Source organism: Dorea sp. AF24-7LB (genome assembly GCF_003478575.1).
Lineage (GTDB): Bacteria > Bacillota > Clostridia > Lachnospirales > Lachnospiraceae > Dorea_D > Dorea_D hominis.
Map to the genome: position 1 here is coordinate 126,335 of NZ_QUFR01000002.1, position 57,671 is coordinate 184,005.

Genomic DNA, 57,671 nt, shown 5'->3' on the forward strand with positions numbered 1-57,671 from the left:
ACTGGGCAGGTTATCTCGGTGACCTCGGGATTACTTCTATATTATTAAACCCGATTTTTGAATCCGACAATCACGGATATGACACGAGAGATTTTAAGAAGATTGACTGCCGTCTCGGCACAAATGAAGATTTCGCTGAAGTATGTAAATCGCTCCATGAAAATGGTGTGAAAATCGTTCTCGACGGTGTTTTCAACCATGTCGGTCGTGGTTTCTGGGCGTTCAAAGATGTACAAGAGAAGAAATGGGATTCTCCTTACAAGGACTGGTTCCATATCAGCTTTGACGGAAACAGCTGCTATGATGACGGTTTCTGGTACGAGGGCTGGGAAGGTCATTTTGAATTGGTAAAATTAAATCTGCAAAACCCGGCAGTCGTCGATTATCTTCTGGAATGTGTAAAATTCTGGATCAATACTTTTGACATCGACGGGCTCCGGCTGGATGTCGCTTACAGTCTGGATCACAATTTCATGCGCAGGCTCCGTAGTTATACCCAGGAATTAAAGCCTGATTTTGCACTGATTGGTGAAGTTCTTTTTGGTGATTATAATATTATCGTCAATGATGAAATGCTTCACAGCTGCACAAATTATGAATGTTACAAAGGCTTGTACTCCAGCTTCAATTCCATGAATCTGTTCGAGATTGCCCATTCTCTGCACCGCCAGTTCGGGGCTGATCCATGGTGCATTTACCGTGGGAAACATTTGATGACATTTGCAGATAACCACGACGTCACAAGACTTGCCAGCATCCTGACAAACAAAGCTCATATTCCACTTGCTTATGGACTACTTCTCGGCATGCCGGGTGTACCGTGTCTTTATTATGGAAGCGAATGGGCTGAACCGGGAGAGAAAGCTCCGGATAATGATTACGCACTGCGTCCTTGCTTCGATGCGCCAAAGCCGAATGACCTGACCTCATTTATCAAAAAATTAATTCAGATTCGTGAGCACAGCGATGCACTCTGCAACGGCTCTTACAGAAATGTTGTGATTCAGAATCATCAGCTAATCTTTGAACGCTGCACGGAGAACACACGTGTTCTCGTTGCCATTAACGCTGCTGACTATCCATACACCGCTTATCACGGTGACCTGAGCGGTCAAATGACGGATCTGATCACCGGCGAAACCGTTACCATGCAGGAACAACTTGAGCTGCCCCCATACAGCGTGCAATATTTAAGACAATGCCATAATAATCAAATTGCACAATTCAAAGCATCAAGATATGCCAAAACGTAAAATTTTTAACAAAAAAACTTACATTTTCCTTGTAATTGCAATTTATTGTTGCTACAATGCAATTAGATAATTTTTTCATAAACAAAGAGGAGGCATGTAAAAATGAAAAAAAGAAACATTATCACATCTATTGCATTAGCTGGTGCCCTGTGCTTCAGCTCATTACTTCCGGTATCTGCTGCCACATTTGACAACAGTGGAATCAAGGAAACCCAGGTTGAAAAAGTTACATATCAGTTCATGAACGAAACACAGGCTGGTAAGTACAAACTTGTTGACACAGATACTCTGCACAGTTGGGTTTCAAAGAAAGACAAGATGATCATTGTAGACACAATGCCGGCTGCTGCATCTTACGACAAGCAGCATGTTCCTGGTGCTATCAACTCAGTTGCTCCAATGAAAGAAGCTGAGTACACACCGGAACAGAAAGCTGATCTGACCAGCCAGGTTGAGAAGCTCCTTCCAAACAAGACAATCTCAAAGACAACTTCAAAAACTACATGGTCTAAAGTTTCTAAGAAAACTTACAGCAAACTGAAAAAAGCTGACAGAAAAACAAAAAAAGTAAAAAAAGGCAAAAAGACAGTTACATATTATTACAAAAAAGTTGTAAAGAAATCTACAAAGAAAACTACTGTCAAAGATAAAAGCTACAAGATCGTAGTATACTGTGGTCATATCGGATGTGCTCGTTCTCACGTTGCTGCAGCTTACCTTGTAAAACAGGGATACACAAATGTATATCGTTACGGCGGTGGAATCAGTGCATGGGTTGATGCAGGATATTCTATCGAGAAAGTTGAAACTGCACAGCCGGCACAATAATAAGGAGCTCATGGATTTGAATGGTTCCAGGTAATCACAACGGGGAGTTGATAGACAGCTCCCCGTTTTTTCAACAATGAAGAGAGAGAGGTTATGAAATGCAACATTCTATTTCTTTAAAAAAACGGCTTCTGACGCTTCTGATAGCAGCTGGATTTTTATTAGGCTCGGTATTTGCGGCCGGATCAGAAACATCCGCAGCCACAAGCCGCCTCAAAGTGTCACCGACTAAGAAAACGATTTATGTCGAAAAGGCAACCACCCTTAAGGCCAACAAGAAAGTTCGCTGGTCTGTATACAAAGGAAAGAAATATGTAAAAATTGTTTCCAAATCAAAATATGCGAAAAAAATCACCGTTAAAGGATTAAGGAACGGAACATCTTATATCAAAGCAAAATACGGAAAAAAAATAAAAAAAGTTAAAATTACCGTTAAGAAAAAAACAGTTTCAAGCAACGTTCCAACGAAGATCACACTTGCAGCTACCCAGAATTCTATTGGTGTAGGTGACCACTGTTCTGTATATGTAAAATCCGTATCACCTTCTACCGCAAGCAAGGCTGTGACCTATTCATCCAGCAATGAAAAGGTAGCTACTGTATCCCGAAGCGGACTGATCTCAGGAGTCAAAGATGGTACAGTTACAATCACAGCGACTTCAACAAAAAACAATGCACGAAAAGCAACTATCAAGATTACTGTTTTAAAAACACTTCGTGGCACTGTCAAACTGACCGCAAGCCTTTCCACTGAAGAGAAATTCCCAAAGGGAAAAGTGGCATGCCTTTGGATTCCGGTGCCTGAAACAGACGCAAATGGTTCACAGACTGTTTCTCCTTCCAGTATCAAATACACAGCAAAACACGCCGCAGAAGCAAAGATTACGACAGACTCTGCCGGTAACAAAGCCTTATACGTTAAATGGGATGAGAATGCAGACCCGAAAGATCGTACAGTTGATTTCTCCTTCAATGTAGTCCGAAGAGAAATCATCCGCCCTGCCAACATGCAGGCATTAGAAAAAGGTACTGTTGATAAAGAAAAAATGGCGCCATATCTGAAAGAAACCAAGCGAAGCGGATCTCTGACCAGCGGAATTGTAAAAGAAACAGCTGACAAAATCGTCAAAGACGCACATGCTACTACTGTTTATAAGAAAGCATACGCCATTTATGACTGGGTCTGCGAAAATCTAAGGCGTGACAATAGCACTCCGGCGATCGGTTCAGGAGATGTACAGTATATTCTTAAAAATACCGATAAAGGTATCGGAAAATGTACTGACGTAAATGCTGTATTCGTCGCACTCTGCAGAGCGGAAGGCATCCCTGCAAGAAGTGTTTACGGATTAAAGCTGAATGCCATGATCGATAATCCTAATACTCCTTATGTTCAGAAATGCAAGCCACAATATTATCTGCCAGGATATGGATGGGCAGAAGCTGATGTAAGTGCATTGCTGAAACTCCCGGATATCATGGGACACGAAGATGATTATCGTGGAAAAAATGTATCAGCAGAGAAAGCTCAAATCTGGAAATCCTTAAAAGACGAATACTGGGGTTCAGCCGATGATCACTGGATGATGCTAAGTGCCGGCGGAGATATCACACTTTCTCCAAAACAGGACGAAACAACTGCAGCCGATGCAGTACTTAACCCAGATGGCTCTGTAAAGAATTACGGAGTCCTTAACGACGATGGAACCCTACACTATTTTATATATCCGTATGCAGAATATGACGGACATTATCTAAAAAACTATGGCACTACCGAATTTGATTACAAATACTCTTTTGAAGAAGGTAATGACGACTGCGGATGCTAAGAAAAAAGCGGTTGGAATGCTGACATATCATCAGCGTTCCAACCACTTTTTTTCTTGGTATCACATTATTGTTTCTCTAATACCTTCACGATCTCTGCCATATACATGGTGTGATAATCTTTCTGCGGATACCATCTTGTATCACATTCTTCATCTGTGAAACATTCTGGCAGCATATCCTGCGCATAAAGCTTTCTGCACACAAATACCAGATCTGCTTCCTCAACTGCTGTTGTTCCATCCACATAATATGGATGAAGTCCGGCTTCTGCCCACTTATCTTCCACATCTCGTCCGGAAACTCTTCCACACACATTCAGCGCTTCCCTTTTCTCTTCCGGCAGGAAAGAAAGTGTAAAATACTCCGAATTATCTACAAATTCTTTCGTATATCTCTGCGGACGGATGTAAGCAGTTGCCACATTCTTGCCCCACATGATTCCGACTCCGCCCCAGCTGGCTGTCATCGTATTGCTCTTCTTCTCATCACCTGCCGTGATCAGCATCCATTCTTTGGAAATCTTGTGAAATGGATTGATTTTTAATGTATCAATAGAAATCTCTTTAAATGCCATTTTCTACGCCTGCTTTCTGATTTTTTATTTTTCATATATTGTTCTTTGTACTTTGCAATTATAATTCCGGATTATTTCATGAGCACTTTACGGAAATTCTTCTTTCCTTTTTTCAGTACAAGACCTTCTCCGCTCATATCTTCTGCCTTAAACGCTGCATGGATATCTGTAACTTTTTCACCATCAACAGCAACTCCGCCCTGCTGTACTGCACGGCGTGCTTCTGATTTGGATGGAACCAGTCCGGCTTTTACAAGCATTGTCATAATGTCAATCTCACCATCTGTCATGTCATCAGCTGTAAGTTCTGCTGTCGGCATATCAGCGGCAGCACCTTTGCTGAACAGTGCTCTTGCAGCTTCCTGCGCTTTCACAGCCTCTTCTTCACCATGGACAAGTTTTGTCAGTTCATAAGCAAGAATCTCTTTGGCTGTATTTAACTGTACGCCTTCCCAGCTGTCCATCTTGTCAATCTCTTCCAGCGGAAGGAATGTCAGCATACGGATACATTTCAGAACGTCTGCATCTGCAACATTTCTCCAGTACTGATAGAAATCAAATGGAGAAGTCTTCTCCGGATCAAGCCATACGGCACCACTCTGTGTTTTACCCATCTTCTTGCCTTCTGAGTTCAGAAGCAGTGTAATCGTCATCGCACTTGCGTCTTTCCCAAGTTTACGGCGAATCAGTTCTGTACCTGCAAGCATGTTGCTCCACTGGTCATCTCCACCAAATTCCAGATTACATCCATATTTCTGGAATAGCTCATAGAAATCATATGCCTGCATGATCATGTAGTTAAACTCAAGGAAACTTAATCCTTTCTCCATTCTCTGTTTGTAACATTCAGCAGTCAGCATACGGTTTACACTGAAATGAGCACCTACTTCACGAAGTACTTCAATGTAGTTCAGATCCATCAGCCAGTCTGCATTATTTACCATCAATGCTTTTCCATCTGAGAAATCAATAAAACGGCTCATCTGCTTTTTAAAGCAGTCACAGTTATGCTGGATTGTCTCCGGTGTCATCATCTGACGCATATCTGTACGACCAGATGGATCTCCGATCATCGCTGTTCCTCCACCGATCAGAGCAATCGGTTTATTTCCTGCTTCCTGAAGACGTTTCATCAGGCACAATGCCATGAAATGTCCGACATGAAGGCTGTCTGCTGTCGGATCAAATCCAATATAGAATGTTGCTTTTCCATTATTTACCAAATCTCTGATCCGTTCTTCGTCTGTTACCTGCGCGATCAGTCCGCGGGCTTTTAACTCTTCATAAATTCCCATTTTCCTGTCCTCTCCTTTTCTTATCTTAAGATTTACTTTCACGCAAAAAAAGTCCTTACCTGATCAAACAATCAGATAAGGACGAGATTATCGTGTTACCACCTTATATTCACCGATATGCTTACGCTTATCAGCCTCAGAAGGTCTGCGTGTTCACAAACCTGTGCACATAACGTATGCCACACGTCACAGCCTACAAAACGCTTCTATGCAGGTATCTTATGAAACCATACATGCGCTTCTTCGGTGCGCAGCTCCGGGATGTATTCGCAACCATGTCCTTTGTGCGCCTCTCACCAGCCGGCAACTCTCTGTACAGGTGTCAAGACTGTTACTTCTTCTCTTCTTCGCCTTTGTAAATATTCTCATATCGTTTAAAGACTAACTTATTTGCAGATATTTGTCAAGGCTTTTATTGCCTGAAATGTCCCGGCAATATTCCCAAAATAATATGCCCATTCCCAGTCACGCCTTATTGTAATAATGCAGGATCAGAAGAGACCTTACGAATTGCTCCGTATTTCGTACTCTCATAATTCTTATAATACGGGCACTGTGCTTTCAGGCATTGTGCATTTTCATCTGAAAATGTACAACATATCTTCTCTGGCAGTTCCATCTTCACCCCCAACTCTTTCTCCACAAAATTCACTGCTTCTGTCACAGCCTTGAAGGAATCCCGTTTACAGCATCTTGGACCGCCCGCCTCACCGATTGCCTCTAATGCTCTGGCAGTCATGCGGTTTGCTCTTCCCCAGGATTTTCCGGTAAGCGGTGTAGCCTTTAAAATAATGCTCATGAAAATGCCCGTACTCACTGCAGCTCCACAGCAGCCCCACATTCCACAGGCACCACCCGGATATTCACTGCCACGATGCCGCATTTCTTCCAGTGCGTCTTCAAAAGAATCCACTTTTCCGCCTGCATTTTTATATGCCGCCAGAAGTGCTGCTCCGACAAGAATATGATGTTCCGGTCCATGCATGTAAATGTATGGATTCTCCATAATCTCCTGCATAATCTCAATCGGATTCACCGAAGTCGTTTTGCCCGTTTCTTCCATGATCACTTCTACGCCTTTTTTCTCATGACAGCTATCACATACATAATGTCCATCTTCACAGCACGCATAACTTTCAAATATCTGATGGCACATCTGACATTCTAGCTTTTCTGCCTTCTCTGTGTATACTAACGATTTCCCACACACCAGACAGGCGCCTTCTCCTCTCGCCATACCTTTTCTCTCCTTTTTTTAATGTGCCTTGCATATTCTCATGCCAGGAGCGCGGTTATATGAAACACTCTACCTCTCATGCGAGTGTGCATCTCGCCAGAGGCTTATTATATAATAACAGATCTGCCTGAAAAGACAGATCTGTCTGTAATTATATTATCCCAAAAATACTACATCATCTTTCGGTTTCTCCGCCTCTGTCAGTTCTTCCAGATAAAGTACCGGCTGCTTACGGTCCGGATACATGACTGCTTCATACTCAAATCTTGCCCGCACATGTACCCACTGATTCTTCTTAACCTTTGTTCCATCTGTGATCTTGCACGGATATCCGTAATAACGGACATCATTTGCACAACAGGTCATAATCTTACGCACCGGCACAAACATGTCATCTCCCATTCCTCTCGGGATAAGTACCTGCGCTGTAAATTCAACTTCCTTGTGCAGATACAATTCCGGATGATCATATGCATCTACATACCATACACCGAAATCCATATCCTCAATCACAATCTTGTCTCCCTTTACATCATATGGAAGATCGTCCTCTGACGGTTCAATGATCTTGCCTTCCAGATCTTCAAAAATCAGCTGTGCCATCGGATTCTGTACCTTCAAGGCACGGCGGAATCCGGCACGGCTCATGTTGCGGTCACAGCGGTTAACAATGATCAGTGAAGATTCTGTCAGCTGCTCCATCAGCATATTACGCATATTTGTCAGATACATATCCAGTGTTGTTCCGTCCACAGTAGAGTAGATTCCCTGAATCTCCCATCCACGTGGGTAACGCATCTTAATCAGTTTTTCCAACTTCCACATACCATTGAACTCAATCACAACCTGTGTCGGCTGGTAATTCTTCAAACAATTTTTGAAAAATGTAGGATTCAGCTGCTCTTCCTCTTCTACCTGCAGCATTACCATATTCTTCATCTTCAAATATTCCGGTGAAAACTCTTTCTCACCTTCCTCACATACGATCAGAAGTGTAAGTCCCGGTTCGATCCAGTCCTGTGTCATCAAAGTATCTTTGATCAGTGTTGTCTTACCACTGTCCAGAAATCCGGTACAAATAAAAATCGGTGTTGTTCCCATTTGTTTCTCCTTCTATATCCTGATTTAAAACTCCATCATTAAAAATGATATTTTATAAATGGAATAACTTCATCAGGTCTTCTTCTTTCAAATCTGTACCAATGACACAGATACGTCCTGTATAATCTGCCTGGCACTCACGAGTCTCGTACTCTTCCGGCACAAGGTCAAACTGTCTCCATGTTCCGTCTTCCATAGCGATAATTCCTTTGGAACGAAGGATTGTTCCATAACCATCTGTCTCTGATAATGCTTTCAGGATCAAATCCAGCTCTTCTTCTGCATACTTGTGAGCAGTCTCCTTGCCCCAGCTTGTAAACACATCATCTGCATGATGGTGATGATGGTGATCGTGGTCATGTCCGCAGCCACATCCACACTCATGGTCGTGATCGTGATGATGCTCATGATGTCCACAGCAGCCGTGCTCCTCATGGTCATGATCGTGATCATGGTGATGTTCATGATGTCCGCAGCAGCCGTGCTCCTCATGGTCGTGATCGTGATCATGGTGATGCTCATGATGTCCATGACCTTCTTTATCCTCGAACAGCCCTTCGATCTCTGCTCCTGCATGAAGTGCATGCTGGATTGCTTCTTTTCCAAGCTGATCCCACGGTGTGGAAATAATTGCTGCCTTCTCATTCTCTTCACGCAGCATCTTTACACAATCTTCTACTTTCTCATCTGTCATCATCTGTGTACGGCTGACAACGATTGTAGAAGCATGCTCTACCTGATCCTTAAAGAACTCGCCAAAATTCTTCAGATACATCTTAGCTTTCTTACCATCAACGATCGTAATTCTTCCTTCAATCTCGATATCTGCATCTTTCTTCACGTCTTCGATTGCTCTTGCTACATCGGATAATTTTCCAACTCCTGAAGGCTCGATGATTACACGGTCCGGTTTGTACTCATCCAGAACTTTCACGAGCGCCTTACTAAAATCTCCAACCAGTGTACAGCAGATGCATCCGGAGTTCATCTCTGTAATCTCAATTCCTGCATCTTTTAAGAAACCACCGTCAATTCCAATCTCACCAAATTCATTCTCAATCAGAACCAGTTTCTCTCCTGCGAATACATCCTGTACCAGTTGTTTAATAAATGTTGTCTTTCCGGCTCCGAGGAATCCGGAAATAATATCTACTTTTGTCATTATATAGTTACCTCTTTTCTTTATACATTTGCATATTAGTTGCGTTTAATCTCCGTTTCTTATCTTACCACAAACTTGCCCTGTCTTCTAGACCTTTCCCGGCTTCATGAGAAAAAAGAATATGAATTTTCTATAAAATTGTCAGTACGTGAAAAAGAAGCAGTATTTTTATCCCCCTGAAAATACTGCTTCTTTTGTTATACCATATGAAATTTTTAATTTTAACGAACAAAGCCTTATTTCACTGCCCAGTGTGACAGACTCTGACCGACCACTTATCTTATTAGTTTTGTTTGATTATCTTGTGGATCACCTTACAGGATTCCGCCTACAGACAGGAATAATGGTGCAAATACAAGTGATACGATCGTCATTAACTTAATCAGAATGTTAATAGACGGTCCGGAAGTATCTTTAAACGGATCACCAACGGTATCTCCGACAACGGCTGCTTTGTGAGCCTCACTTCCTTTTCCACCATGATTGCCATCTTCGATGTACTTCTTCGCATTGTCCCATGCACCACCTGCATTAGACATGAAAATTGCCATCATAACACCTGTTACAAGTGCTCCTGCCAGAAGTCCGCCAAGCGCGGATGGTCCAAGTAACAGACCAACTGCAAGCGGTGACAGTACTGCCATCACACCAGGAACCAGCATCTCGTGAAGTGCTGCTGTTGTGGAAATCGCTACGCAGGACTTGTAATCCGGCTTCTCTTTTCCATCCATAATGCCAGGCATTTCTTTGAACTGACGTCTTACTTCCTCGATCATCTGATATGCAGCCTTCGATACAGAAGACATTGTCATAGCAGAGAACAGGAACGGAAGCATACCACCGATAAATAATCCAATGATTACACGGCTGTCCAGAATATCAATGTTCTTTAACTGAACTGCTTCTGCATAAGATACAAATAAAGCAAGTGCTGTAAGCGCTGCAGAACCGATGGCAAATCCTTTACCCATAGCTGCAGTTGTGTTACCAACAGCATCCAGCTTGTCCGTGATCTTACGAACACTTGGATCAAGACCTGACATCTCAGCGATACCACCGGCATTGTCTGCGATCGGTCCATATGCGTCTACAGCAACTGTAATTGCAGTTGTAGACAGCATACCGACTGCCGCCAGAGCGATTCCGTAAAGTCCACTGACTGTATAAGCCACAAAAATACCTACGCAGATCAGTAGGATCGGAATAGCTGTAGACTTCATACCAACAGCAATACCACTGATGATCGTTGTTGCAGATCCTGTCTCAGACTGTTCTGCGATCTCTTTTACAGATTTGTAATCACCTGAAGTATAAACTTCTGTGATGATACCGATCAGAAGACCAACGATCAGTCCTGCTGTTACAGAGATTGCTGCGTTAAAATTACCAAAGCAGTATTTGCTTGCAAAAAACGCAACGATCAATACCAGAATACTGGATACATAAGATCCCATCTTCAGTGCTTTGTGTGGGTTGGAGTTCTCATCACCCTTAACAAAGAATGTACCAAGAACAGATGAGATCAGTCCCAATCCTGAGATCAGAAGCGGGAACAGTGCTCCGGATACCTGGAAATACACAACTCCGAGTGTCAGCGCAGAAATCAGCGCACCAACATAAGACTCGAAAAGGTCCGCTCCCATACCGGCAACATCACCTACGTTATCTCCTACGTTATCAGCGATTACGGCCGGGTTACGCGGATCATCTTCCGGGATTCCTGCTTCTACCTTACCAACAAGATCCGCTCCAACGTCAGCAGCTTTTGTATAAATACCACCACCAACACGGGCAAATAATGCAATAGAAGAAGCACCTAAACTGAATCCGGAAAGGACTTCTACGTTCTTCGTGATCACATAGATTGCGCTTACTCCGAGAACACCAAGTCCTGCTACACACATCCCCATTACAGCACCACCTGAAAATGCGATGGAGAGTGCACGGTTCATACCGGACTCTTTTGCAGCATTCGCTGTTCTGACATTTGCCTTCGTTGCTACAGTCATACCACAGTAACCAGCCAGTGTGGAGAATAATGCTCCCACAACAAAACATACAGCAGTTACCCAACTCTTGATCCCGACTCCGATCAAGATGAATAAAATCAGCACGAATACGACAAGGATCTTGTATTCTGCTGTGAGGAAGGCCTGGGCTCCTTCACTGATCGCTCCTGCGATCTCTCTCATCCTTTCGTTACCGGCACTCTGTCTGCTTACTTTTGCTGCAAGATATGCGGCAAAAAGCAATGCGACAACTCCGAATACCGGAACAATCACAAAAAGATTTTCCATATACTTAACCTCCCAATAGATTAGTGTTATCTATAATACCATATTTGCAGAAAAAATAAAAAGACTTTTTTTAGATTTTTGTGAATTTTCTTGTTATTCCTCCTGTTTTAACGTTTTTTCTTCTCTTTCGCAAGCAGTGCTGCCCCCAAAGCACCTGCGTATCTTCCATTTTTCGTTGTCTCAACCACACATCCTAACTTCTTTGACAAAATATCTGTAAAATAGACACTGTCACTTAAACCGCCTGTCAGGATCACCTTATCGGAAAGTGTTTTTCTCTGGCTGAGTTGGGCAACTTTGGCTGCCACTGAATCTACAACGCCCGCTGCAATGTCTTCTCTTTTCTTTCCTTCTCCAATATAATTAATGACTTCTGACTCTGCAAATACCGTACACAGAGAACTGATTGGAAGCACTTCCCCTTCCGCTGCCAGTTCAAACAGTTCCTGAAGCGTCACGCCGAGACGGTTTGCCATAACTTCCAGAAATTTTCCCGTTCCCGCTGAACATTTATCATTCATCAGAAAATCCCGTACCATTCCATGTTCCACAAGAATTACTTTTGTATCCTGACCGCCTACGTCAATGATCGTGCAGTCATCACCCGCCATTTCGCGTCCCCCTCTTGCATGACAGGTAATCTCTGTGATAACAAAATCTGCGAACTCAACCGCAACACGTCCATATCCGGTTGCCACTACTTTTGTCTCATCCGACAGAACATCTATATTTTCTGTCTCTAATTTTTCTTTAATGATCTGACAGGTCTCCTTGCTGCTCCATCCTGTTGGCAAAACGAAATGTAATTCTTTTTCTCCACGCACAACTACTTTAGAAGCGGTTGAACCAATATCAATTCCTACGTAATACATCTTAATCTCCTGCTCTTTTTGCTGACTTTTCCACATTTATCTTCGTTCTTCTTCGGAATATCCACCATTTTCCGAATCATCATAGCCGATTTCCACAAGTACAAGTCCGTTCGGCGGTGCTGTAACGCCTGCTGCTGTACGGACCTTCTCATCCAGAATCTCTTTTACCCGTTCCGGTTCGTAAAATCCCCTACCGACACGTATCAGCGTCCCGGCAATGATACGGACCATATTATAGAGAAATCCATTTCCCGTGATTCGAAGGGTAATATCTTCCCCTTCCTGCATGATATCCAGCGCATAAACCGTACGCACTGTGTCTTCCACGTTTGTCTTAATATTGCAGAAACTCACAAAATCATGCTCCCCGATCAGATACGCTGCACCTTTTTTCATCGCTTCTACATCCATCGGAAACGAAACATGTGTACTGTATCTTCGTTTCAGCGGATTTGGCACCGGCGCATTACAAATGTGATATTCATATGTTTTAACTACATGATCCTGATAACGCGGGTGCCAGTCATCCGGTACCTGACAAGACTGCCGGATGACAATATCATCCGGCAGTTTCTGATTCAATGCATAAGCCATGCGCTCCGGCGGAATGGAAGACTCCGTATCAAAAACGGCAACATTTCCCAGTGCATGCACACCGGAATCTGTACGGCTTGCTCCGATGATCCGGATATCCTCTCCCGTCAGCTTACTGATTTTTTTATTTAATACTTCTTCTACGGTGATTCCATTCGGCTGAATCTGCCATCCGCAGTAATCCGTACCGTCATAGGCAACCGTTAATTTCACTCTTCTGCTCATTTATGTTCTCCTGGAACTTTAAAAATACTGCCATCATTTCACATTGATTCTTCTGTTGATGCCATCACCGCTTATTTAAAATACCCAGATATGCAACTGCACACCACGACCGATCGCGACCACTGCGACCACATATGCAATCACAATGATATAAGCCGCATAATCTCTGCTCTTATAGCGAAGTGGCTTCATCTTCGTGCGCCCATCGCCGCCCCTGTAGCACCTGGCTTCCATCGCCATCGCAAGGTCATTTGCACGGCGGAATGCCGATACAAACAACGGTACCAGGATCGGCACCATGCTTTTCGCTCTCTGCAGTATATTACCGCTCTCGAAATCCGCACCTCTTGCAAGCTGTGCTTTCATGATCTTATCTGTCTCTTCCAGCAAAATCGGAATAAACCGGAGTGCGATTGACATCATCATTGCAATCTCATGTACCGGCACATGAATTTTATTCAGTGGATGAAGCACCGCTTCGATCCCATCTGTCAGCTCATTCGGTGTTGTCGTAAATGTCATCAGCGAAGAACCAATAATCAGATAAACAAGCCGGATTGCCATATATACTGCAGTACGAAGACCACCTTCTGTGATTGTAAAGATCCATGCATGAAACAGCACGTCTCCCTGTCTTGTCAGAAACAGGTTAAATAATACTGTAATCATAAGCAGCATGATCACCGGCTTCAGTCCTTTTACAATATAAGAAAAAGGAACTTTGGAAATGTGGATCACACAGACCAGAAATACCGTTGCCACAAGATATCCCGGAATACTGCTGAATAAGAAAAGCGAGATCAGATACAGCAGTGTACATATCAGTTTTACTCTCGGATCCAGTCTGTGGACCACACTTTTTGCCGGATAATATTGTCCTATTGTAATATCTCGAATCATTTTCTCTTCTCCAGTGCCTTCTTAATCTGCGCAGCCGCCTCTTCCACGGTTGTTACATTTGGTTCCACTGCAAATCCCTGTTCTTTCAGATCATGCATAATATAAGTTACCTGCGGTGCTGCAAGCCCTACCTGCTCCAACTCCCGATAATGTTCAAATACCTTGCGCGGACAGTCATTGTACATCACTTCGCCTTTATTCATAACGATAATGCGATCAGCATATCTGGCAATATCCTCCATACTGTGGGACACCAGAATAACTGTCATATCTCTCTGCGTATGCAGATAAGCGATCTGATCCAGAATGTCATCACGTCCTTTCGGATCCAGTCCCGCTGTCGGTTCATCCAGTACAAGTACCTTCGGATGCATGGCAAGCACACCTGCAATCGCTACACGTCTTTTCTGCCCACCCGAGAGTTCGAAAGGCGAAGAATTGTAATATTTTTCTTTTAATCCAACAAGTTTCAATGCCTCCAGCGCACATTCCATACACTGATCCGGATTCAGTCCCTGATTCTTCGGACCAAAGCAGACATCACTCATAACATCCACTTCAAAAAGCTGATGCTCCGGATACTGAAATACAAGTCCGACCTGATTTCTCAGTTCACGCATATTATATCCCGGTTCGTAAATATTCTTGCCATCATAATAAAGTGCACCGGATGTCGCCTTTACCAGTCCATTCAGATGCTGAATCAGCGTGGATTTGCCCGATCCTGTATGACCGATGATCCCTACAAATTCTCCGTGCGGAATTTCCAGACATACATCCTTCAATGCCTGTTTTTCGTAAGCGGTTCCTGCACTGTATACATAATTCAAATGTTCTAATTTAATCGACATAATGCTTCCACCAACTCTTCCTTTCGCAGAATTCCTTCCGGAATATCCACTCCCTGTTTACGAAGTGTATCTGCAAGGAGTGTCACCTGCGGTACATCCAGGCGGTACTCTTTTAATTTATCTACCTGCGAAAATATCTTCTTCGGTGTTCCTTGCATAACTACATGACCATGATCCATAACATAGATCTGATCCGCATCGATGACTTCTTCCATATAGTGCGTGATCAGGATCACCGTCACATGTTTCTCTTTTCTTAACTTCTGAACTGTTTTCAGAACTTCTTTTCTTCCGACCGGATCCAGCATCGCGGTAGGCTCATCAAGCACGATACACTTCGGCTCCATCGCCACTACGCCCGCAATTGCCACACGCTGCTTCTGTCCGCCGGACAGCTTGTTTGGCGAATGGTGTCTGTATTCCAGCATGCCGACTGCTTTCAGACTTTCTTCCACACGTGTCCAGATCTCATCTGTTGGAACTCCAAGGTTCTCCGGACCGAATCCTACATCTTCTTCCACAACTGTTCCGATAATCTGATTGTCCGGATTCTGAAATACCATTCCCGCCGACTGTCTGACATCCCACAGATGCTCCGGTTCTTTTGTATTCCAACCGCTCACCCACATCGTGCCGCCGGTTGGAACTAATATTGCATTCATATGCTTTGCCAGCGTTGATTTTCCGGAACCGTTATGTCCCAAAATGGCAATAAACTGCCCTTCTCTGGCGTTTATATTCACCCCGTCAATTGCGCGGTACGTTCCGGTCACGTTACCTTCTTCATCCCGCTTCTCATATTCAAATATCAGATTATCTGTCTGAACCATATCCATCTGTTATATGCCTCCAGCCATAAAATATCAGGCTGCACCCGGCAAGGTGCAGCACACGGTCTTCTTTGTTTCTTTCATCTTATTATGAAACTTTCTCCGGCTCAGGATAAGTCTCTCCGAATGTCTCAACCGTTACACTCTTCATCTTCTGTTCTTCTAACGGTCTGTCACTGTAATCTGTATCGGTTGCAGCAATCTTATTTACCACATCCATACCTTCGATGATCTTACCAAATGCAGCATAAGCGCCGTCCAGATGTGGGGAGTTCTTGTGCATGATGAAAAACTGGGATCCTGCTGAATCCGGGTGCATGGCTCTTGCCATAGACAGTACACCTTCTGTGTGCGCAAGGCTGTTCGCATAACCATTCTGCATGAATTCGCCGCGGATCGTATATCCCGGACCACCCATTCCTGTTCCATCCGGACATCCGCCCTGGATCATGAATCCACTGATCACACGATGAAAGATCAGTCCGTTGTAGAATCCTTTATTAACGAGAGAAACGAAATTGTTTACTGTATTCGGTGCAATCTCAGGATACAGCTCCGCTTTCATAATATCTCCATTTTCCATTTCAATTGTAACTACTGGATTTGCCATTTTTTATATCCTCACTTTTTCCTGTAATTTTACATACTCGGCTATTATTGTAACTGAAAAACAGTTTTTCGTAAAGAGGGGACAGGGATTTTCTAAAAAGGGACAGGGGAATTTTAATTTGGGACGGGGATTTTCTAGAAAATCCCCGTCCCAAATTAAAAATTAAATCGTATACAACACTATCCCGCCTTTTTCCTCATAGCCGGTGGCCCACATTTTCCGGAGCGACAGCCAAATTTCCTCGCCATATGTCGCAATACGGATGAGCATATCTTCATCCTTCTCTTCATAACCGACAACCAGGAACCAGTGCCATGTGAAATCCTTAAATTCTTCGGTATTCTTATGTTTCAACATCAGATACGGAACCGGAAGTCCTGCATCGATCTGGCTCTTGATCCGCCGGTATGCCTCTGCATATTCTACATCACCGGATATTTCCTGCATGCGTATATTTAAAAATCCGGCTTCTTCTATATCCAGCTTCGCCTGCACAGCCGCTATATATTTGCTGAACCCATCCACATACCAGGATAATTTGCGGACACCGCCTACTCTTGGACGGATGTAAGGCTTCATCACCTGGCTGAACCGCTTGTAATCTTCTTTTGTCAGATTGTTGATATCGTAGGGATACAATGCACGCATTCCCATATATTTTGCAAAATAGATACAGCTGTCGCACGCCGTTGCCGCAGCACAGCCCCCCATATTCATAACTACATTACTGAACCAGTCCTGATTTCCGCCAAATGCCCCCTCAATAGCGAAATATTCCAGCTCTTTCTTCATTGTCTGTTCACCTTCTTGTTTTTATTTTCCTGCACTCTCATTCTACTTATACTCTTACTCTGTCTAAAGCGTTGCCACAAAATCGCTCTTAACCACTTTTCTGTCCAAAGCGTTGCCACAAAATCGCTTTTAACCACTTTTCTCAAATACTTTTATTCCGTCCGGAGTGCTGTCACCGGATCACTCTTTGCTGCTTTTCTGGACGGGATCAGTCCGCCAAGAAGTGTCAGAATGACACTCAGCACGATCAGCACAAGCGCCGGCACAGCCGGAAGGACTGCATTTATATTGGTATTATTTGTCAGTGTATGGATCACCATGTTTGCAGGAACAAGAATCAGAAGCGTCAGTCCGATTCCCATAAGCCCTGCACAGAGACCAATGATAAATGTCTCGGCATTAAACACCTGTGAAACATTTCCTTTGGATGCTCCGATCGCACGCAGGATTCCGATCTCCTTCTTACGTTCCAGTACACTGATATAAGTAATAACACCGATCATGATCGAAGATACGATCAACGAAATTGCCACAAATGCGATCAGTACATAACTGATGATATTAATAATATCTGTTACCGAATTCATCATTGTACCCACAATATCCGTATAGGTGATTACCTGTTCATCTTTTCCGGCTTTTTCCATCTTTTTATTATAATTATCCAGAATATCGACAACCTTTGCTTTTGCGTCAAAATTCTTCGGATACAGGGAAATCGTACTCGGCTTCGCAAAATCAGCATAACCAAGTTTCTGCAGATTTCCTTCGTAAGTTGCCTTTTCCTGACCACTCATTGACATAAACAGTTCCATCAGATCATCCTGGCTCATATTCATATTAAATGCTTTGGCAAATGCTGAAGGATCGATCTTCATGGCATCCTGAAGCTGCGTACCGATATTTGACATTGCCTGTGTCATTGCTGTCTGCATACCTTTTGTCATCTGACTGGTGATCTGCTTCATCGCAGAAGTCATCTGTTTCTGCAATGTTTTCGACAATGCTTTGCTGTATGTTCCCATCGCACCTTTCATATAAGTTCCCATAGATTTGGAAATCTGTTTTTCCAGTTTATCCATGTCGATCGCCTGCGTAAGTCCTGCTGCCAGGTATTTCTGACCATCCGGCGTGCTGATATAATCCAGAAAATACTGTCCCATCTTCGTCGGATCAGGCTTGTTATTTTTCTTCGCATACACCAGATATCCTGCTGACAACTGTGAAGACAGACTATCCATCTCTGCATCCGTAATCTGGATATCCATATCCGCAAATACTTTGTCCGCCCACGTATTCATGATACTCACTGCACCGTCTGTTTTCAGATATGCCTGCAAATATTCACTGAATTTATCAGGATCCGTCAGGTTGTTTGCCTTCTCATACTGCTGGAAGCCTTTCAGCACATCTGTGACAAGCTCCTGCATACGTTCGGTCGTAAGCGTTACTTTTCCCTGCTTTTTCAAAATAGCTTTCATATTCGTCTTAAGGATTGTCTGCGCACTGTCCGTCTTCAGATATGCCGCAAACGCACTGTCCAGACTCGAATAATCCGCTTCCGGATGTGTCTTCACATACTCGTTATAGCCAAGCATCAGACTTGCCGATAACTTCTCCATACCACCCGGTTTTACTGCGACCTGCAGATTCTTCACCATATCATCCAGCTGCAGATCCGGCATATCTTCAAGGTTCATTGCAATTTTGTCTAAATCGATCATTTTCGACAGATCCATAGACTTTCCGGCACTTTCAAATAATTTCTGCATATTTAGGGAATCCCCGGAAAATGCATTCTTCATACTGCCTGAAAATGCACTTGTATCCATACCGAAAGCATTTTTTAACGCATCCTGATCAACCGCAAACATAGAATTCATATCCACGCCTTTTTTCTTATCAGGTTTTCCGAACTTTTCTCCGGTGAAAATGTCTTTTTTCTTATTTTTCAACTGTTCTCTTACGATCTTACTGTTCTTTGCTTCCTGTACCGTATGCTGTACAAGCGAAGCCGGATAGTTAATTCCCGGTGTCAGTGATGCAGCTTTTCCGCCCTTTTTCGGCTGTACAACACCGACAATCTTTATATCTTCCGCATTTTTCATCAGTTTCTTCAGGTAACTCTGATTACCGGACTTATCCTTCCAGACCTTATATTTGCTGTCATACTGATAATAATCCGAAGCGTTTACCAGCTTGAACTTCGCATTCATAATATCACGGTAAGTATATTTTCCAATATCTCCCGGCATCTTTATATTCTTCTCGTCGATAAAGTTCTGGACCATATCATCCAGCTCTTTGATATTACGAAGTCCCAGTGTATACAGAAGAAAATCACTCATACTTCCATCCGGTGTCAGCACAAGAACGCACTCGTTATAATCCTGCGGCCAGCGTCCTGCCTTAATGTTATACTGCCCCTTATACAAATCCGGGTTATCCGGCATCCGGTAAAATACATTGGTGCTCATCATACTGGACATCATACTGTTCGTTCCAACGGAGGAGCCAAGTCCCATTGCCGCAAATGACTGATCCGGATTCACTTTACGGATCTTCTTGCCAGTATCTCTGTAGATCTGTGGTGTTATATTATAGGAATATTCGATAGATTTCGTATATTTTCGAACATCCGACTGATCACTGTCCAGATACTTCTTCAAAGACTTGAGGTCATTGGAATTCATCTTGCTGAACATTTCCGTCACATTTTTGAAAATTTTCACCTGCTGATCTGCTTTGTTTTTTGTATTCGTTGTACTTTTTTTATCTTTTGCGCTGTCTGAATCACTGTCATTACCACTCATTCCGACGATCATTGAAGAAATGTCAAATCCGGTGCTCTGGATCTGCAGCGGATATTCAGAAAGCGTATCTTCTTCCACCGACTGGATATAATCATTCACTCCGGTCGAAAGTGCCAAAATGAGTGCAATTCCGATGATTCCGATGGAACCTGCAAATGCAGTCAGAAGTGTTCGCGCCTTCTTCGTCTTCAGGTTATTAAAGCTAAGTGCAAGCGCCGTTAAAAATGACATAGAAGATTTGCCCATGTTCTGATGAACCGGAACTTTCTCTTCATCCTGCTTCGGAATATATGGATCGGAATCCGAGCGGATCTTTCCATCTTTTAACTTCACAATCCTCGTTGCGTACTCCTGCGCCAGCTCCGGATTGTGCGTAACCATTACAACCAGGCGGTCTTTTGCCACTTCACGCAGAAGATCCATAACCTGTACGCTTGTCTCACTGTCCAGCGCACCGGTCGGCTCATCTGCCAGTAAAATATCCGGATCATTGACAAGCGCTCTCGCGATCGCGACACGCTGCATCTGTCCCCCGGACATCTGGTTCGGCTTCTTATGTAACTGTTCTCCGAGTCCTACCTGCTCCAGCGCTTCTATCGCACGTTTTCTCCGCTCTTCCTTGCCGATTCCTGAAATCGTCAGGGCAAGTTCCACATTTGACAGTACCGTCTGATGTGGAATCAGATTATAACTTTGAAACACAAATCCAATCGTATGGTTCCGATATGAATCCCAGTCTCTGTCCTTGTATTTTTTCGTCGATATTCCATTAATCACCAGATCACCACTGTCGTAGCGGTCCAGCCCGCCGATAATGTTCAGAAGCGTTGTCTTACCAGAACCGCTCGGTCCAAGAATTGCAACAAATTCATTATCCCTGAGATTCAGGCTCACATCATCCAGTGCTTTCTGGACGAGATTCGCTGTCCGGTATTCCTTGCATATATGTTGGATTTGTAACATGTAGTATTCTCCTTCTTTTCAGCCTTATCTTTTTATTATAGCGAAAAAATCTATAAAAAGCTCCTTTTTATAGAAAATTAAGAAATTATTAAAGCATCGCAGTTTCCTCGTCGCCATAAAAAAATCTGCTGCCTATTCCGGCAACAGATTTTTCATACTCTTTAAACTGATATATAAAGTTGAAGAATTATGTAAAAGTGCGGATGTTGTCGGCGGTATCACGCCCATCACGCCTAACAGGATCAGTCCTGTATTAATTCCGACAATACTTCTGTAATTGCCATGGATCCGGCTCATTAACCGGTCACTTAATTCTTTCAGTGTCACGATCTCATGTAAGCTGTCTGCTCCGACCGTCACGTCTGCGATCTCTCTTGCAATCTCAGCACCATCACTGATCGCAATGCCAACATCTGCCGCTGACAGTGCCGGCGAATCATTGATTCCATCGCCAATCATGATGACTTTTCTTCCGGCTTTCTTCTCAGCTTCGATAAAGTTCGCCTTATCTTCCGGCAGTACTTCTGAGAAATACCGGTCAACACCAACTCTTGCAGCAATCGCTTTCGCTGTCCGGTCACTGTCTCCTGTCATCATAACAACCTTGGATAGTCCGACTTCTTTCAGTCTTGCAACCACTTCTCTCGCTTCCTCACGGATCGGATCTTCGATACAGATAACGGCCGCAAGCTCCTGCTCGATCGCCATATACAAATGAGAATATTCATCCGGCAGTGTATCGAACTTCTCCTGCATCCCTTCCGGAATTTTGCAGTTCTCATCCTCAAATACGAAATGGTAACTTCCGATCACAACCTTCTTTTCCTCGATCTTGGAAGAGATTCCATGTGCAACAATATATTCTACTTTTGAATGTAATTCTTCGTGTACAAGATTCTGCTCTTTTGCAGCTTTCACAACTGCTTTTGCCATAGAATGTGGGAAATGTTCTTCCAGACATGCGGCAATACGCAGTAATTCTTTTGGCTCTCTGCCATCAAAAGAAACAACCTCAGCAACTGTCGGCTGTGCTTTTGTCAGCGTTCCTGTCTTGTCAAATACGATCGTCTCAGCTTCTGCCATGGCTTCCAGATATTTTCCACCCTTGACCGTAATGCTGTGTTCACTCGCTTCACGGATTGCAGACAATACGGAAATCGGCATTGCAAGTTTCAATGCACATGAGAAGTCAACCATCAGAACAGCCAATGCTTTCGTCACATTTCTTGTGAGGAAATAGGTCGCAAATGTTCCCGCAAATGTATACGGCACAAGACGATCTGCAAGATGCTCTGCCTTGCTCTCCAGAGAAGATTTAAGTTTCTCAGATTCTTCGATCATTGTCACAATCTTCTCAAACTTGCTGGAACCATTCGTCTCTTTGACACGGACAGTCAGTTCGCCTTCTTCTACCACTGTACCGGCATAAACATAACGGTCTTCACATTTTCTCACCGGAACAGATTCACCTGTCAGGGATGCCTGATTGACCATCGCCTCTCCGGCTGTCACAACACCATCAAACGGAATTACATTGCCGACATGCACACGAACTTCGTCCATCGGCTGGATCTTCGTTGCATTGACAAGAACTTCTTTTCCATCTGTTACCAGCCATACTTTACTGATATTCAGTGACATGCTTCTTGCCAGATCATCTACCGATTTCTTATGCGTCCACTCTTCCAGTACTTCACCAATACCGAGCAGGAACATGACAGAACTTGCTGTATTTATATCTCCACGTAACATGGAAATTGCAATTGCTGTTCCATCGAGAACCGGCACTTCAATCTTACCTTTTGCAAGTGTACGAACACCCTGCCAGATATATTTTACTGATTTCACAGTTGCAATCGCTGTACGGATTGGCAGCGGCATGAATAATTTATTGCCGAAATGCAGGATAACTTTGTTGACCAGCTTATCCCAGTACTCCTGATTTAACTCTCTGCCTGATTTTTCCAGATAGCTCTCAGGAACCGTCACTCTGTCATATCCAAATGCACGCAGGTCATCGATCACTTGTGCTCTCGCACTTTCTTCATATTGAATCACCACACCCTGTGTTCGCACCTGAATCTTCACTGCATGGATATACTCTCTGCCTTCCAGATAATATTGCAGCATGTCTGCCTGTGAAAATGACATTCTCGTCTGGCACATCTGCACACGGATTCTGCCTTTAATATCATGCTTGATTAAAAACTTCATGATCTTACGCTTCTTCCTCTTTAACTTCTTCTGTCTCTTCTGCTGTTTCTTCAGCTACCTCTTCTGCATCTGCTACAGCTTCTGCCTTTGCAGCTCTGTCTTCGTTTACCTGCTGAGCCTCAGCATAAATATCCTCTGCGTTCTCCTGTACTTTTGCTGCTGTCTTCATTACACATTCTTTTGCACGAAGCACTGCTGCTGTACATCCTGTGTATACTTTTTTTGCATCATCACTTGCAAGTACTTTAATTCCTGCTGTGCCAAACAAAACACCTGCTGCAAAAAGTCCACTTTTTTTCATATTAGATTTTGATAAAAATTTTAAACAATCCATCTTGTATCTTCCTCCTTGTTTTCTCTTATTTTTTTCTCCCCATTTCTTTGGGTTCACACAAGTATAATCCCTCATTTTCATAAAATCCACAGAAAAGTTCTTTATTGATATTTTTTCTCCATAATAAGTTAGGACGGGCTTTCGTTAAAAAGCTCCGTCCTGCTTGTATTATTTATGCCAATGCTGCTCCGAGGTCTTCGCAAGATTTTACTTCCGCGTCTCCAGGCCCCTCATTGCTCATTACGCTATCACACGCAAGCTCTGCTCCTGCAGCTTTGCAGTCTTCTTCCCAGTTGCGCATCCATTCGCCATCTCCCCAGCCATATGAACCGAAAAGTGCGATTTTCTTTCCGTCAAGTGCGCCCTTGCAAGCTTCGAACATAGGCTCAAATTCGCTTTCTTCCAACACTTCTGCTCCCATTGCAGGGCATCCAAATGCGATTGCATCATATTCCGCTACCTTTGCTGCTGAGAAATCACTGCATCCTAAAAGCTCTGCCTCTGCTCCTGCTTTCTTTGCTCCATCTGCAACTGCATTTGCCATTGCCTCTGTATTGCCTGTTCCACTCCAATATACGACTGCTACTTTGCTCATATCCATTCTCCTTATCTTTTCTTATGTTTCACCTAACTTATTTGCTTTTTTTCAATCTTTAGTTAGTTCTCACTAATCGTTTCTATTAGTTAGTATAGACTAACTTCGTAGGGAAGTCAATTCCTTCCTCGTTTGTTCCAGATGTATTTTTATCAATAAAACGTTGGATCATTGCTCATCCTGCCGGAGGCTTTTTACATAATGAGGAAATGTTCTTTCTTAATTATTAAAAAGACCATGCCTGCGCACAAATATGCAAGTCATGATCTTTTTATTATAAATATATGTTGGGGACAAACTCCCTATGAATTATTCCGTACTTCGTGCACCCACAATATCTCTACCAATCACTCTGTGAGGCGAATTTTCCACCAATATCAAATCCATGATCCATCGGTCCGCTGCCGGCTCCCAGATCCAGCATTGCCGCAAGTGCTCCGGAAATATATTCTTTTGCACGCTCCACAGCTTCTTCAAGTCCATATCCTTTTGCCAGATTCGATGCAATCGCACTGGATAATGTACATCCTGTTCCGTGCGTGTTCGGATTATCAATTCTACGCCCATAAAACCAACGGCTCTTTCCTTCTGCATACAACAGATCATTGGCATCATTTAACTGATGACCGCCTTTTAACAACACAGCGCAGTGATATTCTTCGCTGATTGCCTGCGCTGCGCGCTCCATGTCTTCTGCTGAATGAATAGATGCACCAAACAGGACTTCTGCTTCAGGAATATTCGGTGTCAGCACACTTGCCAGCGGAAATAGTTCCGTCTTCAGTATCTGGATTGCTTCTTCGCTGATCAGTCTGGAACCGCTTGTGGACACCATCACCGGATCAACGACAATCCGTTCTGCTTTGTATTCTTTAAGTTTGAAAGCGATCATTTTTACAAGTTCAGCGGAAGCGACCATACCAATTTTAACCGCATCCGGGTAAATATCTGTAAATACCGCATCCAACTGCTGTCCTAAAAATTCCGGTGTCACTTCAAAAATTCCGGATACTCCTGTCGTATTCTGTGCTGTCAGCGCCGTGATCGCGCTCATGGCATAAACGCCATTTGCCTGCATCGTCTTGATATCTGCCTGAATCCCCGCACCGCCGCTGGAATCACTTCCCGCAATTGTGAGGGTTGTTTTTCTTTTCTTCGTATTCATCTACTTATCCTTTTCCAATCTATTCTAATTATTTTTCTTATCCATCGCATTTATCCTGAACCTCTTCCCACAGACAGGAACGCAGTTAAAATTGCAGCTCTCCCACAGACAGGAGCGCAGTTAGAATTGCAGTTTCCCCGTAGCCTCCACAAGGTCACCCGCATAAAGATCCGCCAGTTCTTTTAACTCATCCTGTCCTTCTTCGCTGAAGCGGTCATACAGTCCGACTACCGGGAAGCCTGCCTGTTTTGCGGTTGTTGCCGCATGTAATGCGTCCTCAAATACCAATGTATGCTCCGGTGTGCTTCCAAGCTTATCAGCACATTGAAAATAAATATCCGGTTTGTCTTTTCCTGCTCCGGCATCCGTGCAAGTCCATATCTCCTTAAAGTATCCGGCAATCTCCAGTCGTTCAAACGCCGCTTCGATCTGCTCTTTATCGCTGGAAGTCGCCACGATCATTGGTACCTTTGCCTCTTTCATCTTCTCAAGGAGCTTACGTACACCCTTTTTCAGCGGTGCCTCTTCTTTATAAAAGATCTCTACCTGTTTTAATACCGCTTCTCTTAATTCTGCTTCTGACTCTTCCAGATGGTATTCCCGCTTCACATAAGCCACGCCATCATCCAGGCTCATCGGAAATAATATCTTCCCAAGATCCGGCGCCGGTTCAATCCCGGCACTACGCAGATATCTGGCTCCGGCATCCTCCCAGATCGCCATCGAATCCAGCAAAGTACCGTCCACATCGAAGATCACACCGTCTATTTCTCTGTTTTTTAATTTCATTTCCTATTAAACCTTCTTATATCGAACTTCTTTATGCATAACTTCTCTTAATTTCTCAACATATTCTGAGTGCGTTCGCGCAGTTCTTTTGTTGCAGCTTCAATATCTTTCTGTCCGAAAATCGCACTGATCACTGCGATTCCACAAATACCGCTACCGGCAAGGTCTTTTACATTGTCTTTTGTAATTCCACCAATGGCAATAACCGGAATATCCACTGCTTCACAGATTGCTTTCAGCACATTATGATCCACTTCTACCGCATCTGCCTTGGAACCTGTCGGAAATACCGCACCAACGCCAAGGTAATCTGCGCCATGTTCCTGCGCACGGAGTGCCTGCTCAACCGTCTGTGCAGAAACACCGATGATCTTATCCGCTCCAAGTTTTGCACGCACATCTCCGGCTTCCATATCACTCTGTCCGACATGCACACCGTCTGCCTCAATTTCTGCCGCAATCTCTACATTATCATTGATCACAAACGGCACTTTATATTCTCTGCAAAGTTTCTGGATTTCCTTCGCCTCTTCTAAGAAATGCGCTGTATCCAGTTCTTTTTCACGCAGCTGGATAAATGTAGCTCCACCTTTCAGCGCTTTCTCCACCTGTTCATATAATGTTTCTTCTCCAAGCCAGTGACGGTCTGTCACCGCATATAAAAGTAAATCTTTCTTATCGCAGTTCATATTTTGCACCTTCTTCCAGTGTTTTTGCGTCCATATTGTAAATCGCATCGATAATACGGTTTCTGTATGTAGAATTGCCGTCTCCGTCCTGCATCCGTGAAAATCCGATCTCACCGGCAAGTCCCATCACACATACTGCTGCCGCTGCCGCCTCCAGCGTATGCTCCGGATTTGCGGTAATATATGCAGTCATCATTCCGGACAACTGGCAGCCAGTTCCTGTAATCTTACCCATTTCCGGGCGTCCATTACGAATCACATAGCAGGATTTTCCATCACTCACCAGATCAATCGCCCCTGTAATCGCAACAACACAGTTTGCTTTCTCTGCAAATGCCTTTGCAAATGCGACTGCTTCATCCAGATTCTCTTCTGTCACTGCATCTGCAACATCAGCATCTACGCCTTTTGTTGTACCACTGCCGGATGCCAGGGTTTTGATCTCGGAAATATTTCCACGGATCACGGAAAACGGAATTTCTTCCATCAGAGAAACGGCTGTGTTCGTGCGCAGTGCACTTGCTCCCGCTCCTACCGGATCCAGCAGAATTGCATGTCCAAGTTCTGCCGCTTTCTTTCCAGCCAGCTTCATGCCTTCGATACTTCTTATATTTAATGTGCCGATATTGATATTCAATCCTCCACAGATGGAAGTAATATCTTCCACATCCTGCGGCTCGTCAGACATGATCGGACTTCCGCCACATGCCAGCAATACATTTGCCACATCATTTACGGTTACATAATTTGTGATATTGTGAACCAGAGGGGTTGTCTCTCTGACTTTATTTAACATTTCTCCAAGCATAATTCTCCTCCTAATGTTTGAATATACTATTCTATACTTTCGTATACTATCTAGTACAGTTCTCTGTAAACTGCCTCCATCTGCTCAATGGTAGGCTTCACATAGCTCTGATTTAAAAGTCTCTGCTGACTTGCGTCTACACTTACGGCAAATGAATGGATTTCTTCTTCCTTCATGCCATATTCTCTTAATTTTTTACGACTGATAATCTGGTCTAACAATTCCTGCAGTTTTTCATAGACAACCGCTTCATCACATTCCATCATTTTTGCGAGAAATGCATTCAGACGAATGATTTTGCCGGTCGGATTCATTTTCTGATAAGCAGCAAATACGGCAGTCAGGAACTGATAATTTGCCTCTCCGTGTGCGACATGATACATTCCGCTCAGCGGATAGGACATGGCATGCACCATTCCGGTTCCGGCATTGCCAAATGCAACACCTGCCAGATTACTTGCCACAAGAAAATCTTCCAGCAGCTCCATCCGGTATTCTTTTCCATGAGCGATAATCTCACGGAATCCATGCACGATCATCTCCATTGCTTTCTCGCTGAACATCTCCGTGTAGAGGTTCGCTTTTGGTGATACAAAAGATTCAATCGCATGGATAAATGCATCGATCGCGCTGGTTGCGAAGAACTCATATGGAAGCTCACGCAAAAGTTCCGGGATCAGCACTGCCTCATCTGCATAAATCTCGTCTACGGCGAGTCCTAATTTGCTGTGGATCGAAGTAATCTCTGTAATGGAGACATTGGACACTTCCGATCCTGCGCCACAGGTTGTCGGCACTGCAAGAAGTGTGCGCACTTTGCGAAGCGGTACTTCTTTCCGATAATAGCTCTCTGCTTTCGCTTCCCCGTCCAGTACAAGAATCTTCGCCATATCAATGACAGCTCCACCGCCGATAGCAATGATTCTCTTATAATCTCCCTGACGGAAATCCTCAAGCAGTGCATCGATCATTACATCTGTCGGCTCACCGCTGCCATATTTGCTCTTGTATTCTACATGTGCTTTCAGATTCAGCGGTGCAAAACAGGTCTCGTAAATCCGTTTTGTCGCGAGAATGAAATCATCCGCTCCGATGTTGTATGCTTCCACAAAGCTTTTCACATCATCATATTTCTCGATCACTGATTTCTGCTGAAATAATTTCATGACTGTTGGCCTCCTGTTGTTTTTCTTCTTTTTAGGCTTATTCTTAGCCTTCCTCCGTAAGCTCCAACTTGCACAAAAAAATCCTCCTGTATCTTCGACTGAAGACGAAGGAGGGTTCTGTAATATCTAATACATCCCTACGATGGCATTATCCATATCAGGTTCCGGGTCGAAGTTTCTAAACTTCCTCTCAGCCTATACATAAGCTCCCCTTGTCATCACTCTTTTACTCGTTAATTCATCTACTGTAACTATACTGGATAGTTACAGTCTTAACACAGTTAATGATACTCGCCCCACCAACAGATGTCAAGAAATTGCAATTATAAATCATGCAAGTATGACGCATTTTTCCCATCACCATAAGCTACAGAACTTGCCACCGGCAACTTTCTCCGGATGCCATAGCAAAAAAAAATCTCAAAGCAATAAGCTTTGAGATTCATCTTAATCGGAGTGACAGGATTTGAACCTGCGACCTCTACGTCCCGAACGTAGCGCTCTACCAAGCTGAGCCACACTCCGGCATGTCAACCGAATGTTTCAAACATTCAAAACACTCGGCGCCCCTGCCAAGGAACTACGGATAGAGGACTCGAACCTCTACTAACAGAGTCAGAGTCTGCTGTGCTGCCATTACACCAATCCGCATTACGTAGTTCTCTGTTGCGTTCGTTTTTTATCTTTTGTATTTCATCAGCGAACAAATATTATTATATCAGCAAATCCAAAAATTGCAACCCCTTTTTTTAATTTTTTTCAACTTTTTTGTATTTTCTTGTCGAGCGTCTTTGAAAATGCCCATTTTACGCGGGTTTGCGATGGTTTGCAAATTTACAATTTTTTCGTTTCTATATTATTATACCGTTGATGTAATTGCATTTTCTCATAAAAGCACTCCAACATTACAATAACTTCATAAAATCAAGAAAGACTGTTATAGCATGCGCGCATGCTATAACAGTCTTTCTTATTTCTGATAATTCTTACTTCAAGTCCTCAAACAGTTTCTCAGCGTATACGCCGTCTTCGATCAGTTTGGCAAAAGACTTTACAACATAGTCTTTGTCTTCTTTGTATGTTACACCAAACCATTTGTCATGAGAGTCAAGCACTTTTACAGATACTTTGTCAGCCTGTAATAGTTCATCAATATAAATCGGCAAAAGATATTCTGCTTTCAAGATGTCTTTGTCTCCCATTGTCTCAAAAAACTCTTTGAATCCAGCTTCCAGTATGTCGACAAATTCCGGTGTCAGTCCCCACATATTCATAGATACATAAGATTCCGGATTGATGGCTCTTAGTCCGTCTTCTGTATCGACTGCTGCACCGTCTGCCGTCTTCACAATGTTATGTGTCTCATGAACTGCTGTCAGATAGCCTTTCTCATTCAGTTCACACACACCTCTGGTAACAGATCCATTCTCACTTAATGTGTTCTTCAGGATAAAACCTGCCATGCAGAATGCATTCGCCTTCTCCGGTGTGTAATCTACGAGGAAATCATGAAGCTTAGTAAATGCTTCCTTTCCATAGTAATCATCTGCGTTGATAACTGCAAATGGCTCTTTTAAAACATCTTTGCACGCAAGAACTGCCTGTCCGGTTCCCCACGGTTTCGTACGTCCGGTCGGAAGTTCGATTCCTTCCGGAAGTGCATCCAGCTCCTGGTATGCATATGCAATCTCTACATCCAGATCCGCACAGATTTTCTCAATACGATCTCCGATTGCTTCCTTAAATGCTTCCTTAATGTCCTTACGGATAATAAAGACAATCTTATTAAATCCTGCTTCGATTGCATCATGAATGGAATAATCCATGATGATCTCCCCATGCAGTCCGACCGGTGCCAGCTGTTTGATTCCGCCGCCAAAACGGGATCCGATTCCGGCAGCCATAATAACTAATGTCGTTTTCATTTGTACCTCTCCTTGTTCCAGCATCTCTCAAGCCCGCCATCGGTAGTTTCCTTCAGATGCTATATTGCTCAATATTGCGATAATATTATAGCATTTTCATCACAATATTGAGCACCCTTTTTTATTAATATTCTTTTAATATTTTCTAAACGACCGCCTTTTGCAGGAAGATTACTCTACTGTAACACTCTTCGCAAGGTTTCTCGGCTTGTCTACATCCAGACCTCTTGCAACGCTGACATAATAACCAAGGAGCTGTAACGGGATGACTGCCAGTGATGTTGCAAATAACGGATCTGTCTTTGGAATATATACCGTAAAGTCTGCTGTATCTTCAATATTATACTGTCCAAAGTTTGTAAGTCCCATAAGGTAAGCGCCACGACTCTTGCACTCAACCATGTTAGAAACTGTCTTCTCATAGAGATCCGGCTGTGTCAGAACACCGACAACAAGAATGCCGTCTTCGATCAGAGAAATCGTTCCATGCTTCAATTCACCTGCAGCGTATGCCTCAGAATGAATATAACTGATCTCCTTCATCTTCAGACTTCCTTCCAGGCAGATTGCATAGTCAATACCACGACCTACAAAAAATACGTCTCTTGCATTTGCCTGTTTGGATGCAAACCACTGGATTCTCTCTTTGTCTTCAATAATCTTCTCAATCTTCTCCGGCAAGGTTTGCATTTCCTTGATCAGACCGCTATAACGCGCTTCGTCAATCTCGCCTCTTACTTTGGCAAACTGGATTGCCAGTGCATAACCTGCAATTAACTGTGTGCTGTATGCTTTTGTTGTTGCAACGGAAATCTCCGGTCCAGCCAGTGTGTAGAATACATTATCTGCTTCTCTTGCAATGGAAGAACCTACTACATTTACAATTGCAAGTGTGCGCACGCCTCTTGCTTTGGACTCACGAAGTGCAGCCAGCGTATCTGCTGTCTCACCGGACTGGCTGATCAGTACAACCAGGTCCTTCTCATCCAGTAACGGATTACGATAACGGAATTCGGATGCCAACTCTACACGCACCGGAATTCTTGCAAGATCTTCCATTACATACTGTGTTGCAACTCCAACATGATATGCAGAACCACATGCTACAATGTGAATCTGACGAATATCTTTGATCTCTTCTTCTGACAGACCAACCTCTGACAAATCAATCTTGCCATCTGTCGTAAGAACAGAGTTAATGGTATCTTCTACAACTTTTGGCTGTTCATGAATCTCTTTGATCATGAAATGTTCATAACCGCCTTTTTCAGCGGCTTCTGCGTCCCAGTTAATTTCCTTTGGTTCAATCTCAATCTCTTCTCCGTCCAGATTGTAGAAAGTGATCTCCCCTTTCTTTACACGCGCCATCTCCAGGTTGCCAATATAATATACATTTCTTGTATATTTCAAAATAGCCGGTACATCAGATCCGATATATGATGCTCCGTCAGCAACTCCGAGAACCATCGGACTGTCCTTTCTGGCCACATAAATCTCTTCCGGATAATCTTTAAACAAAACTGCCAGCGCATAAGAACCTCGGATGCGAACGATTGCGTGATTCATCGCATCAACCGGTGTTCCTTCATATTTCTTATAGTAGTAATCGATCAGTTTTACCGCTACTTCTGTATCTGTATTGGAATAGAATGTATATCCTTTTCTTAACAGTTTTTCCTTTAATTCCTGATAATTTTCAATGATACCGTTGTGAACAGCAACTACATTGCCATCATCACTCTTATGCGGATGTGCATTGTTCTCAGACGGCTCCCCATGTGTTGCCCATCTTGTATGGCCGATTCCACATGTTCCCGGGACAGCGGCACCATTATCTGTCTTCTCAGCCAGAATCTTCAGACGTCCTTTTGCCTTAACAATCTCAACATCGCCATTTGCACCACGGACAGCAATTCCGGCCGAATCATAACCACGGTATTCCAGCTTGGACAGTCCATCCAACAAAATCGGTGCTGCCTGATTATTTCCTACATATCCTACAATTCCACACATATTTCTTAATACTCCTATCTTTCCTGTCAAATCATACGACCTTATCATCTATCTACATTTTCTGATCCTGAGAGCCAGACTATCTTGTCTTCTCTTTTTCATTAATCACATTCACTACATCATCCACATATTTCTGGCAGATGTCATGTGTCTCAGCCTCTACCATTACACGTATCAGTGGCTCTGTACCAGATTCACGGACAAGGATTCTTCCTGTATCACCCAGCTCGTCTGCAACTTTCTGCACTGCTGCCTGCACATCCGGATCTGCCTGTGCAACAGCTTTATCCTGTACACGTACATTCACAAGCACCTGTGGATAAATGTGTAAATCTTCTGTCAGCTGACTCATTGTCTTCTTTCTTGCCATCATAACTTCCATCATTTTCAGACTGGTTAAAATACCATCACCTGTTGATGCATATTTTGAGAAAATAATGTGACCGGACTGCTCTCCACCAATTCGGCAGCCATTCTTCTGCATATATTCATATACATATTTATCTCCGACAGCAGTCTTCGCATAATCGATACCCTGCTCATCAAATGCTTTGTAAAGTCCGAAGTTAGACATAACTGTTGTAACAACTGTATTTGTCACCAGTTTTCCGCGCTCTTTCATATATCTTCCATATACGTAAAGAATCGCATCTCCGTCTACAACCTGCCCTTTTTCATCCACACAGAGACAGCGGTCAGCATCTCCGTCATAAGCGAATCCAACATCCATGCCTTCTTCTACCACGTACTTCTGCAGTCCTTCAATGTGTGTAGACCCTGCATTGTTATTGATATTTGTTCCATTCGGATCCGCATTGATCACGTAAGTCTTTGCTCCCAGTGCGTCAAATACAGATTTGGCAATATTCCATGAACTTCCATTCGCACAGTCTAATGCAACTTTGACACCCTTGAACGAATACATTCCAAGAGAAATCAGATATCCGACATAACGGTTCCTTCCTGATACATAATCTACGGTACGACCAATCTTCTCTTTGTGTGCATACGGAACTTCTGAATATTTCTCTCCAAATAATTCTACTTCTCCGTCCAGATATGCTTCGATCAGGCTGATTGTTCCTTCATCCATCTTCTCACCATTACCATTAATCAGCTTAATTCCATTGTCATAATATGGATTATGACTTGCGGAAATCATAATACCACAGTCAAACTCATCTACTCTTGCCACATAAGCTACAGACGGTGTTGTTGTAACATGAAGCAGGTATGCATCTGCACCGGATGCTACCAGTCCACCGACCAGTGTATATTCAAACATATAGCTGGAACGTCTTGTATCCTTACCAATTACAATTCTAGCCGGAGTGTCATCTCCATTCTGTCTTTTCAGTTCTCCATAATACCAGCCGAGGAAACGCCCAATCTTGTATGCGTGATCTGCTGTCAGGTTCCTATTAGCTTCCCCACGGAAACCATCAGTTCCAAAATACTTACCCATCGTTCTAAAATCCTTTCTACTTTGGTATATTATATTTGGCGTCCGGCAGATCCGGACTTGATTATTATCTCTTTTTATTAATTCCTTAGTTTTGCCTATAATCTTATCCATTATAGCGTAAATTGCCGGAATTTACTAGTCCCTATTGTTTTCTAAGTCATTATCCTCAGTTTTATTCCCCTTATCTTCCAGATTTACAATTCCTGAAATGTTCATAAGCCGTGACATCTTCGCCGCAGTTGCGATACTGTCACGTATTGTCTGTGGTATACGAAGACTTTTCGCAACTTCCGATACCACATCTTTTTGCATGCTCGCAGCTATAGCCGCCGGTCTGACTGCTGCCATTACTTCCTGCTGGCTACGCCGCATATCAGATAATACTTCCACTATCATCTGCGTACTTTTTGTAACCGGTGAAATTGCATTCAATCTGGCAACATTTTCCACAGCTGCCGGTACTGCTGATATTCCGCGCCGCTGATCCGTTTCTGATGTGCCACTTTGTTGCGCACCGGATGTACGCCAACAATTTTCTCTTTCCACTTTTTCTGACTGCCAAGCGATTCAAAATGCCGCTCCCACAGGCTTGTCGGGCGAAGTGCTTCCAGCAAGCGGCATAATTCTTCTTTTGAGAATTGTTCAAAATCTGTTATTTTACCAGTCTTCCCACTCGCATTTTCACCGCTGCCTGCGACAACCTCCTCATACACAACTTCTCTTTCTGCAAATAAATATTCTTCCACCGTGGATAAATTCATCTGCTCCAGAGTCTCACTGATCGGCAGATTGCCTCTTGCATTCTTCTTAAGATCTGCCATCATCTCTTCCGGCACGGTCTCTTCCTGCCATGCACTTCCATACGCCTTCGTCACGATCAGCGATACTAACGCCCGAAGCAATCGCTCAAACTCTGCATATTTAGGATAAAGCCGCTTACAATAGCTTTCCGAAATCCCATCATACACACGAATTGCCGTGTAATACTTCTGCTTCGGCGATTGATAAATGGTATCATCTAATGTCTGCAGTGCTATCACAGCTCTGTTCACTCTGGCTTTTGTACTTAATTCCAGAAAATATTGATCCGCACCACTCTTGCCGGAGATCTCATAAAACACTTCCACATCCTGCAAGCAAATGAAACCTGACGTTGGCAAGTTGCCTGACTTCATCTTGCTGTCCTCCACACCCAGCAGCTCAGCGATCTGCTCACACATAGATATCGAATCCTGCGTTTCTTTTTCTATAAAAATATAATTCATCTTCATTTCCGACATAGCAACCTCCTGCTACAATATAAGTAACAAAACCGCCTGTGTATCTTCAAAAACTCTGCGAAATACACAAGCGGAAAACTTTATCCCATATATTCTTTTACAAAATCTACCACTTCCAGGTTTTTGTTCCTAATGTTATCATCTTTTTCCATTTCTTCTATACTCATCCAATAATAATGCTTTCCATTTACAACAAAATCCTTTTCCATTTCCTGTTCTGAAAATCTATTAACCTGAAGCTCATATAAACGATGATTATAAATTCTATTTTCACGATGACTTATTGAATATTTTTCCTGCAACTTTGAAGTAATGTATCGACATTTTACTTCTTTCTGATTAAGCTTCAACTCTTTCACTACATTTGCAATAATCGCAGCTTCATCTCCACGTTCCTGCGTTTTATAATTCAAAAACAATTTGCAATCCCATATGATTTTTACTGCATATAAAATACCAATTGTACAAAAAAATACTTTTATTATTTCTCCAGATATTCCAAAAATCTTCTGATATTGCGCTGTCATTACTGACAATAAAAATGAAACACCTGCTATTACTGTATCAATAGTAACTTGATTCCCAATGTATTCTTTCTTTTGTTCAAGTAATAATTCTAATTCTTTCTTATCAATTACTAATCTCATTCAATATCCTCATTAAGATACAATAAATATTATCATACCTCTGTATTGTTGTCCAATTTAATTATGTTTCCTGCAACTTTTCAACACTTTCTCTACTTTTCCAAATCACTCAACGCCTCCAGATACCCCATGGCCCTCTTCTGCATATCCGGTTCCAGCTTCTGGTATGTCTCAACAAGAGTTCCAATCTCAGTTCCCTTACTAATCACGTAAGTATCTGCACTTCTGCTTCTGCTTCCCATATGTTCAGCCCCGGACAGGAGATCATAAGGCGTTACGTTCAAAACTTCACATATAATTAAAATCTTATCCGATACCGGATTCGTTCTCTTCTTCTTCCAGTCGCTGATCGTGCTTTCTGCAATCCCTGTCTTCTTTGAAAATTCTTTCTGGCTCATCTTCCGTTCTTTTAATAATTCAAAAATTCTATCGCTTACTGTCTTCATAACGTCTTCCCTTCCGTTTCTATAAAATCAGTTGTATAATTATTCATAACTAATCAGCCAGCTGTTCTATCTATATTAATTATCTCTAAACGCGTCTGACAGCATAATTTCCAATTATACTGCCAAGCAAACAACTAATCCCATTATGGATCATGTCATCCCATTCAAACCAGCCAAGCTTGAATATAAGCTGGCATCCTTCAATCACTACAGCCACAGCAACACCCGACAGGAAAGCATATCGTAATTTCACTTTCCGGTCCGTGATCCATGGTAATAAAAATCCAATCGGCGCAAGCATCAAGCAGTTCAAAACATTCTGCTCCAGTAGTAACTTATCATCCAGAACAATTCCGGTATACCACGACCAGAATGGGATTAATTTGACGATACGTCCCTGCATCGGTGTTCTCGTAAATGTTGTTGCTCCCAAGATAATGCCAAGAAATAAAGCCAAAATCCATGCTGCTATCGCCTGCGATCCATGTAATCTCTTCTGTCTGACACTATATGTTAAGCCAATTGCAAGCACTACTAACAAGACTACAAATATTGCTATCTGCCTCATGCTCCAACTCTGAAATTGTGTTCCTGCCATTTCAAATATATCCACTACTCTGCCTCCGTAAAGCTTTTTATTCATCCGTTTATACGAATTTCCACTTTTTATATTATGCCATGTCACTTCGGCACATGATTGAGGATGCATTTTCTTACTTAAGGGAGTATAATGAGATTGTTTCTAAAAATCGAAAAGATAATAATTTTTATTGAAACCACTATTAATCAATGAAGGACGCCAGGAACGGCTTCTCTTTCCACTGATACACACACTTTACAACGAAAGGATTTTTACTATGCAAAAAAAATGGTGGCACACAAAAACCGCCTATCAGATCTACCCGAAAAGCTTCTGTGACTCCAACGGAGACGGCATCGGCGATCTTCCAGGCATTATCAGCAAGCTCGATTATCTCAAAGACCTCGGTATAGATATTATCTGGCTCTCTCCAATTTACTGCTCTCCACTTGCAGATCAAGGCTATGACATTTCTGATTATTACAATATCGATCCACGTTTCGGTACAATGGATGACATGGATCTATTGATTGCCGAAGCAAAGAAACGTGATATGCACATTTTGATGGATCTCGTCGTCAATCACTGTTCGGATGAGCATGAATGGTTCAAAAAAGCCTGCGAAGATCCGGACGGAGAATATGGAAAATATTTTTACATTGAAGACTGCCCTAATGGGAAACTGCCCTGTAACTGGCGTTCCTACTTTGGTGGCAGTGTGTGGGAGCCACTCCCTGGCCAGCCTGGGAAATATTACCTGCACATGTTCCATAAAAAGCAGCCAGACCTGAACTGGGAAAATCCAAAGCTGCGCGAGGAAATTTATAAAATGATCAACTGGTGGCTTGATAAGGGACTTGCCGGCTTCCGCATCGATGCGATCATTAATATCAAAAAACCGCTTCCGTGGCAGAATTATCCGGCAGACCGCAAAGATGGAATGTGCAGTCCGGACGAAATGCTGAAACACGCAGTCGGTGTGGGTGAATTTTTAGGAGAAATGCGTGACCGCACCTTCCTTCCGCATGGTGCATTTACTGTCGGAGAAATCTTCAATGAAAAAGCGGAAGAGCTTCCGGATTTCATCGGTGACAACGGCTACTTCTCAACGATGTTTGATTTCAATGAGACTATCTTCGGTGCCAGCGCGAAGGGCTGGTATGACCAGACAGTAATCACACCAAATGATTACCGGAGCTGCTGCTTCGCCAGTCAGAAAAAGATTGAAGACTTCGGCATGCTCTCCAATATTATTGAAAATCACGATGAACCGCGCGGCGTTTCTCGCTATATCCCAGAGGGCGAATGCACCGACACTTCCAAAAAGCTGCTTGCCACAATGAATATCATGCTCCGTGGTCTTCCATTTATCTATCAGGGGCAGGAAATTGGTATGGAAAATGTAGAATTCCAGTCGATTGATGAAGTCGATGACATTTCTACCCTCGACGAATATCAGGTGGCATTAAATGCCGGTCTGACACCAGACAGCGCCTTAAAGGCAGTAAACCGCATCAGCCGCGATAATGCCAGAACTCCTTACCAGTGGGATGCTTCTGCAAATGCAGGCTTTACAACCGGTACCCCATGGCTCAGGGTAAATTACAATTACAAAAAGATCAATCTGGAAAGTCAGAAAAATGATCCGGATTCTGTTTACCAGTACTACCGTCGTCTGCTTGCACTGCGCAAGGATCCAGCTTATGCTGAAACGATCGTATACGGTGATCTCCTCCCTGTATTTGAGAATCAGGACCGTGTCATGGCTTACTACCGAAAATCTGCTGACCAGACATTGCTCGTGATTGGCAACTATAAAACCCAGCAACAGACTTTGACACTTCCATCAAAGCTCAAACACATCGTGCTGAACAATCTGCCGCAGCTTAAGACTGAGGGCAATGAGATTATGCTGGAAGGCTATCAGGCAGTTATTCTGGAAATGCTTTCATAAAAAGCAACAAATATTTTTGTTATTAATAACATCAAGGGAGTAATTATGAAAAAGATCTCTTATAAGAAAATGGCGGATACAATTATTGCCAAAAGAAAAGAACAAAAACTTACGCAAGCTCAGCTTGCCAAAATGACTGGCATCCACAGAGCTATGATCAGCCGATTAGAAGGACTTGAATATATTCCTTCCATCGATCAGCTTCAGGCCATTGCCGAAGCACTTGGATTCGAAGTAACCGATTTATTTGAAGAGGAAAATTCTATAGTAAATAAACCTGTCCTCAACCAAAAATATAATATCGCTGTTGCCGGTACCGGTTATGTAGGTCTGTCGATTGCAACACTCCTATCCCAGCACAATCACGTAACAGCTGTAGATATTATTCCTGAGAAAGTAGAACTAATCAACAACAGAAAATCACCAATCCAGGATGACTATATTGAAATGTATCTCGCTGAAAAAGAACTGGATCTTACCGCTACACTGAATGGAGAAGAAGCATACAAAAATGCAGACTTTGTAGTAATCGCAGCTCCGACTAACTATGACAGCAAGAAAAATTTCTTCGACTGTTCTGCAGTAGAGGCAGTTATTGAACTTGTATTAAAAGTCAATCCAGATGCAACTATGATCATTAAATCTACTATCCCTGTTGGATATACAGCATCTGTAAGAGCTAAATATAATACAAAAAACATTATTTTCAGCCCTGAGTTCCTACGTGAATCAAAGTCACTCTATGACAACCTGTATCCATCCAGAATCATTGTATCCTGCGATGAGGAATCAAAAGAAAAAGCTGAAATCTTTGCAAAACTTCTTCAGCAAGGAGCAATCAAAGAAAATATTGACACATTATTTATGGGATTCACCGAAGCTGAGGCTGTAAAACTTTTTGCAAATACTTACCTTGCTCTTCGTGTTTCTTATTTCAACGAGCTGGATACTTATGCTGAGACAAAAGGCTTAGATACACAGGAAATCATCAACGGTGTCTGCCTGGATCCACGTATTGGAACACATTACAACAATCCAAGTTTTGGATATGGTGGATACTGCTTGCCCAAAGATACAAAACAGCTTCTGGCAAACTTCAATGATGTTCCACAGGACATGATTTCTGCTATCGTAGAAAGTAATAGAACTAGAAAAGATTTTATTGCTGATCAGGTATTAAATATGGCCAGATATTATGATTATTACAATCGTGGGGATTATGCTCCGGATCAGGAGAAGAATTGCGTTATCGGTGTTTACCGCTTGACTATGAAATCAAACTCTGATAACTTTAGACAGTCTTCTATTCAAGGTGTCATGAAACGAATCAAAGCAAAAGGGGCTACTGTTATCATTTACGAACCAACGTTAAAAAATGGAGAAACATTCTTTGGATCACTCGTGGTAAATGATCTAAAAAAATTCAAAAAGAAAAGTCAAGTAATCATCACAAACCGGTACGATTCCCGTCTGGATGATGTACTTGACAAAGTATATACACGTGATATTTTCAAAAGAGATTAATAGATATTATATAATATAGACATTTTACATATTAACAAAACCTGTATTTTCCCAATCGAAAATGCAGGTTTTTGCTCATCTTATTACTTTTCTAATCGTAAGCGCTTAAATTCAATTATTCATGGATTTCTAATGGCAAGCCATCCGGATCATGGAAAAATGTCATTTTCTTTCCAGTATAATCGTCTAAACGTACCGGTTCTGTTGCTATTCCTTTTGCGTTAAGCTCCTTAACCGTATCGTCAACACTTTTTACCTTAAATGCCAAATGTCTCAAACCAAGTGCCTCTGGATAATTCACACGGGCCGGAGCATCCTTTATAATAAATAGCTCAATCTCCTGCTCTCCACAAGCTAAATCTATTTTATAATCATCCCGTTCCTTTCGATAATTTTCCCGGATTATTTCAAATCCCAGTAAATTAACATAAAAATGTTTTGATTTATCGTAATCGCTTCCTATAATTGCAATATGATGAATTGTATCAAACATTGATTTATCCTCCTTCGTTTTTCCTATAAGTTTATCACAGTAAGATTTTTATGAAAACACATTAATTCTCTGTTTTTTTCAATTTTTCATCACCTGCAGCCTTTGTTCCATAATAGCAAACCTTAGTCAGCTTTTTCCCATCACTCAGCTTTGCAATATCGTATGTAATTCATTCATGACATCATGACCAAGCTGGCCTGCCACGCCTGTTACAAATACTTTCATTTCTTATCGCTCCTAATATTCTTATCTGTTTCCGTACATTTTTTCGTAGTAGTTCTGATATTCACCGGAAATAATTGTCTCCCACCATTCCTTATTATCTAAATACCACTGGATCGTCTTCTTAATTCCATCTTCAAATTTTGTTTCTGGAAGCCAGCCTAATTCATTATGAATCTTTGTTGGATCGATAGCATAACGCATATCATGACCTTTACGATCCGTTACATGTGTAATCAGGCTTTCCGGCTTTCCAAGTTCTTTGCAAATGATCTTTACAATGTCGATATTCTTCATTTCGTTATGTCCACCAACATTGTAAACTTCTCCAAAACGTCCTTTATGGATGATTAAGTCTATCGCACGGCAATGATCCTCTACATAGAGCCAATCACGAACATTTAATCCTTCGCCATAAACAGGTAATGGCTTATCTGCTAAAGCATTGGCAATCATTAACGGGATTAATTTCTCTGGAAAATGATATGGTCCATAGTTATTAGAGCAACGGCTGATGGTTACAGGCAGTCCGTAAGTTCTGTGGTAAGCAAGAACTAATAAGTCTGCTCCTGCCTTTGAGCTGCTGTATGGAGAACTTGTATGGATTGGTGTCTCCTCTGTAAAGAATAAGTCCGGTCTGTCTAATGGAAGATCTCCGTAAACTTCATCAGTGCTTACCTGATGGTATCTCTTGATACCATATTTACGGCAGGCATCCATCATAACAGCAGTTCCTTTAATGTTTGTGTCTAAGAAAATCTCAGGATTTTCAATAGAACGGTCTACATGGGATTCCGCTGCAAAGTTCACAATCATATCTGGATGTTCCTCTTCAAATAATTTATAGATTGCTTCTTTGTCACAAATATCAATCTTGCAGAAACGGAAATTAGGATTATCCATTACTGGAGCTAAAGTAGATAAGTTTCCTGCATATGTAAGCTTGTCCACGCATACAATTCTATAATCAGGATATTTATCCAACATATGAAATACAAAGTTACTTCCAATAAATCCGGCTCCTCCGGTTACGATAATTGTCATTCTTCTATCCTCTTCTTTCTTAATACAAATGTTGATGCATTTTCTTCTCTATTGCTTCCGGAACTCTGATGATGCCAAATCGCCATAGTATCGGATAAATATATGAAACTCCTCTAATGTCTCCAAGTGCCTTCGGTTTCTTCACTTCTTCTGAAACCTTCTTACTATTTTCAAATGCCAGCACCACACTACTCCAGGCAAGGCTCTTACTTTTCTCTCTCCGGTCTATCAGCAGCTCTCTGTTATACTCTCCGTTTTTACCGACCTTCAATTTATATCGGAATGGTAATCCTGTTGCCGTTTTAAATGGATACTCCTGAAATGCAATAACAGTCTGCCACAGATTTTCCTCTGATGGTATTTCGTGTAGAAGCCGAACCTGCTCTTGCCGAATCTTATACGTCCGGCATCGCTCCGCATTTAAACTTATCTCTGCTGCATTATAAATTCCCTTAGTGTAGGGCAGATAGGAATGAACCGATGCTCTGGAAAGACCTGTGAGTTTCATAATCTCCGGAATCTTTTTTCCCAACTGATGCAGATCATTAATTTCTGTACATATATCTGATGTGAATACATCTGCAGTAATAAGTAGCTTACGAAGTTTAAGCAGACTAATATTTAACTCATCTGCCAGTGATCTTAAAGAATCTGCTTCTTCATAGGCATCTCTTAACTCTTGAAGAAAATTGTTAAATTGAAGTTCTGGATTATATTCTGGTTTCTTTTTTGGTCTTCCTACCATCTTATAGCTCCTATTTCCATGTGAATCCAATCAACTTACACCTAAAACAGAGGATTCTTTGCTCCGGACTAATGCTCCGATAGCTGTCCTCTGTTTCTTATTTTATTTTTTCACTTTCGCTTTCTGAAATATCCTAAATAATAGATGACACCACCTACTGCTCCACCAAGTGTATTATAGGTCAGATCCGATATTTGAAATGTTCCAAGATGGAATAATAACTGAGTAAATTCTATCATAAAAGAAAATACTGCTACAACTTTTGTGGCTTCCCAAACGGTCTTTCCAAATCTAATATTCTCAGATTCATCAAGTAATTCTTTTTGAAATGCCCACAAACAATTGCTTGACATCATAATTTTGATCCTTAATAACCAGTTTATTTCCATATTTAGCAATAGACTTATTATATTCCAGCACTTCATTTTGTGAGAGTTTACTCACTATAAATTTGCCTGTCTCACCTCTGCCATATCCAATAGCCAACGTCGGAGTTGCAACAAATATGATATCCTTTAAACCATCCGCTCTGTCTCTTGTAAAAGATGGAACATCTGATGTAATAAAGGGATTCGTATCGTTCGTCATCAAGAAAACTGGAGCCACTCTTTGCATAAATGCGCTCTCTATAGTTTTCATCTTTCCACTGTCTGACTGCAGATAATCAACAAATGCTTTTATTATTAATGCGTGTGCTTCATCTGATCATACGCAGTGACATCATCTTCATATGTTCTATCTGCTTCTGGGATTATTACATTTTTCAGTTCGTCTGTGAATGGTATAAAATCATAAATAGAGTTAAATATTTCGTTACCAGCAATGCTTCTCCAGTTATAAATCATGCAGTATTTCATTAGAGTATTCAATTCGTCTTGAGTCACACTGCTACTTGTAGAAGTGCTTCTATTCGCATACGCCTGCTTTATCTTATTTTCTACTGATTGAATAAATTCTCCCCAATTATTTTCATATGTGTGTGCCCATTCAGTTTCGACAAAGGTCCATCTTGAATTATTAAAATATTCCTTCAGATGTCTTTTTTCATCTTCTGTAAACTCTATTCCAGAAGAATCTTTTATCTCCCATTTATCGAAGTCGTAAAAATATTGATTAAGTAATTCTGGACTATTCAAATTCTTACCATCACATACCACATTAAACTGCAGTATGTCATCGTAAATCTCATGAAGTGCCTCGTCTGGCATATATGGGAACCCTGCTTTAATGTCATGAAACCCGTTTTTTGCCATTATCTCCTTGGTGGAAAAGGATCTTAAAGTCCAATCCGAATTTTCCGGGTTGGATTCACAATAACCCACACTCTTATCAAACAACCAGACTTTCGGATCATTACCGCTATTATGTTTCCACGCTTTCATGTAACATCTTGGAATAAGATGCTGATTCATTGCTACATCACTATGTGTTTTTGGGGCTGGTATAATAGCCATAACCTTTTCCTTCTGACATTCTAGTTTTTCTCACACTTAGCCGATCATAAGATCGTTGCCTGCTGCTCACCACGAAGAGGTGTGTGATTATTACGAGCAATGTAGGGAGCTACCGCTCCCTGTATATCACAATTTCATCCAGTTTTATAGACGCTTTCTTGTCTTCATCAACGCACAGTACATCAATCCGCCTAGCACTCCGCCGACTGTGTTGTAGAAGATGTCCGATAGCTGGAATGTACCCAAGCGAAGCAATAATTGTAGCACCTCAATGCTTATCGAAAAAATGAACGCTACCTTTCCGCTATACCACAGTATCTTCTTCCAGCTACTGCTCACTTTCTCTTGAAATGTCCATATAACCATGCTGGTGAACGGCACCATCATGATCACGTTCTCAATGCACTCAGTTGTAAGTTTCTGCTCGCCGTTCACGGTCTCCCAGATGCCCCAGCCACCCATGACATTTGACAAAGGATTTAGCCACAGGTTCCGGTTCAGCAGCGTTCGGAACAAAATCATCGATGTCACGAAAACTAGTAAGAACATCTTCCGAAAGAACACGCTCTCTTTAAATTTCTGATACCAAGTCACTATGGCACTCTTCCATCCTTTGCCTGCTGCGATAGGTTCATACGCATACAGATAGAAAAACATGGCAAAAAAGGAAAGAAGAAGCGAAAAGCCAAACGGCTCATATAGCGCAGTCAGGATGTTTGTGAGGATCTTCCCGAATAAATCAATCGTTTCTTTCATCATTGTTTAGAGATCACTGAACAGGTCAGCCTTGTACACGCCGTTTTCCAGCATCTTCTTGAAGCTGTCCTTTACAGCTGCGACATCCTCATGATATGTCATACCATACCAAGTGTCATTGGTTTTCAGAACCTTCACAGACATCTTGCCCTGCTCCAACAGTTCACCGATAAAGATGGGAATCAGGTACTCTGCTTTCAGAGGATTGTCCGGTACTTCCTTCTCGAAGAACTCTTTGAAACCTTCCTCCAGTACACTCAGGAACTCCGGAGTCAATCCCCACATGTTCATGGAAACCAGAGAATTTACATCCACAGCCACGCCGTCTGCTTCTGCTCCAGTTGCGGTCTTTACAATGTTCTTGGTTTCCACAACCTCAGTCAAATTATTCTGCTCATCCATCTTGCAGATGCCACGGGTCACGCCACCGTTATCAGACAGCGTGTTCTTCAGCACAAAGCCAGCCATGCAGGACTTTCCACCATTCACCAGATACTCATGTACGGCTTTGAAACCTTCCTTGCCGTAGTAATCGTCCGCATTGATGACGATAAACGGAGTCTTGATGACCTTCTTCGCTGCAAGCACAGCCTGACCGGTTCCCCACGGCTTTGTGCGACCTGCTGGAAGTTTTCCCGGAATATCGTCAATGTCCTGAAAAGCGTAATCCACAGTTACATTATGAGAAGAGCAAATGGAGGCAATGCGATCACCGATGACCTCTTTGAACTCCTTCTCGATATCCTTGCGGATAATAAATACCACATGATTGAAACCAGCTTCAATCGCATCATGGATTGAATAATCCATAATGATATGTCCAGCATCATCCACTGGCTCCAACTGTTTGATTCCTGTTCCAAAACGGCTACCGATACCGGCAGCCATAATAAGTAATGTTGTGTTCATCACTTTTCCTCCTTTATTATCTAAACTATAGACTTTCTTTTTCTCCCAGCCACTTTTAATGCCTTAACATTGCTTTTAATCTTTGTTTCACAGGTGACAAAACTCTTCTTATTTTTTCAAGCATCTTCATTGATCCGTATTTTTTTAAACAGTACTCGAATCCTTTTTTTTCAATCATCCTTTGGAATTCTTCGTAGTGATATGGTTTAGGTGAAGGACTATTCAAATTCTTCTGATTAATTTCATTTAACGAACACTCTATTATATCAAATTTGTTTTTTAGTGTTTCAAATACTTTTTCCCCCTTTTCGGAATTTATAATAACAGATGATACGCCCAATTTATCCTCAAATGCCTCATTTACATTTTTCAGATTCCAAAAATCTCCAATTGTTATGTCTCCTTGTCGTTCCATACTTGAGAATCTACATGCATAACAAGAATCTCTTAATATATAATTATTGGTAAATAAACGATAAAAATTATCCACCCATATAGGAGCATGGTATATTCGTCCATTTTTAAATTTAATATATATTTCTTGATTTCTCCACCCATACACTTTCTCTCGAAATTTAAGTTCTATTATTTGAGAAGAATACAGCTTTTCTTTTCCCTTTAAAAATGCGTTTAATAATTCACTACTTGGTACACCATGACAAATTAAATCCAACGTATATAAATTATCATATTCTTTTCTCAAATATTTCTTCAAACCAGCTACCTCACATGGCGTACCTGTAAACAACACCTCTTTTCCTTCCTTCAGATCTTTCTGTACCATACAAAAAATCGAATGTTTATCACTTTGTACATATTTAGAGCCTTGAAATTTCCGAGCATCTTCAATCGTTGTCGCTCTTCCATGTTTTACTTGGAAATCATTGTTCATCTCCACGCCATACACAACGCCATCATTGTTCAAAATATATTTTGCAACTTCTGCAAATACTCCACCTGAACTACTTTTTGCTCGTTCATGCTCATCTTTATTTTTTACTCCATAAGCTATTTTTTCAAACTTCTTATTCTTTTCTTTATCTTTTAATGGACAAACCTTTTCGCATAATCCGCAATTAACGCATGAATCTTTTCTAATTTCAGGATACAAATATCCCTTTTCATCATGTTTCATATAAATTGCATGTTTAGGACAAATATTCAAACATGCTGAACATCCACAACAGTCCTCTTTATTTATATATAACTTTTCCATCTTATTTTCCTTTCATATTTCTCAATCTTATAAGTATCGTTCTAAAATTGTCTCTTGCAAATATAATATGAAAAATACAAATAAAAACTAAACTATAAGTTCCAACACAGATTGCGTAAAAAAGCCATGTAATAAGACTTGTTGGCGTAAACTTTATTAGCATTGGTGCCGTAACATATATTACTATAATCATTAAAATTGCAGTACAAATATTTAACAAAGTACTTTTTCTAGTCATATGTGTTACCATTTTGGGTATAAAAAAGTACAAATCAATACAACGATATAAATTAGATAAGCAGGAAGCTAACATGATTCCAGCTAATCCCCATTTTATTCCAAAGCAAATACCTCCTATCAATAAAATAGCTGCTTGAACCGTACTTTGAACTCTTGTTTCCTTATATAACCCCGCCGCTATCACCAACATTCCTTGAGGTGTTTTTAGATTGTATAAGATTCCATTAGCTACAAATAAAATAGCAAGTGTAAGATTTGTATATTGAATATCATCAACTCCACTTGTATAGGCCCCTACAAACGGTAGGATTGTAACTAATGTAATAGAATATATAACGCTAACCATAAAATAATAAAGATATTCGAAATCACTATATGCCTTTTGAAATGCTGTCTTATCTTTCTTAACAATTAATTCCCCAAAACCTGCTGAGACACCCGTAGAAAATACAGACATTACTCCATTAATCCCAGCCATCACCATATTATAAACTGAATAAACACTTACCATTTTAAGAGATGAAAAAATGGTTGTCATAACTGCTGGAGATGCATTTTGTACAGTTTGAACTATCTGTAAATATAACGCACTCCATCTCTTATCCATCGCACCATAATCAGGTTCCACGTCATAACATATAAAGTGGTAATTAGTTTTAACATACACATACAATATTAATGTTCTCACAAATATTGATAACAATGCAATAATTCTCAACAAGACAATATTAATATGTATTATTGATAAGGCCACGACAATGATAGTATTTAAAACTGTATACACAATCGAAGCCAATGAAATTACATATGTCCTTTGATCAGCAGTAAGCAATGCTCTGTATTTTGCCAAAGTAAAAAATTCTAACGAGCCATTAACTCCCAACACAAGAACTAAAGCGAAAATACTAGTTTGATCTAAAACAGTTGAATCTGTAATAAAAGGATAACATATAGCCAAGATTACAACCAAACCTACAAAAATGAATCCTGATTTCACATAAAAGTGCTTCGCAGCAACTATTATCCGGTTGATCCTATTGTAGTCTTTCTCTGCGATAGGTTTGTACAAAGAATAAACCGCTGCACTTGACAAACCAGCCTCTACTAGATTGAAGTAACTAATAAACTGTAGAATAGATGATATCAAGCCATTAATTTCAGATCCATATGCTGTCAACATAAATCTAGGCGTTATAAACCCTGCAATCATTGTTACGACCTGTAATAATGCTGTCGTAACCGAATTCAATATAAATTTTTTTGAGCGTCCCATATTTTACCTTGCCTTTATTCCTAACATTCCCATAATATAGTATATTTTTTGTTTAATTCCGTTTTCCCCAACTACTTTTAATTTGTTATAATAAACCTTTACTTCACTTTTCATTCCGTATTCATTTGCCAATCGGAGATAAAAACGATTAAAGTGTACAAATACTTTTCGAGTGTATATATTCTGATCATTGACATCACATATATTCTTTACAAGATCATATAATGTATTTTCATGTTCTTGAAATCTTCGGATTGTTTTTTCATAATTATTATTATCTTTATTAGAATGACTGTTTTTATGTAGAATATACTTATATAATGTTTTATCAATGTATCCAATTTTTTTTTCGTGATATGCTACTGGCAATAAAATCTGATAATTCTGCCCAATTCGGCTCTCATTTATATGTCTACTTGGCACATACTTAAAAAATATATCTGTTCTCATAATATAGATACCCGGACAAAATACAACATTTTTACTGAATAATAAATCTTCAAAAAAATTATCTTTTTCAGGTTTAATTCTTTGTAAACGCTTTATAACATTTCCACTCTCATCTACATAATCAGCCCAAGACATTGCCAATGGAATATCTGGATGTTGTTCCATGTATTTCACCTTTTCGCTAATATTGTTTCGATACAATTCGTCATCTGAATCTGGCCAAATAAAGTATTTTCCTTGAATATATGGAAAGCCCAAATTCATAGCCTTTGCTTGTCCACCATTCTCCTGCTTTAAATACACAAAACGAATGTTTCTTTCTTCGAATTTCTCCTTATACTTATAGACAATATTTTCAGTTCTATCAGTTGAGCCATCATTAATAAAAATCACTTCATAATTTTCATAATCCTGTTCCAAAATTGAGATAAAAAATGCATCTAAATATTTTTCAGAATTATATGACGGAGTAATAATACTCACTAACGGTTCCACTTTAACACCTCCACTCAAATCTAAAACTTCCATTTAATAGTTCTTTTACTGACCATATAAGAAGAATCCGCTACTTTTATATTTGAAACCAACAGGATAATAATAATCAAAACAATTAGCTGGCATGGATAATATAATGTATTTCCAGTAAAACTATAAACTCCAAACAAAATAATCCAATAAATCAAAAGTATATTCCAAAAAACAGGCTTTTCTTTAACTGCAGATATTATCTTAAACAGCATCAAGATAATAAGTAATGTCATTAATAGAAAACCAACGATTCCAGTTTCTGCCAAAAGCTGAATGTATACATTGTGTGCCTGATAATTCCAACGTTCTCCATAATATCGAAATCCTCGATAAAAGGCATAATCATTAAACGATACAAATCCTTTTCCAAACAATGGGTTTTGCCGAAACATTTCCATTGCATAATTCCAAAACACTTCTCTACCCGAAAGTACGTCTCCTTCACTATTCACAATGCGATTGATGATTAAAGACGCACCAGGAACCAGTACATATGCACCTATAATGAATATTGTAATTCCTAAACCAACACCTGCCAATTTTATAAATTTATTGTTTTTGGAAAAAAGTATAACATAAATTAGCAAAACTGCTATTGGTATAATAAAAAGCGTCCTTTTTCCCGTCATCATTAGCGCTACCATTACAATAAGACTCTGAATAATATATTTATGTGATTTATGACAGATATATTCTGCAAAAATCATCCCTAGTCCTAAATTGCAGATAAATGCCGCATATGCCTTTTCAAAAGCGAGACCTGCGATTGCTCCGCCTGATGTAAGCGCACGCATAGTTTCATCTCCGAATGACGCAAATCTAAACAATCTATGAAAAATATCCGGCGATGCCGCTTCTAAAAACATAGAAAAAATAAATATCCAAAATAAAGCCCTGAAGATTTTCAATAAATAGCGATAAAATATTTCTGAAAACCTAAAAAGGACAATACTTATGCCCGAAATAAAGTATATACTATAATCTATAGATCCATCAGAGCTAGAAAACCAAATGCAACCGAGAAGTAGAATTAAAACAAATGCAACATATAGACCTATAAACTTATTCATTTTTACTGTATAATCTTTTTTTGAAACGAACAACACAAAACACAAAACGATTATGAAGAGCGATAGGTGTTTTGTGTACATCATCAACTTGTTATTGGTAGAAAAAATAACCAGATTAATAAGTAAAGCAATTATTATTTCTAATGTTTTAGTACCAGTTAAATTAGAATGACCTTCCATCTTCATTCAAAACCCTCTCAAAATACTGATTTGTTTTTATATATTGTTTTCTGATCTGATCATCGGCAAAATTAAAATCTCTACTAACATTTAATCTACAATCCTCTAATGTTTTCACCTTACATTCATCTAACCCTGTTAAACATAACAAAGATTCGACTCTATCATTAGGCTTAAAATCTTTTTGTAATGCTTCCACATAAAAATCTTTATGAAAAATAACAGAGAAGGCTGTTCCATGGAATGAATTAGTCACAACATAGTCAGCATATTTTATATATCCCAAAAACTCTTCTACTGATGCCGAATACACTCCTTTTATATCCGGAGTTTTCATTTGATCTACTACATCAAAATTCAACGCCACAATTTTTCTGCCCGTTAATTTAGATAATTTTCTTGCAAAGTCAAAAATCAAATTCGAAGTATTCAATTTGTAAATTAATATATAATTCTTAAGTTTAGGTTTCTTTGCAAGTTTTTCCCATTCTTCTGCGGTCAATAAAAAGACTGGATCCACAGATAATTCCGAATCTTTTCCGGTTAGTTTTTTTACAATCTGTTGTCCTGCATTTTCACGGATAGATAATTCAGAAAAAGTTGATAGCAAACTTTTATAATCATTTACATAGCTGTCTGGAATCTCCTTCATGCCAAACGAAGCAGCATAGGAAAGTTTGTTATCACAATTTTTTACAAATTGTAAAAAATATGTTTTATCGAAATCTGTACATGCAAAATTGAAAACCTGATCGCTTCCTGTTATAAACTTATCGTAGCGAAGATTCGCCTTATCTATATTAACCTTATCATAAACTTCTGTACTTATTCGGACATTTTGATCCAAAAATCTGTAAAATTCTCTTTTTTTCTTATATGTGTTTTTTAAATTCAACATTCCTCTAATAATCTGTTTTACAGACTTGTCCTTTATTGTGAATGTTTTATAAAAATTTTCCATATGTTCACATCGATAATCTATAACCTCTGCATCATAGTTAGAAACATTTAAAAATTTCTGTAATGCATATGTTTGCAAAACTGCCCCATAATTAATTGCTCTGTGAAACGTAATAATTCCTATTCTCATAAATATCCCTCTATAAATCAATTTATTTTAGATAGTATCTCAAAAACTCGTATCAATTTCCATTTAAGCGAATAATATACAACAATATTTTTCAAATTTGTCGGCTGATATAAGTCAATAACACTCATTATCTCCTGATCATTCAAAAGTATTCTATAAAAGTCTTTAGCATTTCTCGTTTTAGAAATCTTATTTATATTGAATCTCAAGGTAAAAAAAGTCCGATTAATTATTCTTCGTTTCAAATTATAGTCTTTCAAAACATCTCCAAACAGTATGCAAACTTCATTATATAAATTTACAATTCTTTTTAAGACGGATACATCAATTCGATGCGTAAACGAAGTGTCATTAACACGGTATAAATATACAGCTTCAGTGCAAAAGGCTATTTTTTTAGCATGTGTCATAAACATCAGCTTAAATAACAAATCTTCAGAATAAACATCTCGTTCGGAAAAAAATTGTATACCCTCATTTTCAATTATATCTCTTTTGAAAATGCTATCCCATATCGCAATACATCCAGAGTATCCATCTTTCTCTTCGTAAGAAATCATATCAGCCATTGCAGCCTTAATCTCTTTGCAGCCAATTAAAACTTTATCATTTAGTGGATGTTCCTTTATGATCTTTCCATCATGCATATCAACTATTCTACAAGAAACCATATCTGCATTTGTTTCAATCGCTCTTTGATACAGTTTTTCAAGCATATTCTCCTTATACTGATCATCCGAATCTAAGAATGCAATATATTCACCTGTAGATTTTTTTATACCAAAATTTCTTTCTAAACCTTGCCCCACATTTTTATTAGTATATAATTGAATCCTATTATCTCTTTTTTTATATTTTTCACATATCAGAAAAGAATTATCTGTTGAACCATCATCGATTAATAATAGTTCAATATCTCGCAGCGTTTGATTCAATACGGACTCAATACATTGCTCCAGATAAAGTTCCGCATTATATATTGGTACAATTACACTAATTTTTGGTCTCATTCATCATTCCCCATCCACTATCACAAATTCTAGTTTCTTTTAATATCATCATATTCTTCTTTTTAATTTGATTCTGGTATCAAATAATTATTTTGTATTCTTCTCGTCACTTGATGTAATTAAATAATCATAAAAGTTATGTCCGTGTTTAATATCAGCATCTAATTTATATGTCAACTTATGAATACCTGTAAGTTTTTTGATCCAATTCCATTTCTCTTCTGAATAATCATCGGCTAAAACCTTAACAAGATACTCGCTATAATCACTGTTCATATATGGAATTGCTTTCTCAACTTCCGGATTGCTCTTCACCACCAAAGTGATAATCAAATTCGGCAGCAGATACTCAATTACATGTTCGTTTTTGAGCCAATATGCGAAAGCAACATTTCTTATCTCTCGAATTGTTTTGTTTCCCTTTTTTGCATGAAGAAACCATGCAGGATATAGCACAGGGTTATCTATCAGCAACAACGAATTTCGAACTGCAAAAAAGTCGCTATTTAAAATCATATCTGGAATCGGATCTGTAAGATATACCGTTGAATCAATCCATGTTCCACCATAATGCTCCAATAATGCAAATCTCATCAGATCCGCATATCCAGCCATCGGAATCTGGCCAGCATCCTTTTTCTTTTCAATGTAATCTGGCAATCGAATGTAATCTGCAAGATTTTGATCGTTCAGCAAAATGATTTTTTGATTGGAACGTTTACATACAGATTCATAGCATTTCTGAACAATGATCGGTGCCTGTTCAATACCTTTGTTCCAATAAATCCAGATCGGATTCTCCACATCATTTTTGGGAAAGCTAAGCCCCTGAACATCTGTGTCTTTATACTTTAAATATGGTTTTATCTTGGATGAAGCATGTTCCTGCCACAATACCTTCCGCACCTCATAATCCTTTACGAAATGCAGTTTTACAAACATAAATGCCCCTCGTTTGACGGCATTCACAATTCCATATCTTTGAATAAAGCCTTTCATGCCAATATTTTGATAGTAGTCATTCAGCATAATAATTTAATTGTCTCCCTTTATCTTGCAGAAACTACTATTCAAAAAGCTCATAGATTCCGCACCAGATAATGGTAAACTGTTTCCTCCTTATCAATTGATGGTTCTAATTTATAGGTTAGTTTATGTATCCCAGTAAGCCGCTTAATCCAATTAAACTCTTCCTCTGTAAATTTATCTCCTAATACTCTAACCAGATATTCGCTGTAGTCACTATTCAAATAAGGCATCTTTCTCTCAACCTCTGGTGATGACCTCATTATTTGTGTGATTACAATATTTGAAAAGAGATATTCTGGTACATGATTATTTCGTTCCCAGTAGGCAAATAGAACATTACGAATCTCACAAATCGTTCTATTATGTCGCTTAGCGTGAATAAACCAGACCGGATACAATACGGGATTATCAATTTCGCCGAGTGAATTATGAAACACAAAAAAATCACTATTTAATATTTCCTGTGGGATTTCATCTGTTAGCAGTATTGTTGCATCCATCCATGTCCCACCATAATGCTCCAATAATGCTACACGCATCAAATCTGTATAAATCGCCAATGGAAGGACTCCGCTTTTTAATTTCTCATTCAGATAATCCGGCATATTTATATAGTTCTGCACATTTTTTTCCGTAAGCAAAACAACTTGTCTGCCGGCATATTTTTTTATAGATTGATAGCAAGTCTTCACTATCTCAGGTGCCTGCTCCAACCCTGTATTCCAAAATAACCAAATAGGCTCATCCACTTGGTTTTCTGGGAATGTCAGCTTTTCAGGAACGGTATCTCTGAACCTCAAATATTTTTTGCAAACCGCTGTGCCCCCCCCCGATTGCCAAAGCAGTTTTCTCAGCTCATAATCCTTGACAATATGAAGTGGGTTACGAAGAAATTTGTTCCACATTCTTTTCTCCTCGATAAATTTTCATCAGTTTTATATAGTAGCTCTCTGTCGTTTCATATTTCACCTGACTACAATTCTTTGTATATCTTTCCAATACGTCTTGTGTTTGAAGAACTTTCTTTATCGCCTTCATCAGATCTTCCACATTACCTGCTTCAAACAATTCTCCGGTTTTACCCGGCTCAATCAATTCGGGGATGCCTCCCATTTTAGATCCAACAACAGGCGTACCCAAAAGTACAGACTCCATAACGGAGTACGGGCAGTTCTCATACCACTCAGACGGGCAGACACTGATTGCAGCCTCAGCAATAATGCGATAAAGTTCTTCTCCTGTCTTAAATCTCAGATACTTCACATTTGGAATATCCTTCATTTTATCAGCCGACGGACCATAGCCAATAAACACAAATTCGGTATTGTGCATCTTCTTGGCTACTTCAAGCAAAGTATCCGTTCCTTTGTCTCGCGAAAGATGGCCAAACTCTAATACATAACCCTTTTTTTGAATGTTATCCAAGTGCGGCATCTCTTTTTTGAAATTATGCAACCCGATGGTTTTATCACGGAATCTTTTCTGCGTGTCCAACTTTGATTTAAGGAAAAAGCTGCAGCAAATATAGGCATCTACATACGAGTATGCCTTACTATATTTCCACATATATCCATCCAACGTTCCGAGCAAACTCTTTGCTCTGGAATTTTTTAGACATTTAGTTTGAAAGCAATGAATATAATGACCATCCAAACATAATTCACAAGGCTTCATGTTTACATCAAACATTCCATGGCTGGGGCAAACGAGCTGATAGTCATGTGTCGTGTAAACAATCTTACATTCTTTCTTTGTTTCTTTGCGCCATTTGTTAATTTCCAGAATAATAGAAGGGGTCAGATGATACTGTATATTATTGAGATGCACTACATCTGGCTGAAAATCATCTAAAACTGCACGAATTTTTTTACGTGCTTCTCTTGAATAGATAATGCGAAAAGGTGCATTTAAATTTGCCTTTATTCCTTGAGAAAAATCCATATTCGTTACATATGAACCGATTCGATTTCCTACTGTATTTTTTTCATTTTCAAGACCAAAGTACTGGACTTCGTGCCCATGTTCTTCTAACATTTTTCCTACATCGAATGTATACGTTTCCGCTCCACCCTTGGGAAATATAAATTTATTTACAAGTAAAATCCGCATATCCTAACTTCCTTTTCTGTGAGTTTGCTTTATTTCATATCTCCTGTTCAGATAAAAAATAGCAGAAATATTTATCAACAAATTTTTTCATCATTTTCTATATAACTTCATCGTTTTCTTTACAACTTCATCCCAGTTATATTTCTTGCAGATAAAGTCAGCTGCCTGGTTCTTCATTTTCATAACCATTTCTGGATGGTCACAAGCATCTTGCAGTTTTTCTTGCAAGTCCTCTACATCCGACTTTTTGAAAATCAACGCCTTATCTTCCACGACCTCTGCACACTCTGGAATGTCGGAAACCAAACAGCAATTTCCGTAACTCATTGCCTCTAATAAACTAAGCGGCATTCCTTCCAGATCACTCGGCAAAGTATATACATAAGCATTACTATAAAGTTCATCTAACTCTTTTCCTTGAACAAACCCAGTAAAAATAATTCTTGAATCATCCCTTGCCAGTTCTTTTAATTCTTTTGTAAATTCATCTGTATCTGAACTTCCACCAGCAATAACCAGTTTTTTCTCAGTATCTACCTGCTTAAAGGCTTTTATCAAATATCTAAGCCCTTTTTCTGGAACCAGTCTGCCCAAAAAGAGGATGTAGCTATCTTTTTCTAAACCAAATTTATTCTTAATAATTTCAGCATTTCGGATGATTGGTCTGTTTACACCATTAGGTATAAAACGTGTTTCTCTCCCATATGTATCAAGGAAATATTCCTGAACCCCTTCACTTAACACAATAATTTCGTCAGCAAATTTAACCGCACATTTTTCTCCCAACATAATATATGTACTGGCTAATTTACCCCATTTTGCTCTCTGATGATCTAATCCATGCACCGTAGCTATACATCGCTTTCCGAATAATTTTGGCAACCATAACATTGCACACGGCCCTTCTGCATGAAAATGTACCACATCATATTTTCCAAATGCTGCTGCCACCGCTGCAAAAAAGGAAGCACTCATTGCTGCTAATCCTTTTTTATCTATTGTCGGTACATATTTCATTCGGATTCCTTTATATTCTTTTAACTTCTTTCCATCAAATTCTTTACCACTTACATGATGTCCGCTACGGTTATATACTGTTATTTTATGTCCCAGTTTTGCCATACGAACTGTTAATTCTTCAACTACAATTTCAATTCCACCTTGGCGACTCGGAATTGTCTTATGTCCAAGAACTGCAATTTTAAGTGGAGAATTATTATTTTTCCTTTTAT

At 40.5% G+C, this 57,671-nt stretch carries 54 protein-coding genes, 2 tRNA genes and 1 riboswitch (2 of these 57 running past the window's edge); of the genes, 5 read left to right on the forward strand and 51 right to left on the reverse strand.

The features are described 5' to 3' along the window. The 3 genes from DWY31_RS03045 to DWY31_RS03055 form a co-directional block, all read left to right on the forward strand. Positions 1-1,253 carry the 3' portion of an alpha-amylase family glycosyl hydrolase gene (locus tag DWY31_RS03045; protein ID WP_118519491.1) on the forward strand. 106 nt of this gene lie to the left of the window's left edge, so only the last 1,253 of its 1,359 coding nucleotides appear in the window; its start codon lies beyond the left edge, outside the window; its stop codon occupies positions 1,251-1,253. 102 nt (positions 1,254-1,355) lie between these two features. Further along, complete coding sequence (locus DWY31_RS03050; protein ID WP_199671913.1) at positions 1,356-2,081, forward strand: rhodanese-like domain-containing protein; 726 nt, start codon at positions 1,356-1,358, stop codon at positions 2,079-2,081. A gap of 98 nt (positions 2,082-2,179) precedes the next feature. Further along, positions 2,180-3,910 (forward strand): transglutaminase domain-containing protein, encoded by a 1,731-nt coding sequence (locus DWY31_RS03055; RefSeq protein ID WP_118519492.1) that lies wholly within the window; start codon positions 2,180-2,182, stop codon positions 3,908-3,910. Positions 3,911-3,975: 65 nt separating this feature from the next. On the opposite strand, the gene DWY31_RS03060 is transcribed toward DWY31_RS03055, so the two are convergent. From DWY31_RS03060 to DWY31_RS03215, 32 genes are all read right to left on the reverse strand, one after another. Further along, positions 3,976-4,485, reverse strand: a complete 510-nt coding sequence (locus DWY31_RS03060) for a flavin reductase family protein (RefSeq protein ID WP_118519493.1) — start codon at positions 4,483-4,485, stop codon at positions 3,976-3,978. A gap of 71 nt (positions 4,486-4,556) precedes the next feature. Further along, a complete protein-coding gene (gene tyrS / locus DWY31_RS03065; RefSeq protein ID WP_118519494.1) occupies positions 4,557-5,780 on the reverse strand; it encodes a tyrosine--tRNA ligase in 1,224 nt (407 codons plus the stop codon). A 472-nt stretch (positions 5,781-6,252) separates the two neighbouring features. Beyond that, a complete protein-coding gene (locus tag DWY31_RS03070) occupies positions 6,253-7,017 on the reverse strand; it encodes a DUF5714 domain-containing protein (RefSeq protein ID WP_021860112.1) in 765 nt (254 codons plus the stop codon). A 156-nt stretch (positions 7,018-7,173) separates the two neighbouring features. Next, on the reverse strand, positions 7,174-8,118 hold the full coding sequence (locus tag DWY31_RS03075; RefSeq protein WP_021860111.1) for a TIGR03943 family putative permease subunit: 945 nt from the start codon (positions 8,116-8,118) through the stop codon (positions 7,174-7,176). A gap of 52 nt (positions 8,119-8,170) precedes the next feature. After that, the gene (locus tag DWY31_RS03080; RefSeq protein ID WP_118519495.1) at positions 8,171-9,280 is read right to left on the reverse strand and encodes a CobW family GTP-binding protein; all 1,110 of its coding nucleotides are present in this window, start codon (positions 9,278-9,280) and stop codon (positions 8,171-8,173) included. 314 nt (positions 9,281-9,594) lie between these two features. Continuing rightward, positions 9,595-11,577, reverse strand: coding sequence for a sodium-translocating pyrophosphatase (locus DWY31_RS03085; protein ID WP_117536823.1), 1,983 nt, complete (start codon positions 11,575-11,577; stop codon positions 9,595-9,597). 107 nt (positions 11,578-11,684) lie between these two features. Then, on the reverse strand, positions 11,685-12,449 hold the full coding sequence (locus DWY31_RS03090) for an acyl-CoA dehydratase activase (protein ID WP_117537102.1): 765 nt from the start codon (positions 12,447-12,449) through the stop codon (positions 11,685-11,687). A 36-nt stretch (positions 12,450-12,485) separates the two neighbouring features. Then, positions 12,486-13,268, reverse strand: a complete 783-nt coding sequence (gene truA, locus DWY31_RS03095) for a tRNA pseudouridine(38-40) synthase TruA (protein ID WP_118519496.1) — start codon at positions 13,266-13,268, stop codon at positions 12,486-12,488. Between the two features lie 75 nt (positions 13,269-13,343). Next, the gene (locus tag DWY31_RS03100; RefSeq protein WP_118519497.1) at positions 13,344-14,168 is read right to left on the reverse strand and encodes an energy-coupling factor transporter transmembrane component T family protein; all 825 of its coding nucleotides are present in this window, start codon (positions 14,166-14,168) and stop codon (positions 13,344-13,346) included. Next, the gene (locus tag DWY31_RS03105; RefSeq protein ID WP_021860105.1) at positions 14,165-15,019 is read right to left on the reverse strand and encodes an energy-coupling factor transporter ATPase; all 855 of its coding nucleotides are present in this window, start codon (positions 15,017-15,019) and stop codon (positions 14,165-14,167) included. The genes DWY31_RS03100 and DWY31_RS03105 overlap by 4 nt, the downstream gene beginning before the upstream one ends. Beyond that, positions 15,004-15,855 (reverse strand): energy-coupling factor transporter ATPase, encoded by an 852-nt coding sequence (locus DWY31_RS03110; RefSeq protein WP_021860104.1) that lies wholly within the window; start codon positions 15,853-15,855, stop codon positions 15,004-15,006. The genes DWY31_RS03105 and DWY31_RS03110 overlap by 16 nt, the downstream gene beginning before the upstream one ends. Positions 15,856-15,937: 82 nt before the next feature. Continuing rightward, entirely contained in the window at positions 15,938-16,459 is a 522-nt protein-coding gene (locus DWY31_RS03115; RefSeq protein ID WP_117536826.1) for a peptidylprolyl isomerase, read from the reverse strand. Positions 16,460-16,621: 162 nt separating this feature from the next. Then, positions 16,622-17,251, reverse strand: coding sequence for a hypothetical protein (locus DWY31_RS03120; protein ID WP_021860102.1), 630 nt, complete (start codon positions 17,249-17,251; stop codon positions 16,622-16,624). A 152-nt stretch (positions 17,252-17,403) separates the two neighbouring features. Beyond that, positions 17,404-21,027, reverse strand: a complete 3,624-nt coding sequence (locus tag DWY31_RS03125) for an ABC transporter ATP-binding protein/permease (protein WP_118519498.1) — start codon at positions 21,025-21,027, stop codon at positions 17,404-17,406. A gap of 132 nt (positions 21,028-21,159) precedes the next feature. Then, entirely contained in the window at positions 21,160-23,241 is a 2,082-nt protein-coding gene (locus DWY31_RS03130; RefSeq protein ID WP_118519499.1) for a heavy metal translocating P-type ATPase, read from the reverse strand. Positions 23,242-23,245: 4 nt separating this feature from the next. After that, positions 23,246-23,575 (reverse strand): DUF6110 family protein, encoded by a 330-nt coding sequence (locus DWY31_RS03135; RefSeq protein ID WP_021860099.1) that lies wholly within the window; start codon positions 23,573-23,575, stop codon positions 23,246-23,248. Between the two features lie 172 nt (positions 23,576-23,747). Continuing rightward, the gene (locus tag DWY31_RS03140) at positions 23,748-24,170 is read right to left on the reverse strand and encodes a flavodoxin (RefSeq protein WP_118519500.1); all 423 of its coding nucleotides are present in this window, start codon (positions 24,168-24,170) and stop codon (positions 23,748-23,750) included. A gap of 340 nt (positions 24,171-24,510) precedes the next feature. Continuing rightward, entirely contained in the window at positions 24,511-25,335 is an 825-nt protein-coding gene (thiD, locus tag DWY31_RS03145) for a bifunctional hydroxymethylpyrimidine kinase/phosphomethylpyrimidine kinase (RefSeq protein WP_118519501.1), read from the reverse strand. A gap of 120 nt (positions 25,336-25,455) precedes the next feature. Then, positions 25,456-26,124 carry an HAD family hydrolase gene (locus DWY31_RS03150; RefSeq protein ID WP_118519502.1) on the reverse strand — a complete coding sequence of 223 codons (669 nt, stop codon included), beginning with the start codon at positions 26,122-26,124 and terminating at the stop codon, positions 25,456-25,458. Positions 26,125-26,171: 47 nt separating this feature from the next. After that, positions 26,172-26,813, reverse strand: a complete 642-nt coding sequence (gene thiE / locus DWY31_RS03155; protein ID WP_117536829.1) for a thiamine phosphate synthase — start codon at positions 26,811-26,813, stop codon at positions 26,172-26,174. Continuing rightward, on the reverse strand, positions 26,800-27,621 hold the full coding sequence (thiM, locus tag DWY31_RS03160; protein WP_117536830.1) for a hydroxyethylthiazole kinase: 822 nt from the start codon (positions 27,619-27,621) through the stop codon (positions 26,800-26,802). The genes thiE and thiM overlap by 14 nt, the downstream gene beginning before the upstream one ends. Positions 27,622-27,671: 50 nt before the next feature. Further along, complete coding sequence (locus DWY31_RS03165) at positions 27,672-28,787, reverse strand: 4-hydroxybutyrate dehydrogenase (protein ID WP_118519503.1); 1,116 nt, start codon at positions 28,785-28,787, stop codon at positions 27,672-27,674. Between the two features lie 117 nt (positions 28,788-28,904). Next, positions 28,905-29,010: riboswitch (TPP riboswitch) on the reverse strand. A 228-nt stretch (positions 29,011-29,238) separates the two neighbouring features. Further along, positions 29,239-29,312: transfer RNA gene (locus tag DWY31_RS03170), tRNA-Pro, on the reverse strand. A 55-nt stretch (positions 29,313-29,367) separates the two neighbouring features. Then, positions 29,368-29,438, reverse strand: a tRNA-Gln gene (locus DWY31_RS03175). Between the two features lie 335 nt (positions 29,439-29,773). Beyond that, positions 29,774-30,712, reverse strand: a complete 939-nt coding sequence (locus DWY31_RS03180) for a nucleotidyltransferase family protein (RefSeq protein ID WP_118519504.1) — start codon at positions 30,710-30,712, stop codon at positions 29,774-29,776. 171 nt (positions 30,713-30,883) lie between these two features. Beyond that, positions 30,884-32,725 (reverse strand): glutamine--fructose-6-phosphate transaminase (isomerizing), encoded by a 1,842-nt coding sequence (glmS, locus tag DWY31_RS03185; protein ID WP_118519505.1) that lies wholly within the window; start codon positions 32,723-32,725, stop codon positions 30,884-30,886. 79 nt (positions 32,726-32,804) lie between these two features. Further along, complete coding sequence (gene glmM, locus DWY31_RS03190) at positions 32,805-34,190, reverse strand: phosphoglucosamine mutase (RefSeq protein WP_021861174.1); 1,386 nt, start codon at positions 34,188-34,190, stop codon at positions 32,805-32,807. 135 nt (positions 34,191-34,325) lie between these two features. After that, the gene (locus DWY31_RS03195; RefSeq protein ID WP_147364885.1) at positions 34,326-34,622 is read right to left on the reverse strand and encodes a hypothetical protein; all 297 of its coding nucleotides are present in this window, start codon (positions 34,620-34,622) and stop codon (positions 34,326-34,328) included. Next, the gene (locus DWY31_RS03200) at positions 34,619-35,470 is read right to left on the reverse strand and encodes a hypothetical protein (RefSeq protein WP_118519507.1); all 852 of its coding nucleotides are present in this window, start codon (positions 35,468-35,470) and stop codon (positions 34,619-34,621) included. The genes DWY31_RS03195 and DWY31_RS03200 overlap by 4 nt, the downstream gene beginning before the upstream one ends. An 80-nt stretch (positions 35,471-35,550) precedes the next feature. Continuing rightward, entirely contained in the window at positions 35,551-36,117 is a 567-nt protein-coding gene (locus tag DWY31_RS03205) for a hypothetical protein (protein WP_118519508.1), read from the reverse strand. A 92-nt stretch (positions 36,118-36,209) separates the two neighbouring features. After that, on the reverse strand, positions 36,210-36,563 hold the full coding sequence (locus tag DWY31_RS03210) for a helix-turn-helix domain-containing protein (protein ID WP_118519509.1): 354 nt from the start codon (positions 36,561-36,563) through the stop codon (positions 36,210-36,212). A gap of 85 nt (positions 36,564-36,648) precedes the next feature. Next, positions 36,649-37,176 (reverse strand): VanZ family protein, encoded by a 528-nt coding sequence (locus DWY31_RS03215; RefSeq protein WP_158575480.1) that lies wholly within the window; start codon positions 37,174-37,176, stop codon positions 36,649-36,651. A gap of 244 nt (positions 37,177-37,420) precedes the next feature. Between DWY31_RS03215 and DWY31_RS03220 the strand changes: the two genes are divergently transcribed. Together DWY31_RS03220 and DWY31_RS03225 are read left to right on the forward strand one after the other, a co-directional pair. Further along, a complete protein-coding gene (locus DWY31_RS03220) occupies positions 37,421-39,097 on the forward strand; it encodes an alpha-glucosidase (RefSeq protein WP_118519511.1) in 1,677 nt (558 codons plus the stop codon). Between the two features lie 45 nt (positions 39,098-39,142). Then, positions 39,143-40,621, forward strand: a complete 1,479-nt coding sequence (locus DWY31_RS03225; RefSeq protein ID WP_118519512.1) for a nucleotide sugar dehydrogenase — start codon at positions 39,143-39,145, stop codon at positions 40,619-40,621. A 115-nt stretch (positions 40,622-40,736) separates the two neighbouring features. Here the strand turns inward: DWY31_RS03225 and gloA2 are convergent, their stop codons facing one another. The 19 genes from gloA2 to DWY31_RS03315 all read right to left on the reverse strand — a co-directional run. Beyond that, positions 40,737-41,114: an SMU1112c/YaeR family gloxylase I-like metalloprotein gene (gene gloA2 / locus DWY31_RS03230; protein WP_118519513.1), complete on the reverse strand. Its 378-nt coding sequence runs from the start codon at positions 41,112-41,114 to the stop codon at positions 40,737-40,739. Positions 41,115-41,175: 61 nt separating this feature from the next. Further along, positions 41,176-41,283, reverse strand: a complete 108-nt coding sequence (locus tag DWY31_RS14585) for a thioester domain-containing protein (RefSeq protein WP_442873160.1) — start codon at positions 41,281-41,283, stop codon at positions 41,176-41,178. Between the two features lie 77 nt (positions 41,284-41,360). After that, the gene (rfbB, locus tag DWY31_RS03235; protein WP_118519514.1) at positions 41,361-42,380 is read right to left on the reverse strand and encodes a dTDP-glucose 4,6-dehydratase; all 1,020 of its coding nucleotides are present in this window, start codon (positions 42,378-42,380) and stop codon (positions 41,361-41,363) included. A gap of 19 nt (positions 42,381-42,399) precedes the next feature. Next, positions 42,400-43,125 carry a hypothetical protein gene (locus DWY31_RS03240; RefSeq protein WP_118519515.1) on the reverse strand — a complete coding sequence of 242 codons (726 nt, stop codon included), beginning with the start codon at positions 43,123-43,125 and terminating at the stop codon, positions 42,400-42,402. Between the two features lie 110 nt (positions 43,126-43,235). Next, the gene (locus DWY31_RS14235) at positions 43,236-43,550 is read right to left on the reverse strand and encodes a VanZ family protein (RefSeq protein WP_330411762.1); all 315 of its coding nucleotides are present in this window, start codon (positions 43,548-43,550) and stop codon (positions 43,236-43,238) included. Further along, on the reverse strand, positions 43,435-43,740 hold the full coding sequence (locus DWY31_RS13990) for a hypothetical protein (RefSeq protein WP_118519516.1): 306 nt from the start codon (positions 43,738-43,740) through the stop codon (positions 43,435-43,437). The genes DWY31_RS14235 and DWY31_RS13990 overlap by 116 nt, the downstream gene beginning before the upstream one ends. 68 nt (positions 43,741-43,808) lie before the next feature. Beyond that, a complete protein-coding gene (locus DWY31_RS03255) occupies positions 43,809-44,579 on the reverse strand; it encodes a DUF4238 domain-containing protein (protein WP_118519517.1) in 771 nt (256 codons plus the stop codon). A gap of 144 nt (positions 44,580-44,723) precedes the next feature. Continuing rightward, positions 44,724-45,338: a VanZ family protein gene (locus tag DWY31_RS03260; protein WP_330422597.1), complete on the reverse strand. Its 615-nt coding sequence runs from the start codon at positions 45,336-45,338 to the stop codon at positions 44,724-44,726. Positions 45,339-45,341: 3 nt separating this feature from the next. Next, positions 45,342-46,244 carry a sugar phosphate nucleotidyltransferase gene (locus DWY31_RS03265; RefSeq protein WP_118519518.1) on the reverse strand — a complete coding sequence of 301 codons (903 nt, stop codon included), beginning with the start codon at positions 46,242-46,244 and terminating at the stop codon, positions 45,342-45,344. Positions 46,245-46,299: 55 nt separating this feature from the next. Next, complete coding sequence (locus DWY31_RS03270) at positions 46,300-47,460, reverse strand: Coenzyme F420 hydrogenase/dehydrogenase, beta subunit C-terminal domain (protein WP_118519519.1); 1,161 nt, start codon at positions 47,458-47,460, stop codon at positions 46,300-46,302. Position 47,461: 1 nt separating this feature from the next. Further along, complete coding sequence (locus DWY31_RS03275; RefSeq protein ID WP_118519520.1) at positions 47,462-48,973, reverse strand: lipopolysaccharide biosynthesis protein; 1,512 nt, start codon at positions 48,971-48,973, stop codon at positions 47,462-47,464. A 3-nt stretch (positions 48,974-48,976) separates the two neighbouring features. Beyond that, positions 48,977-49,951, reverse strand: a complete 975-nt coding sequence (locus DWY31_RS03280; RefSeq protein ID WP_207722419.1) for a glycosyltransferase family A protein — start codon at positions 49,949-49,951, stop codon at positions 48,977-48,979. After that, a complete protein-coding gene (locus DWY31_RS03285) occupies positions 49,939-51,207 on the reverse strand; it encodes an O-antigen ligase family protein (RefSeq protein ID WP_118519521.1) in 1,269 nt (422 codons plus the stop codon). The genes DWY31_RS03280 and DWY31_RS03285 overlap by 13 nt, the downstream gene beginning before the upstream one ends. Then, positions 51,185-52,291: a polysaccharide pyruvyl transferase family protein gene (locus DWY31_RS03290; RefSeq protein ID WP_118519522.1), complete on the reverse strand. Its 1,107-nt coding sequence runs from the start codon at positions 52,289-52,291 to the stop codon at positions 51,185-51,187. Before DWY31_RS03290 ends, DWY31_RS03285 begins: the two co-directional genes overlap by 23 nt. Before the next feature lie 17 nt (positions 52,292-52,308). After that, positions 52,309-53,301: a glycosyltransferase family 2 protein gene (locus DWY31_RS03295; protein WP_118519523.1), complete on the reverse strand. Its 993-nt coding sequence runs from the start codon at positions 53,299-53,301 to the stop codon at positions 52,309-52,311. 87 nt (positions 53,302-53,388) lie between these two features. Beyond that, positions 53,389-54,330, reverse strand: coding sequence for a capsular polysaccharide synthesis protein (locus DWY31_RS03300; RefSeq protein WP_118519524.1), 942 nt, complete (start codon positions 54,328-54,330; stop codon positions 53,389-53,391). Between the two features lie 50 nt (positions 54,331-54,380). Beyond that, positions 54,381-55,235 carry a capsular polysaccharide synthesis protein gene (locus DWY31_RS03305; RefSeq protein WP_118519525.1) on the reverse strand — a complete coding sequence of 285 codons (855 nt, stop codon included), beginning with the start codon at positions 55,233-55,235 and terminating at the stop codon, positions 54,381-54,383. Further along, a complete protein-coding gene (locus DWY31_RS03310; protein WP_118519526.1) occupies positions 55,213-56,439 on the reverse strand; it encodes a glycosyltransferase in 1,227 nt (408 codons plus the stop codon). Before DWY31_RS03310 ends, DWY31_RS03305 begins: the two co-directional genes overlap by 23 nt. Positions 56,440-56,529: 90 nt before the next feature. Then, positions 56,530-57,671 carry the 3' portion of a glycosyltransferase family 4 protein gene (locus DWY31_RS03315; RefSeq protein WP_118519527.1) on the reverse strand. It continues 4 nt past the right edge of the window, so the window shows 1,142 of its 1,146 coding nt (coding positions 5-1,146); its start codon lies beyond the right edge, outside the window; the stop codon is at positions 56,530-56,532.

What these genes read in the sequence shown, in the direction of transcription:
- tyrS (WP_118519494.1), bottom strand. Translation starts at nt 5,780, where the DNA reads ATGGGAATTTATGAAGAGTTAAAAGCCCGCGGACTGATCGCGCAGGTA.
- DWY31_RS03135 (WP_021860099.1), bottom strand. Translation starts at nt 23,575, where the DNA reads ATGGATTGTTTAAAATTTTTATCAAAATCTAATATGAAAAAAAGTGGA.
- DWY31_RS03115 (WP_117536826.1), bottom strand. Translation starts at nt 16,459, where the DNA reads ATGGCAAATCCAGTAGTTACAATTGAAATGGAAAATGGAGATATTATG.
- glmS (WP_118519505.1), bottom strand. Translation starts at nt 32,725, where the DNA reads ATGTGTGGAATTGTAGGATATGTAGGAAATAATCAGGCAGCACCGATT.
- DWY31_RS03105 (WP_021860105.1), bottom strand. Translation starts at nt 15,019, where the DNA reads ATGTCGATTAAATTAGAACATTTGAATTATGTATACAGTGCAGGAACC.
- thiD (WP_118519501.1), bottom strand. Translation starts at nt 25,335, where the DNA reads ATGAATACGAAGAAAAGAAAAACAACCCTCACAATTGCGGGAAGTGAT.
- DWY31_RS13990 (WP_118519516.1), bottom strand. Translation starts at nt 43,740, where the DNA reads ATGCAAAGAGTGGCTCCAGTTTTCTTGATGACGAACGATACGAATCCC.
- DWY31_RS03285 (WP_118519521.1), bottom strand. Translation starts at nt 51,207, where the DNA reads ATGAAGATGGAAGGTCATTCTAATTTAACTGGTACTAAAACATTAGAA.
- DWY31_RS03165 (WP_118519503.1), bottom strand. Translation starts at nt 28,787, where the DNA reads ATGAAATTATTTCAGCAGAAATCAGTGATCGAGAAATATGATGATGTG.
- DWY31_RS03180 (WP_118519504.1), bottom strand. Translation starts at nt 30,712, where the DNA reads ATGAAAACGACATTAGTTATTATGGCTGCCGGAATCGGATCCCGTTTT.
- DWY31_RS03255 (WP_118519517.1), bottom strand. Translation starts at nt 44,579, where the DNA reads ATGGCTATTATACCAGCCCCAAAAACACATAGTGATGTAGCAATGAAT.
- DWY31_RS03265 (WP_118519518.1), bottom strand. Translation starts at nt 46,244, where the DNA reads ATGAACACAACATTACTTATTATGGCTGCCGGTATCGGTAGCCGTTTT.
- thiE (WP_117536829.1), bottom strand. Translation starts at nt 26,813, where the DNA reads ATGAACTGCGATAAGAAAGATTTACTTTTATATGCGGTGACAGACCGT.
- DWY31_RS03300 (WP_118519524.1), bottom strand. Translation starts at nt 54,330, where the DNA reads ATGCTGAATGACTACTATCAAAATATTGGCATGAAAGGCTTTATTCAA.
- glmM (WP_021861174.1), bottom strand. Translation starts at nt 34,190, where the DNA reads ATGGGTAAGTATTTTGGAACTGATGGTTTCCGTGGGGAAGCTAATAGG.
- DWY31_RS03085 (WP_117536823.1), bottom strand. Translation starts at nt 11,577, where the DNA reads ATGGAAAATCTTTTTGTGATTGTTCCGGTATTCGGAGTTGTCGCATTG.
- gloA2 (WP_118519513.1), bottom strand. Translation starts at nt 41,114, where the DNA reads ATGTTTGATACAATTCATCATATTGCAATTATAGGAAGCGATTACGAT.
- DWY31_RS03100 (WP_118519497.1), bottom strand. Translation starts at nt 14,168, where the DNA reads ATGATTCGAGATATTACAATAGGACAATATTATCCGGCAAAAAGTGTG.
- DWY31_RS03075 (WP_021860111.1), bottom strand. Translation starts at nt 8,118, where the DNA reads ATGGGAACAACACCGATTTTTATTTGTACCGGATTTCTGGACAGTGGT.
- DWY31_RS03280 (WP_207722419.1), bottom strand. Translation starts at nt 49,951, where the DNA reads ATGGAAGTTTTAGATTTGAGTGGAGGTGTTAAAGTGGAACCGTTAGTG.
- DWY31_RS03120 (WP_021860102.1), bottom strand. Translation starts at nt 17,251, where the DNA reads ATGAAGAAAGAGCTGGAATATTTCGCTATTGAGGGGGCATTTGGCGGA.
- rfbB (WP_118519514.1), bottom strand. Translation starts at nt 42,380, where the DNA reads ATGACAATTATCGTAACCGGAGGAGCCGGATTTATTGGAAGTAACTTT.
- DWY31_RS03310 (WP_118519526.1), bottom strand. Translation starts at nt 56,439, where the DNA reads ATGCGGATTTTACTTGTAAATAAATTTATATTTCCCAAGGGTGGAGCG.
- DWY31_RS03050 (WP_199671913.1), top strand. Translation starts at nt 1,356, where the DNA reads ATGAAAAAAAGAAACATTATCACATCTATTGCATTAGCTGGTGCCCTG.
- DWY31_RS03205 (WP_118519508.1), bottom strand. Translation starts at nt 36,117, where the DNA reads ATGAGATTAGTAATTGATAAGAAAGAATTAGAATTATTACTTGAACAA.
- DWY31_RS03210 (WP_118519509.1), bottom strand. Translation starts at nt 36,563, where the DNA reads ATGAAGACAGTAAGCGATAGAATTTTTGAATTATTAAAAGAACGGAAG.
- DWY31_RS03260 (WP_330422597.1), bottom strand. Translation starts at nt 45,338, where the DNA reads ATGATGAAAGAAACGATTGATTTATTCGGGAAGATCCTCACAAACATC.
- DWY31_RS03305 (WP_118519525.1), bottom strand. Translation starts at nt 55,235, where the DNA reads ATGTGGAACAAATTTCTTCGTAACCCACTTCATATTGTCAAGGATTAT.
- DWY31_RS03200 (WP_118519507.1), bottom strand. Translation starts at nt 35,470, where the DNA reads ATGTCGGAAATGAAGATGAATTATATTTTTATAGAAAAAGAAACGCAG.
- DWY31_RS03125 (WP_118519498.1), bottom strand. Translation starts at nt 21,027, where the DNA reads ATGTTACAAATCCAACATATATGCAAGGAATACCGGACAGCGAATCTC.
- DWY31_RS03290 (WP_118519522.1), bottom strand. Translation starts at nt 52,291, where the DNA reads ATGAGAATAGGAATTATTACGTTTCACAGAGCAATTAATTATGGGGCA.
- DWY31_RS03270 (WP_118519519.1), bottom strand. Translation starts at nt 47,460, where the DNA reads ATGGAAAAGTTATATATAAATAAAGAGGACTGTTGTGGATGTTCAGCA.
- DWY31_RS03150 (WP_118519502.1), bottom strand. Translation starts at nt 26,124, where the DNA reads ATGAAATTAAAAAACAGAGAAATAGACGGTGTGATCTTCGATGTGGAC.
- DWY31_RS03275 (WP_118519520.1), bottom strand. Translation starts at nt 48,973, where the DNA reads ATGGGACGCTCAAAAAAATTTATATTGAATTCGGTTACGACAGCATTA.
- DWY31_RS03070 (WP_021860112.1), bottom strand. Translation starts at nt 7,017, where the DNA reads ATGGCGAGAGGAGAAGGCGCCTGTCTGGTGTGTGGGAAATCGTTAGTA.
- DWY31_RS03090 (WP_117537102.1), bottom strand. Translation starts at nt 12,449, where the DNA reads ATGTATTACGTAGGAATTGATATTGGTTCAACCGCTTCTAAAGTAGTT.
- DWY31_RS03130 (WP_118519499.1), bottom strand. Translation starts at nt 23,241, where the DNA reads ATGAAGTTTTTAATCAAGCATGATATTAAAGGCAGAATCCGTGTGCAG.
- DWY31_RS03110 (WP_021860104.1), bottom strand. Translation starts at nt 15,855, where the DNA reads ATGGATATGGTTCAGACAGATAATCTGATATTTGAATATGAGAAGCGG.
- thiM (WP_117536830.1), bottom strand. Translation starts at nt 27,621, where the DNA reads ATGCTTGGAGAAATGTTAAATAAAGTCAGAGAGACAACCCCTCTGGTT.
- DWY31_RS03240 (WP_118519515.1), bottom strand. Translation starts at nt 43,125, where the DNA reads ATGGTAGGAAGACCAAAAAAGAAACCAGAATATAATCCAGAACTTCAA.
- DWY31_RS03080 (WP_118519495.1), bottom strand. Translation starts at nt 9,280, where the DNA reads ATGACAAAAGTAGATATTATTTCCGGATTCCTCGGAGCCGGAAAGACA.
- DWY31_RS03060 (WP_118519493.1), bottom strand. Translation starts at nt 4,485, where the DNA reads ATGGCATTTAAAGAGATTTCTATTGATACATTAAAAATCAATCCATTT.
- DWY31_RS03140 (WP_118519500.1), bottom strand. Translation starts at nt 24,170, where the DNA reads ATGAGCAAAGTAGCAGTCGTATATTGGAGTGGAACAGGCAATACAGAG.
- DWY31_RS14235 (WP_330411762.1), bottom strand. Translation starts at nt 43,550, where the DNA reads ATGAAGTGCTGGAATATAATAAGTCTATTGCTAAATATGGAAATAAAC.
- DWY31_RS03055 (WP_118519492.1), top strand. Translation starts at nt 2,180, where the DNA reads ATGCAACATTCTATTTCTTTAAAAAAACGGCTTCTGACGCTTCTGATA.
- truA (WP_118519496.1), bottom strand. Translation starts at nt 13,268, where the DNA reads ATGAGCAGAAGAGTGAAATTAACGGTTGCCTATGACGGTACGGATTAC.
- DWY31_RS03220 (WP_118519511.1), top strand. Translation starts at nt 37,421, where the DNA reads ATGCAAAAAAAATGGTGGCACACAAAAACCGCCTATCAGATCTACCCG.
- DWY31_RS03295 (WP_118519523.1), bottom strand. Translation starts at nt 53,301, where the DNA reads ATGAGACCAAAAATTAGTGTAATTGTACCAATATATAATGCGGAACTT.
- DWY31_RS03225 (WP_118519512.1), top strand. Translation starts at nt 39,143, where the DNA reads ATGAAAAAGATCTCTTATAAGAAAATGGCGGATACAATTATTGCCAAA.